Origin of the sequence: Halomonas sp. 141, assembly GCF_002810305.1 — a bacterium.
GTDB classification, from domain to species: Bacteria; Pseudomonadota; Gammaproteobacteria; order Pseudomonadales; family Halomonadaceae; genus Vreelandella; species Vreelandella stevensii.
The window spans coordinates 1-46,137 of the sequence record NZ_PINZ01000025.1; the positions used below are offsets into that span (position 1 = coordinate 1).

The 46,137-nt window shown below is 55.5% G+C and carries 29 protein-coding genes and 1 tRNA gene; 20 read left to right on the plus strand and 10 right to left on the minus strand.

The genetic code is table 11. From position 1 onward, the window contains the following. The first annotated feature begins 156 nt into the window (after nucleotides 1-156). The 16 genes from CWI66_RS11570 to cysQ all read left to right on the plus strand — a co-directional run bounded on the left by CWI66_RS11570 (nucleotide 157) and on the right by cysQ (nucleotide 21,551). Complete coding sequence (locus tag CWI66_RS11570; RefSeq protein WP_100731742.1) at nucleotides 157-1,578, plus strand: MBL fold metallo-hydrolase; 1,422 nt, start codon at nucleotides 157-159, stop codon at nucleotides 1,576-1,578. 680 nt (nucleotides 1,579-2,258) lie between these two features. Next, nucleotides 2,259-3,071, plus strand: coding sequence for an ABC transporter ATP-binding protein (locus tag CWI66_RS11575; RefSeq protein WP_100731743.1), 813 nt, complete (start codon nucleotides 2,259-2,261; stop codon nucleotides 3,069-3,071). An 11-nt stretch (nucleotides 3,072-3,082) separates the two neighbouring features. Then, the gene (locus CWI66_RS11580; RefSeq protein ID WP_100731744.1) at nucleotides 3,083-6,574 is read left to right on the plus strand and encodes a glycosyltransferase family 29 protein; all 3,492 of its coding nucleotides are present in this window, start codon (nucleotides 3,083-3,085) and stop codon (nucleotides 6,572-6,574) included. Between the two features lies 1 nt (nucleotide 6,575). Further along, entirely contained in the window at nucleotides 6,576-8,183 is a 1,608-nt protein-coding gene (locus tag CWI66_RS11585; RefSeq protein WP_100731745.1) for an aldolase catalytic domain-containing protein, read from the plus strand. 11 nt (nucleotides 8,184-8,194) lie between these two features. Next, nucleotides 8,195-8,935, plus strand: coding sequence for a 3-deoxy-manno-octulosonate cytidylyltransferase (locus CWI66_RS11590; protein WP_100731746.1), 741 nt, complete (start codon nucleotides 8,195-8,197; stop codon nucleotides 8,933-8,935). Then, complete coding sequence (locus tag CWI66_RS11595; protein WP_100731747.1) at nucleotides 8,932-9,588, plus strand: HAD family hydrolase; 657 nt, start codon at nucleotides 8,932-8,934, stop codon at nucleotides 9,586-9,588. Before CWI66_RS11590 ends, CWI66_RS11595 begins: the two co-directional genes overlap by 4 nt. A 144-nt stretch (nucleotides 9,589-9,732) precedes the next feature. Continuing rightward, the gene (locus CWI66_RS18035; RefSeq protein ID WP_232710876.1) at nucleotides 9,733-11,889 is read left to right on the plus strand and encodes a tetratricopeptide repeat protein; all 2,157 of its coding nucleotides are present in this window, start codon (nucleotides 9,733-9,735) and stop codon (nucleotides 11,887-11,889) included. Nucleotide 11,890: 1 nt separating this feature from the next. After that, a complete protein-coding gene (locus tag CWI66_RS18040) occupies nucleotides 11,891-12,643 on the plus strand; it encodes an acyltransferase (protein ID WP_157808970.1) in 753 nt (250 codons plus the stop codon). A gap of 5 nt (nucleotides 12,644-12,648) precedes the next feature. Then, nucleotides 12,649-13,491: a 3-deoxy-8-phosphooctulonate synthase gene (gene kdsA, locus CWI66_RS11605; RefSeq protein ID WP_100731765.1), complete on the plus strand. Its 843-nt coding sequence runs from the start codon at nucleotides 12,649-12,651 to the stop codon at nucleotides 13,489-13,491. 10 nt (nucleotides 13,492-13,501) lie between these two features. Further along, nucleotides 13,502-14,788, plus strand: coding sequence for a 3-deoxy-manno-octulosonate cytidylyltransferase (gene kdsB, locus CWI66_RS11610; RefSeq protein WP_100731749.1), 1,287 nt, complete (start codon nucleotides 13,502-13,504; stop codon nucleotides 14,786-14,788). Nucleotides 14,789-14,825: 37 nt separating this feature from the next. Further along, complete coding sequence (locus CWI66_RS11615) at nucleotides 14,826-15,773, plus strand: KpsF/GutQ family sugar-phosphate isomerase (RefSeq protein ID WP_100731750.1); 948 nt, start codon at nucleotides 14,826-14,828, stop codon at nucleotides 15,771-15,773. A gap of 71 nt (nucleotides 15,774-15,844) precedes the next feature. Continuing rightward, entirely contained in the window at nucleotides 15,845-16,642 is a 798-nt protein-coding gene (locus tag CWI66_RS11620) for a hypothetical protein (RefSeq protein WP_157808971.1), read from the plus strand. 19 nt (nucleotides 16,643-16,661) lie between these two features. Continuing rightward, nucleotides 16,662-17,153 carry an NUDIX hydrolase gene (locus tag CWI66_RS11625; RefSeq protein WP_100731752.1) on the plus strand — a complete coding sequence of 164 codons (492 nt, stop codon included), beginning with the start codon at nucleotides 16,662-16,664 and terminating at the stop codon, nucleotides 17,151-17,153. Nucleotides 17,154-17,262: 109 nt separating this feature from the next. After that, the gene (gene pgm / locus CWI66_RS11630; protein ID WP_100731753.1) at nucleotides 17,263-18,855 is read left to right on the plus strand and encodes a phosphoglucomutase (alpha-D-glucose-1,6-bisphosphate-dependent); all 1,593 of its coding nucleotides are present in this window, start codon (nucleotides 17,263-17,265) and stop codon (nucleotides 18,853-18,855) included. Between the two features lie 1,010 nt (nucleotides 18,856-19,865). After that, on the plus strand, nucleotides 19,866-20,720 hold the full coding sequence (locus CWI66_RS11635; protein ID WP_100731754.1) for a UTP--glucose-1-phosphate uridylyltransferase: 855 nt from the start codon (nucleotides 19,866-19,868) through the stop codon (nucleotides 20,718-20,720). A 69-nt stretch (nucleotides 20,721-20,789) separates the two neighbouring features. Then, nucleotides 20,790-21,551 carry a 3'(2'),5'-bisphosphate nucleotidase CysQ gene (cysQ, locus tag CWI66_RS11640; protein WP_100731755.1) on the plus strand — a complete coding sequence of 254 codons (762 nt, stop codon included), beginning with the start codon at nucleotides 20,790-20,792 and terminating at the stop codon, nucleotides 21,549-21,551. Between the two features lie 577 nt (nucleotides 21,552-22,128). On the opposite strand, the gene CWI66_RS11645 is transcribed toward cysQ, so the two are convergent. The 8 genes from CWI66_RS11645 to CWI66_RS11680 all read right to left on the minus strand — a co-directional run bounded on the left by CWI66_RS11645 (nucleotide 22,129) and on the right by CWI66_RS11680 (nucleotide 39,417). Beyond that, a complete protein-coding gene (locus tag CWI66_RS11645; protein WP_039177759.1) occupies nucleotides 22,129-22,638 on the minus strand; it encodes an REP-associated tyrosine transposase in 510 nt (169 codons plus the stop codon). 1,710 nt (nucleotides 22,639-24,348) lie between these two features. Continuing rightward, complete coding sequence (gene rfaH / locus CWI66_RS11650) at nucleotides 24,349-24,870, minus strand: transcription/translation regulatory transformer protein RfaH (protein WP_100731756.1); 522 nt, start codon at nucleotides 24,868-24,870, stop codon at nucleotides 24,349-24,351. Nucleotides 24,871-25,074: 204 nt separating this feature from the next. Continuing rightward, nucleotides 25,075-26,403 (minus strand): aminotransferase class I/II-fold pyridoxal phosphate-dependent enzyme, encoded by a 1,329-nt coding sequence (locus CWI66_RS11655; RefSeq protein ID WP_100731757.1) that lies wholly within the window; start codon nucleotides 26,401-26,403, stop codon nucleotides 25,075-25,077. Continuing rightward, the gene (locus CWI66_RS11660; protein WP_100731758.1) at nucleotides 26,400-33,722 is read right to left on the minus strand and encodes a type I polyketide synthase; all 7,323 of its coding nucleotides are present in this window, start codon (nucleotides 33,720-33,722) and stop codon (nucleotides 26,400-26,402) included. The genes CWI66_RS11655 and CWI66_RS11660 overlap by 4 nt, the downstream gene beginning before the upstream one ends. Beyond that, nucleotides 33,719-35,362, minus strand: a complete 1,644-nt coding sequence (locus CWI66_RS11665) for an LTA synthase family protein (RefSeq protein ID WP_100731759.1) — start codon at nucleotides 35,360-35,362, stop codon at nucleotides 33,719-33,721. The genes CWI66_RS11660 and CWI66_RS11665 overlap by 4 nt, the downstream gene beginning before the upstream one ends. Next, the gene (locus CWI66_RS11670) at nucleotides 35,359-36,156 is read right to left on the minus strand and encodes an SDR family NAD(P)-dependent oxidoreductase (protein WP_100731760.1); all 798 of its coding nucleotides are present in this window, start codon (nucleotides 36,154-36,156) and stop codon (nucleotides 35,359-35,361) included. Before CWI66_RS11670 ends, CWI66_RS11665 begins: the two co-directional genes overlap by 4 nt. Continuing rightward, the gene (locus CWI66_RS11675; protein WP_232710878.1) at nucleotides 36,153-37,151 is read right to left on the minus strand and encodes a capsule biosynthesis protein; all 999 of its coding nucleotides are present in this window, start codon (nucleotides 37,149-37,151) and stop codon (nucleotides 36,153-36,155) included. The genes CWI66_RS11670 and CWI66_RS11675 overlap by 4 nt, the downstream gene beginning before the upstream one ends. 238 nt (nucleotides 37,152-37,389) lie before the next feature. Then, nucleotides 37,390-39,417: a capsular polysaccharide biosynthesis protein gene (locus CWI66_RS11680; RefSeq protein WP_100731762.1), complete on the minus strand. Its 2,028-nt coding sequence runs from the start codon at nucleotides 39,415-39,417 to the stop codon at nucleotides 37,390-37,392. A 542-nt stretch (nucleotides 39,418-39,959) separates the two neighbouring features. Here CWI66_RS11680 and CWI66_RS11685 point away from each other — a divergent pair. Continuing rightward, nucleotides 39,960-41,864, plus strand: coding sequence for a sensor domain-containing diguanylate cyclase (locus CWI66_RS11685; protein ID WP_198517556.1), 1,905 nt, complete (start codon nucleotides 39,960-39,962; stop codon nucleotides 41,862-41,864). Here the strand turns inward: CWI66_RS11685 and CWI66_RS11690 are convergent. Further along, nucleotides 41,861-43,162: a sensor domain-containing phosphodiesterase gene (locus CWI66_RS11690; RefSeq protein ID WP_232710880.1), complete on the minus strand. Its 1,302-nt coding sequence runs from the start codon at nucleotides 43,160-43,162 to the stop codon at nucleotides 41,861-41,863. The two genes, CWI66_RS11685 and CWI66_RS11690, sit on opposite strands and share 4 nt — an antisense overlap. A 58-nt stretch (nucleotides 43,163-43,220) precedes the next feature. Continuing rightward, nucleotides 43,221-44,333: an RNA-guided endonuclease InsQ/TnpB family protein gene (locus CWI66_RS11695; RefSeq protein ID WP_081136848.1), complete on the minus strand. Its 1,113-nt coding sequence runs from the start codon at nucleotides 44,331-44,333 to the stop codon at nucleotides 43,221-43,223. Between the two features lie 21 nt (nucleotides 44,334-44,354). Between CWI66_RS11695 and tnpA the strand changes: the two genes are divergently transcribed. The 3 genes from tnpA to CWI66_RS11710 all read left to right on the plus strand — a co-directional run bounded on the left by tnpA (nucleotide 44,355) and on the right by CWI66_RS11710 (nucleotide 45,947). Beyond that, the gene (gene tnpA / locus CWI66_RS11700; protein ID WP_081136850.1) at nucleotides 44,355-44,771 is read left to right on the plus strand and encodes an IS200/IS605 family transposase; all 417 of its coding nucleotides are present in this window, start codon (nucleotides 44,355-44,357) and stop codon (nucleotides 44,769-44,771) included. A gap of 99 nt (nucleotides 44,772-44,870) precedes the next feature. Further along, nucleotides 44,871-45,818 (plus strand): AEC family transporter, encoded by a 948-nt coding sequence (locus CWI66_RS11705; RefSeq protein ID WP_100731764.1) that lies wholly within the window; start codon nucleotides 44,871-44,873, stop codon nucleotides 45,816-45,818. A gap of 52 nt (nucleotides 45,819-45,870) precedes the next feature. Next, nucleotides 45,871-45,947 (plus strand) — tRNA-Arg (locus tag CWI66_RS11710). Nucleotides 45,948-46,137: the final 190 nt, after the last annotated feature.

Consider the following 46,137-nt stretch of genomic DNA (forward strand, 5'->3'; position numbering starts at 1 on the left):
CACCTCGAATGGCGGCACCAACCCCGTAGCGCGGCGTAACGAAAGAGCGAGAGCAACGAGCGAAAGAGGCACCCGCGAAGGCGGCGCCAGCCGCCCCGATCAAGCCACTACGCTCCATACGCCTTACCGCCCAAAGCAAGCACGAAAAGGAATTCAATGCTCAACATCACCCACCACGGCGGTGCCACAGGCGTCACCGGAAGTTGCCACCAGCTCACCCTCGATAGCGAACACTCACTGCTGATCGACTGCGGGCTATTCCAAGGCGAAGACGCAAAAGAAGATGCTTTCCAGCAGCTGCAGATCGAATTCGATATCAGCACCGTCAAGGCACTGGTCATCACCCATGTGCATATCGACCATGTAGGCCGCTTGCCCTACCTACTGGCGGCAGGGTTCAAAGGGCCCATCATCTGCTCTATCCCCTCGGCCAAACTGCTGCCGCTGGTGATCGAAGACGCCCTGAAAATCGGTTTCACCCGTAACACCCAGTTGATCGAGCGCTTCCAGCAGCAGTTGGCTTCCCAGCTCATCAGTGTGCCCTATGGAAAATGGCACAGCGTGTTTGAAAAAACCGAAGAAGGCGACATCACCACCCGCGTGAAGCTCAAGCGGGCAGGGCACATACTGGGCTCCAGCTACGTGGAAGTGGCTCACCAGCACCCCAGCGGCGAAAAGGAACGGGTCGTCTTCAGTGGCGACCTGGGCGCTCCCTACGCACCGCTACTGCCCGCCCCGCAATCGCCCTATGGCTGTGAACAATTAGTACTCGAAAGTACCTACGGCGACCGCCAACATCCCGACCGCCGCCAGCGCCGCGCCACGCTGAAACAGGCCATCGAGCAAGCGCTCACCAACGGCGGTACCGTGATGGTGCCCGCCTTCAGCATTGGCCGTACTCAGGAGCTGCTCTACGAACTGGAAGGCATCATTCACGAAGCCGAACGCAACGCCAAACGCGGGCTGCCCAGAAGTCTATGGCAAACGCTGGAAATCATCGTTGATTCACCGCTGGCCGCCCGCTTCACCAGCGTTTATCGAGAGCTGAAACCCTATTGGGATAATGAAGCCCAGCGCCGCCTGCGCAGTGGCCGCCACCCGCTCAACTTCGCCAACCTCTACACCGTAGACAGCCACGAAGCCCATGAGCAAACGGTCAGCTACCTGGCCAACACCGGCCGCCCAGCGGTGGTCATCGCCGCCAGCGGCATGTGCGCAGGCGGGCGCATCATGAACTACCTCAAAGCCATGCTAGGCGATGAACGCCACCAGGTACTATTCGTCGGCTACCAGGGCGCAGGCACCCCAGGCCGCGCCATAAAGCAATACGCCCCCCGTGGCGGCTGGGTCGAGATCGACGGCCAGCGATACGATATCAAAGCAGGCGTGACCTCCATCAGCGGCTACTCCGCCCACGCCGACCAGAAAGACCTGCTCAACTTCGTCAAACGCATGCGCCGCTGGCCACACACCATCCACCTGGTGCACGGCGAACAAACCGCCCGCAGCGTGCTCAAAGGTGAGCTGGAAGCGATGTACGCTCGGAAAGGGAAAGAAGTGAAGGTTCATAATGGCTAATCAACAGGCCAAGTATGTTACGGAGATCGATCAGCTGCACATTTTGAGACAATGCAATGGATAGAGTGTATGCATTTCCAAAAGAAACCAAACTCAGCTATTGGAGGAGCGTTTCTCTGATGAAATCAAAAATATCTTCGGAATACACATCTCAGCCCTCACCGCCAACGAATCAAGTTATCTCGTCGGCTTCAGAACCGCTGACGAGATCCGAAATCGATGCATTAAGGCAGAAAAAGAGACAGTTAAGCGCTTATTATCAAAAAATTATCCATATGCGGCTGGCAGCTAAGTAATGACTAACGGCTCATAATTTCCCGATGCCTGTTACCTATATGGAACCACTGCCCCGTAGCGCGGCATAACGATCATCGCGGCAACACCTCGAATGGCGGCAATCACCCCGTAGCGCGGCGTAACGAAAGAGCGAGGTCACGAGCGAAAGAGGCACCCGCGTTGGCGGCGCCAGCCGCCCCGATTGAGCCACGGTGATCGAGCAAAGCTCATTGGCCTCATCGGCACCCCTAACGGGCTGCTTCGCGGGTGCCCCCCGGTTACACCGCGCTACGAACACCGCCAACCTCGAAAGCGTGCAATTACCCGCGGCGGTGGCCCTTCACGCAACAGAATGCTGAAACGCCACCACACCGCATCGAAACACCATCGGCAACCACTACCAAATGATCGAAATCAAAAACCTCTACAAGCGTTACCACAACCACCACGGTAGCGATTGGGTGCTGAAAGATATCAACCTCATCATACCCAAAGGCGTGAGCGTGGGGTTGATTGGCCCCAACGGCGCAGGTAAATCGACCCTGTTGCGCCTGATCGCTGGTATGGATACACCTGAAAGGGGTGAAGTTATTCGTCACAGCCGCGTTTCATGGCCAGTGGGGCTATCGGGCGGCATGCAGAACAACATGACGGGGCGGCAGAACGTCAAATTCGTGGCCAGGGCGCAAGGGAGTGATGTTGCAGAGGTTCAGCGAGTCATTCGGTTCGTACAGGACTTTGCGGAGATAGGCAGTTCGTTTGATGAACCGGTACGCACATACTCATCAGGCATGCGTTCAAGGCTTTCCTTTGGTCTGTCGCTTGCCTTTGATTTCGATGTGTATATATCAGACGAAGCAACATCCGTAGGCGACTTGCGTTTCCGCAAGAAAGCCACATCAGCATTTAAAGAGAAGGTCGGTAAGGCCAGCATTATTATCGTTTCACACAGTGAAGGCATTTTGCGTGAATTATGCGATGCAGGAATATGGATAAACAATGGTGATGCTATCTGGTACGACAGCGTGGACGATGCCATCAAGGCATATCATGACAACATGGCAGAGCAAGATGGCGATAATCAAACTCAAGGAGAGAGTGGAAGTGCGAACGAGCAAGAAGTCCTAGCGGCCAAAAAACAAATGGAAGTGGCAAGAACTGAATATCAAAAGCTGCGCGACCAGTACGCAGCCCTTCGTGATTCATATTTCGATTAATAGGTGAAACAGTGAGTAAGTTGACCAAGTTTTTTAAACACCCCGTCATGTTTTTTGAAGATGCGCAGAAAAACAAAAAATTAAAAAAGGGGAAACCTAAGATTTTTGTCGTTGGATTCAGTACCTGGAAGACATATCTTCGGATGTACTTCTCGGAATATGACCTTATTTTCTTGCCAAAAGATATTAAAAAAAGTCAGTTCAATTCACAGTATCGCAAGCAAATTATTTCTCTAAAAGATTCCTGTCAGGTGTTTATCTGGGGTTTCAAAGCGCCTGAATATATTCTGGAGTTTTTAAGAGAAGAAGAAATTCCGACCAAGTTTGTTGAAGACGGCTTTGTGCGCTCTGTACAACTGGGCGCTACCAAAGCACCACCCATGTCATTGTGCCTGGACAGCAAAACACCCTATTTTGATGCTACAAGGCCTTCTGAACTAGAAGATTTACTGAATAGCTTTGACTTTACGAGCAAGCCGGAGTTGATCGCTCAGGCAAAAGAAGGGATCAAGCTGCTCTTGGAAACAGGGGTGAGCAAATACAATAATAGTGAAACAGTAAATATTGAGAAGATATACGGCCCTAAAACCCAAAACCGTATTTTGGTACTTGGTCAGGTAGAAGATGATGCGTCCATCCAATATGGTTGTGAGAAAAAGCTGACCAACAACGATGTAGTACGCTTGGCCGTTGAAGAAAACCCGGGCGCACAGATCATCTACAAGCCTCACCCTGATGTGATGAATGGGCATAGGCCGTATCAATCAAATCCGGCTGATGTTGAAAATATTGCACTAGTATTGAAAAAAGACGTGCCATTAGCGAATGCCTTCGAGACGGTCGATCATGTTTATACGATCACATCGCTGGGCGGTTTTGAAGCACTGCTGCGTGGTATTAAAGTCACTACATTAGGTTGCCCTTTTTATTCTGGTTGGGGGTTAACGGATGATAGGCAGCCTAATACGCGAAGGAGGCGTGATTTAAAATTAGAAGAAGTTTTCGCTGTTTCCTATTTTGTATATCCACAGTATTTTAATCCTGTCAATGGGAATAACTTAAGCTTTCAGAAAGTTGTAGGGTTGATATCTGACAGTAGGGAAGTAAAAAACAACCAAGAAACTTTACCGAAGGAAAAAAATATACAAGAAACTTTACCAAAGAAAAAAATTATACAAGAAACTTTACCAAAGGAAAAAAATATAGCAGCGGAGTGGAGTAAAAAGGGTTTAGATTTAAGCTTACTTGATCCAATGCAAGAAAAGCTTTATAGGGAAAAGTTAGCTCTGAGAAAAAGGGCTTTCTTTTGTCATGAAAGAGGCATGTATAAGGAAGCATTAGAGTGTTATTCAGATTTAATAGAAGAAAAGCCTTCTTCTGATCTATACTTAAAGCGAGCACAGTGTAGGCTTAAGATAGGTGATTTTGGAGACCAAACCGCTTATGACTTTAAAATGGCAATGTCGCTAGCGAATGGTCTAACACATGCTGCATATTCTTATTTCTCTTACGAATGGGAGAGACGCCCATTATCTGAATCCACTCTGTTAGAGTTCAAACGCTATTTGAAAACTTGTTCGGCTGTAGATAAAAAAAAACCACAGTATGGTAGTTTGTTATTGTTGTTTGCAGCTATGAATAATGAAGTGGGTAAAAAGGGTGAGGCTTTGTTTTGTTATAAGCAAGCGATGGCGCTTAAGGCGAATGCTAGTAAATATTTGCCATTACGTTTCGCAATGGCTAACAAAATAGATCAAGTGAATATAAGCGATAATGAATATAATTTATTTAAAGAATTGCTTTCGAATAAAAATAAATTCGAAAGTTTGGTTAAGGAAGCAAATGGTTCTGTCTGTGTTGTAGGAAATTCCCCAAACGAAATTGGAACGAAAAAAGGTGAGCTGATTGATAGCCACAAGTTGGTAATTAGATTTAACTCATACAATACGTCATATCCGTATCATTTGGATTATGGAAGTAAAACTGATATATGGGTAAGAATGCCTTTTCATCCATACGTTAAGAATGATTTAGATGAAGAACTGAAGCTGGTTGTTTTTACTGGCTCTAATCGAATGCATAGGCCATATGGTGATTGGTTTGGTATATTGGATTATGTTGCAACAGGCACGCCTGTTTCATTTTTTAATCCAAATGATTTTTATGAGCTGCAAAATATACTTGGTGGGCCACCTACTTCTGGTCTTATGATTTGCTATTCACTGTATAAATTAATAGGTCCTTTAAAACGTGATCAATGTCATGGATTCTCATTTTCTTCTGACGAGCCTGTTGCTAGTTATCATTATGCAGACAGTAATGCTACCGCTGGCGCGCGCCATCACTGGGATAAAGAAGCAAAAGTGTTTGCCAGCTTAGTTGATGATGATTATTTAAATTCTAATCCATATCTGAAAAAGTTGTCTGAGTCTAGCAAAAGCATAAAAAGCTACGATAGAGTAATAAGTTTTTCACCAGGCTTGCAAGGTTATAGAATATTTGAAAAAGAAGTTGAATATTTACCTGGAAAAGAGGTAGTACAGCACATTGCGTACCTAAATGGTATGCCCAATGGTTGTAAAAGCAATATGTTAAGCTCTATTCGTCGATCTGATAATATTTGTTTTATTGGATTTGGACGATCAGGTACGGGGATACGAGCTGAAGAAATGGCTAATATTTATGGCAAAGACTTCAGGTTAGCAGAATATGGCTTTATTTCTTCAATGCATCTTCCTAGTGAAAAGATGTTCAATTTTTCACTAGTGCTCGACAGTAAAGGTATATTTTATGATACAACTACAAGCTCTGAGATTCAGGAGTTGCTTCTAACTAACACTGATATTGCTAGTGAAGATGTTATAAATAGGTCTAGGAGGAATATTGACTTAATTGTTTCTTGCAATATAACAAAATATAATAATTCTCCTGATATCGTATTGCCTGAAAGGAATGGCTCAAACAGAATTTTGGTTATTGACCAGACCAAAAATGATAATTCAATTATTTATGGGCAATGTGAGCAATTTGAGTTTGAAGACATGGTAAGGGATGCTGTAGCTTCTGGTAGCGATGTTTACATAAAACTTCATCCTGAAACCATAGCAGGTGCAAAAGAGGGCAATATTAAAATCGTTAACAAATACTCTTCTTTGAAACAAGTTCACATTATTTCTGAACAGTGTAATATTCTATCTCTGATAAAACAGGTTGATGAAGTTTACGTAATGACTAGTGGTGTTGGCTTAGAAGCTTTGATGGCTGGAGTAGCTGTCAGATGTTATGGTGTCCCTTTCTATGCAGGTTGGGGGCTTACTCAAGATATGACCCAAGTTACAGCACCTCGAAAAAAATTGACAGTTGAGTCTTTGTTTGCTGGAGTGTTCATATATTACACTACCTATTTCCATCCTCAAACTAAGCTCGAATGTTCAATTGAAGATTGTTTGAAATGGATAGTAGAGAATAAACCCCAATTTGCTAAAGTCGTGTATGGAGCCTAGAATGTCTGACATTAAGTTTCTTGATTGTACTCTTCGTGATGGTGGCTACTATAACGCATGGGATTTTTCTGAGGATCTCATACGCGAATATTTAGATGCGATGCAATCAGCAGGTGTTGATATTGTTGAACTCGGCTTGCGTTCACTCAAGAACCATGGTTTTCAAGGTCCTTGTGCTTTTACAACTGATGAGTTTTTGAATGGTCTTATCATTCCGTCTGGACTTACTGTCGGCGTAATGGTTAACGGTAGTGAGTTGGTAGGTAAGATCCCTCAAGTTGATGTACTTGAACGTTTATTTCCTAACGATGCATCTAACTCACCAGTAGAGCTAGTTCGAATAGCTTGCCATGTACATGAATTTACTGGATCGCTGCCGGCCGTTACTTGGCTAAAGGAGCGAGGTTTTAAGGTTGGCTTCAATTTAATGCAGGTGGCAGATCGAACAGAAGATGAAGTAAAAGCACTCGCTCGTGAAGCTAAAAAATACCCATTAGATTCGCTATATTTTGCCGATAGTATGGGTAGTATGAGCCCAAATCAGGCTGCGCAAATTATACAGTGGATGCGGACCGAATGGTCTGGCCCTATGGGTATTCATACGCATGATAATTTGGGCTTGGCCCTTGCGAATACATTGCGTGCGATTGATGAGGGTGTAACGTGGGTTGATGCCACTGTAACAGGAATGGGCCGTGGACCTGGTAATGCACGGACCGAAGAACTCGCTATTGAGTTAGCCGAGCGTCGTGATAAAAAAACAAGTATGGTGCCACTTATGGCCTTGCTTCGTAAGCACTTTAAGCCTATGCAAGCACACTATGGGTGGGGCACTAATCCTTATTATTACTTAGCAGGTAAGTACGGTATTCATCCCACCTATATCCAAGAGATGCTCAGTGATGCTCGCTATAATGAAGAGGACGTTTTAGCTGTAATCGAACATTTGAAGGTAGAGGGAGGCAAGAAATTTAGTCTTAATACGCTTGATGCTGCTCGACATTTTTACCGTGGCGAAGCTAGAGGTAATTGGTCTCCTAAGAGTTTATTTAGCGGTCGAGAGGTACTTTTGTTAGGTACAGGCCCGGGTGTTGCTAATCACCGTAAAGCCCTAGAGCGCTACATTGAGCAGACTAATCCATTAGTAGTTGCATTGAACACGCAAACTGCTGTTGACGCAAAATATATTGATTTTCGCGTAGCGTGCCATCCGGTACGGTTGTTGGCTGATTGCGAGACTCACACTCGGCTGCCACAACCTTTGATTACTCCTTTTTCGATGCTGCCTGACGACGTGCAAATCGCTTTAAACAAAAAAGAAGTGCTTGATTATGGGTTAAAAGTAGAATCAGAAACTTTCACATTTGAGCCACACTCCTGTACTGTGCCAACCTCTTTGGTGGTGGCTTACGCACTAGCTGTGCTTACTAGTGGAGAAGTAAAAAAAATAATTATGGCTGGATTTGATGGTTATGGTGCCGATGACCCACGTAGTCAAGAAATGCATCAGCTTTTTGAATTGTACTTAAATAATGAAAAAGCAGTTGACCTGATATCGATAACCCCAACTCGTTATGGCCTCCATGCTGAATCTGTTTACGCACTTTAAAGGTATAGTTTATGAGAAGTGTAGTGTTAATTCCTGCTCGCTATGGTTCTAGCCGTTACCCAGGAAAGCCATTGGTTGAGTTATTAGGTAAGCCAATGGTTATTTGGGTAGCAGAGTTGTCTGCACGGGCCATTGGCCGTGAGAATGTATATGTTGCAACTGAAGATGAACGCATTGCAAATGTTGTAAAACAGGCAGGTTTTCAGTCTGTTTTAACGACAGATGATGCTTTGACAGGTACAGATAGGCTTGCTCAAGCAGCATTAAAAATTGATGCCGATATTTATATAAATGTTCAAGGCGACGAACCATTAGTAGATCCTGCGGATATACTTAAAATCCGAGATGCCAAGATTGAAAATATGCAGGATGTGGTCAATGGGTTTAGCTGGGTTTCCAGTAATGAAGATCCCCAAAGCGTTAACATACCTAAAGTTATTTCTACAGAGGACAATAGGCTTGTTTATATGTCACGTGTAGCTTTGCCAGGCTATAAAGATGAAAAGTGCGCTCCAGTGCGTTATAAAAAACAAGTCTGCATTTATGCATTTACTAAAGATGAGTTGATTTCGTTTCGTGGTTTTGGACGTAAAAGTGAGCTTGAGTATAGTGAAGATATTGAAATTTTACGCTTCCTTGAAATGAATAAAACAATACGTCTTGTGGAGACAAAACCCGGTAGCCTTGCGGTTGATATCCCTTCAGATGTGCCCAAGATAGAAGCAGCAATGCGTTCATTAGGTGTTAAATGAAAAAATCAATTGCTGACTATGAAGTAATTATCTTTGACTGTGATGGCGTTATCTTAAATTCCAACAAAGTTAAAACAGATGCCTTTTATAAAACAGCCTTGCCTTATGGCGAGGCTGCCGCAAGGAAGTTAGTTGAGCACCATGTTCAAAATGGCGGGGTCTCAAGATATAAAAAGTTTTCATTCTTTTTAGATAGTATCGTTGGCAATGCCAAAAGCGTAGCTGCTCATGAAGCCTTACTCAACTGTTACGCCACGGAAGTTTATAATGGTTTAATGGCTTGTGAAATAGCCAACGATCTTAAGCTCTTGCGTGAAAAAACATCAGCAGCAAGTTGGTTCGTCGCATCTGGTGGCGACCAAAGTGAATTACGTAAAGTATTTCAGGCTAGGAATATTTCCTACTTTTTTGATGGTGGTATTTTTGGTAGTCCAGATACTAAAGAGGCCATTTTAGATAAACAGTTAGGCGGTATCAAAAGTTCTAAGTCCGTTCTTTTTATAGGCGACAGTAAATACGACTTTATCGTAGCTAAAAAATTTGATTTAGATTTTGCGTATGTTTCTGGTTGGTCTGAGTGGAGTCAAGCTGAAGATTTTAGCACCCGCTTTGATTTTAACGTGAAGCAGCTTTCTGACTTGGTTAAAGTATAAGTTTTTATATAGCATGCTTTACTAGTTGGGATGTTGTTAAGGATCGGTAGAGATTTACCTTGTTTATTATTGCGGGCATGTTAGTGTGTCAAGCCTTGCTTATACGTATGGAACAAGAAATTTATAGTTTATAAGGGGATTGTTTTGAAAAAAATAAATAATCCTATAGAGACTTGTTTGGCTAATAATGATGAGGATGGTTTGAGGTTGTTGTATCATCGCTATTCCAGCTGTGATGATACTAAACTTCATGAGTCATTCGCAGATGCTTTTTACAGTATGCATTTGTTCAATGAGGCTTCGATTGCTTATGGTAAGCTTTTAAAACTAAATGCCTTAAAGAAAAGAACACTTTACCGAGTAGGTAATTGTTTTTTTGCTATTAATGATATTGACAGTGCGTTGAGTATCTTTGCTCGTTTGGTTGCATCTTTTCCTGCATACTTACCTGGCCATGTTAAACTTTCTAAGTGCTTTTTGAGACAAGGCGATGCTCGACAAGCCCTTAAGGCAGTAGACTGTGAGGTGACAGATGCTGTACCTGGCGCAGCTGACATTTATGCACAAAAAGCTTTTTGTTTAAAAGCTTTAAAAAAACATCATGATGCAATATTGAATTTTCGGAAGGCTTTAGCTTATAAGGGCGAAAAAAAAACCCAAAAAGCATTTTGGAGTTTTTCTATTGCTAAATGCTACAAAGAGATTGCATGTTATGATCATGCAATACTGTATTTTTATGATGCTATTAATTTAGGCGAACAAAAAGATTCACTTTATAAAGATTTGGCTTTTTTGCTTTACAAAAGATGTGATTACGAGAGGTGTATTGAAATAGCAAATATTTCATATGCGCAAGATTCCACGAATTACGAGATTTTAATTATAATGGGTGATTGCAAACGTAGGCTTGGAAAGTCAGAAGCTGTTCACTTTTATCAAGCAGCTATTCAAAAGGGATGTGCCAAAGTTCCCAGCTCCGTGTTTACGTATCTCGTTGATAATGATTTAGCTGGTGAAGCATTAGTTTCAGACCTGATAGGCCCAAATCGATTTGATATATATTTTAAAATTCTTTATATTGAGTCTTTTTTTAAAAAGCATGTTAACTCAAGTATAGATCTTGAGGCTTTGTATTTGAGACATATTTATTTAAGGACCAAAGGTGTTGAACCATTTAGCAACGTTAAGACAAATTTGCAAAAATATATTCTTGAATTTAAGTCATTAATTCGCTCTTTTCAAGCTAATGGTTTTGATTTTTGCTTCCCTATCCCATTGGCAAAAAATGATGAATTGTTAAACGGTGCTCATCGCTTAGCGGTGTCGCTATATTTTGATATTAAAAATATTAGCTTTGTATATCTGTCTAGAGACGTTGGTATAAACTGGGACTTTAATTGGTTTGTTGATAAAGGGTTTAATCGTGATGAGCTAAATGAGCTCCTTTTATGTTGGGTTCGATACAATAGGAAAGCTAGAATTGTTGTTTTATGGCCAGCGGTTGAAAAAGTGTGGTCTGAAATAATTAACGATATAAGTGAAGACGTGAATATTGTTACCTCTATAGAGCATAGCTTTTCTGATGTTGGTTTTTCTGAAATAGTTAAAGATATCTATAGTTTAGATTCTGTGGCTGAGTTTATGCCGAGTATAATTAAAAAAATTTCCTTTTTGTCCTCTTTTAATAATAAAATAAAGGTTTTGTTTGTTGAAGATACTAGTGACAAACTGTTGGCGGTCAAGGATAAGCTCAGAGATAAGTATGAGCACTTGGTTCCAAAAGATGTTTTCTCAACTATTCATGCTTCCGATAGTTTTGAAGAAACAAGTCATTTAGCCTCTATTTTTTTACACAAACAGACATTGGAGCTAATTAATTCGAGAAGCGAAGGATTAAGTTATCATTTGTGCGAGTGGATTAAAGAGGCTAAGGTTTTTTTCTCATCAATGAATGTTCCTCATGCTGAGATTTGTGCTGTCGGTGGTGCTGTTCTTAATGCTTATGGTATTCGTAATGCTGATGATTTAGATGTTTGTGTTTCAAAGAAAGTGCGAGATACTTTCTTTGAAGACGGGCCTAAGGCTATTACAAAAAATATTGATGTTGTACGAAAAGGCTATTCAAAAGATGTTGTTAATTTTATGTCAGACGATCAATTGATTTTTGACCGTTCATGTCATGTCTATATTCGTGGTTTTAAGTTTGCTAACCTTGAAGTGGTTAGAAAACGTAAAGCTTATTCTCAGCGTGAAAAGGACTTGAAGGATTTGGCTAAAATTGGTCATTCCTCATGGAGCTAAAATGGGTCTCTATGATTTTTTTATTTCTCGTTTCTTTAGTTCGAATAAGAGTTCAGTGATTGTCAGTTCTGTTGCTAGTGATAGATCGGTTAATAGGCGATCTGAAAGTGGCTTTAAAACTTTCATCGATGTAGATAATAATTATGTTAATCTCTCAGATGATCAGTGCAGAGGAAAAGTTACTGTTAAAGGTATGGGAAACTCAATTTTTATTTCTGATCACGTTAAGTTTCATGCAGATATTACTGTTCAAGGGGATAATAACGCAATTCAGGTTGATGATAATGCTGTTGTGCGTGGTCGATTGTTGGTTAAAGGGGATGGTCAAAGTGTTAAGATAGGAAAGAATACTACGTTTCAATCTGTTTACATACTTTGCCAAGAAAGTTGTAATGTTGAAATAGGTGAATGGTGCATGTTCTCACGCGATATAGAGATACGTACCACTGATGCCCACTCAGTAGTAGATGTTAAAACACGCCAACGTATTAACAAGCCCACCTCTGTAAAAATTGGTAATCATGTGTGGGTTGGCGTTGGCAGCTTAATTAGCAAAGGCTCACAAATCCCCAATGATTCCATCGTAGGTGCATATTCTTTCGTAAATAAGAAATTTACCGAGGAAAATGTGCTAATCGCAGGGACTCCTGCAAAAATTGTCAGGCATGGGGTGACCTGGAACAGGGGCCGTAAGCCCAAGTTCACCCAGGCACAGCTTGAACATTGGAAAGAACCACCATCAAAGACGGAATGATGACCATGAATTTGAACGGCTACAATATCTCTATCGCGAACGACAAGGCATTTACCCTGCTGGCGGGTATCAACGTGCTAGAGTCCCGTGACCTTGCCATGACGGCCTGTGAAAAATACGTGGAAGTCTGTGGCAAGTTGGGTATCCCTTACGTGTTCAAGGCCAGCTTTGACAAGGCCAACCGTTCTTCCATCCACTCTTACCGTGGCCCCGGCCTGGAAGAGGGCATGCGCATTTTCGAAGACGTGAAAAAAGCGTTCGGTGTGCCCGTGATTACCGATGTACACGAGCCTTGGCAAGCCGCTCCCGTGGCGGAGGTGGTCGATATCCTCCAGCTGCCCGCCTTCTTGGCTCGCCAAACGGATCTGGTCATGGCACTGGCCAAAACGGGCAAGCCTATCAACATCAAGAAACCCCAGTTCTTGAGCCCAGGGCAAATGGTCAACATCGTCGAGAAGTTCAAGGAAGCAGGCAACGACCAGTTGATGCTCTGCGACCGGGGCACCAGCTTTGGTTACGATAACCTGGTGGTGGATATGCTCGGCTTTGGGGTGATGAAAAACACCTGTGGCAACCTGCCCATCATCTTCGATGTGACCCACGCGCTGCAGCAGCGTGACCCGCTGGGTGCCGCTTCCGGTGGCCGCCGCAAGCAGGCCCTGGAACTGGCCCGTGCGGGCATGGCCGTGGGTATTGGCGGTTTGTTCCTGGAAGCCCACCCCGACCCGGCCAACGCCAAGTGCGATGGCCCCAGCGCTTTACCGCTGCATTTGCTGGAGCCGGTCCTCACCCAGATCAAGGCCATCGACGATGCCGTGAAGGCCATGCCTGCGCTGGAAATTGATTAAGGAGTCGGCTGTGTCTACCGCTAATCGTGTGGCGCTGGTCATTCCTGCGCGCTTTGGTTCTAGCCGTTTGCCGGGTAAGCCGTTGGCTGATTTGCTGGGCAAGCCCATGGTGCAATGGGTGTTCGAGAAGGCACAGCAGGTGCCTTCTGCGCATACCGTGGTCGTGGCGACGGATGACCAGCGCATTGTCGATGCCGTGAATGCTTTTGGCGGCAAGGCGGTGCTGACTTCGAAGCATCATCCTTCCGGCACCGACCGCCTGGTGGAAGTGATGGGCCAGGTAGAGGCTGATATCTACATCAACCTGCAAGGTGACGAACCGCTGGTTCGCCCGAGTGATGTAGAGCAGCTTGCCCAAGGCATGCTGGCCGACCCCACCGTGGATGTGGGTACGCTTTACCACGCCATCGAAGATGAAGAAGCCCAAAACCCCAACACCGTGAAAGTGGTGCTGGGGCAGGCGGGTAATGCGCTTTACTTCAGCCGTTCGCCCATTCCTTACCCCCGTGAGGGCGATAAGCACCCTGGCTTTAAAAAGCATGTGGGCGTGTATGCCTACCGTAAGCGCATTCTGGAGCAGTATGCCCAATTGCCTGCCTCGGCATTGGAGCAAACCGAACAGCTCGAGCAGCTTCGGTTGTTGGCAGCGGGCCTGTGCATTCGTGCCTTTGAGGTCGAACCGACGGGGCCAGGGGTGGATACCCCCGAATGCTTGGAGAAAGTGCGGGCGATCCTGGAAGGCAAGCCCTATGCACCGGTGTCGCCGCTGGCTCAGGTCAAGCTGCTGATTACCGATGTAGACGGTGTGCTGACCGATGGCGGCATTTACTACGATGCTACGGGCGAATGCTTGAAGCGCTTCCATGTGCGTGATGGTCTGGGCATGCGGTTGCTGGAAGAGTGCGGCATTCGTGTGGCCGTGCTTTCTGGCCGAGATTCGCCCACGCTGCGCAAGCGGGTAGCCGACCTGGGAATTGGCCTGCACGCCTTTGGTGTAAAGGACAAGTACGCGGCATGTTTGGCGTTGATGGAACAAGCAGGTGTGACGGCGGATCAAACGGCCTGTATCGGGGATGACTCGATCGATCTTCCTGCCTTTGCGGCGTGCGGGCTCTCTTATGCCGTAGCGGATGCACCCAGCTATGTGAAGCAGCACGCAAGCGGTGTGTTGGCCTTAGCGGGTGGCCAGGGGGCCGTGCGAGAACTGGCGGATGCCATTCTTACCGCCCATGGAAGGGCAGATGTGTTCAATTCAGCGAAGGGCTTCCATTCGGTATCCGGTGGAGCCGCCCAATGAGTGGTAGAGCAACGTGATAGAAAAGGATAGTAATCAAATGTCGAGTATCAGTGTCGGTAAAGAAGTCTTTGAAGTACAGGCTCGTGCATTGGAAGCGGCGGCTGCCCGACTCAATGGTGCTTTCGACCAAGCTGTCAATATGATCCTCGAAACGCCGGGGCGCGTCATCATCTCCGGGATGGGCAAATCGGGCATCATTGGCAACAAGATTGCGGCCACGCTGGCATCAACGGGCACGCCCAGTTTTTCCGTGCATCCTGCGGAAGCCTATCATGGCGATCTGGGCATGTTCACTGCCGACGATGTGGTGGTGTTGATCTCTTACAGTGGTGAAACGGAGGAGGTCATTCGCTTGATTCCTTCTATGCGCCATTTCGGGGTGAAAACCATCGCGATGGTCGGTAACCCGGATTCGACCCTTGGCCGCAATTGTGATCTGGTATTGGATGTGTCGGTAGAGCGCGAAGCGTGCCCCAACAATCTGGCGCCTACCACGTCTACTACCGTGACACTCGCCATGGGCGATGCCCTGGCGGTGGCGTTGATCGAACGTCGTGACTTCCAACCCCATGACTTCGCGGTCTTCCATCCGGGCGGGAGCCTGGGCAAGCGTTTGCTGACTCGCGTCAAGGACGTGATGCACACCGAGCTGCCCATTTGTGCCTCGCAGGACAACATGAAAGAAGTCATCATGACCATTACCCAGGTGGGGCTGGGCATTGCCGTGGTGGTCGATAACGGCACCATCAAAGGCGTGATTACCGATGGTGACTTGCGCCGTGCATTGTTCAACCACGATAGCTTCGATGGCATGACGGCGGCCAACGTGATGACGCAAACACCGCTGACCGTCAATGAGACGGAAATGTTCGCGGATGCCGAGAACATCATGTTGAAATCCAACATTACCTCTTTGCTTGTGGTGAACGAAGATGGTGTGTTGAGCGGCGTACTGAAATTGCAGGATGCCAACCGTCTGGGCTAGTTCTGCGATAAGTGTTACGTTTCACAAAGCCAGCCGCAGGGCTGGCTTTTTTATGGCCTGAGCAAACGTCAATGATATTAAAAGAAAAACTTTTCTTGGCAAATTGCGATTCCGTGCGCCGCTTGAGTGAACAGGAAGTGCGGGCACGTTTCATGGCGGGGGTATTGTTTGCCGATGGAGTGGTGTTGTCGCCCAATTTATTGATGGATAACCCCTCGATTATTTCGTTACTTTCTTCTGATGCTGTACAGCGTTGGTTCAAGAGTGATCGGCACAATGAAAGCAAGTTGGTGATTAGAGGGTTTAATCTGGGCAGTGAGCTTTCATTGGCGGAGTACTTTACGGCACTGGATGACAACTATGTGGTTTCTCAGTTAGGCGGCGTAGCCAAAAAAGACTTAACTTCTGAACAGTGGAATCATATGATGAAGGCCCTGAAAAAGGCCGATGAAACACTGAGCAGTTATCAGCCCGCCGTGGTGGCATTACCGAAGCAGCCCGGCGCGTTAACGGAACATATCCATTCACGTTTGAAGTCGCCTTCCGCGTTAGCGGCAGCGGAACGCCAGCGCCATGTGCATCTACATACCCTGGCATTGGCCGAGCAAGGCGGTTTGCCGCTGGGTTCGCGCTCCGATTGGTACATGGCACTGGGCACCTTGGCGGTGCCGGCTACCCAGCGCGACCAGTTTCGGCTGGAGGTGGTGGATGCCTGTTACAATGGCCTGTTCGTGGCCCCAGGCGAAGCCTTCGTGATGGACCGCATTGCCGGGCTTTCACGCTTTCCACCCTGGTTGCTGGAAAGCGGTATTGCCATCGGCAGCCGTCGTGAGACGCTGGCAGCCCTGAAAACAGGCTATGACTTGTGATGGGGGTGGAACTGAAGCGATGATCGAGTATCAGAACCCTTGGTTTCGGGTGGTGCGCAACGGCGACTTTTTCTACGTGGACGAGCCCCGCTCGGGGAATGGCGCGGCGGTATTGCCCATCGTGGGCGATGAGGTCTGGTTGCTTGAAATGTGCCGTACCGCGCAGGGCGGTCAAACGACCTGGGAAATCCCCCGTGGTTATGGTGAAGTTAATGAAACTTCGGCGGCGTGTGCGCTGCGAGAACTACGTGAAGAAACCGGGCTGGTGGCCGATGCGGCACACTTGAGCTGGTTGGGCAGAATGCGCCCTAATACGGCCATTCTTTCTTCGTGTATCGACCTTTATGTGGTGGCGTTGCCGCCCGAGGCGGTGGCGGGTAACCGCGACGATGAAGCCGAACACATCGTGAAAGTGCCGCTGGCATTATTGCCGCTACAAATGGCGCAGGGCAAACTGGAAGACGGTTTTACCCTGGCGGCCTTGAGTTATTATTGGGCTACGCTGCGTTAAGTGTGGGTTAGTCCTGAATTGTTTTTATTCATGAGTCATGTCGTCATGTTGAAAGGTGCGCGTTGGATAACGCACAACAGGAGTGGCGATTCACGCAAGGGAGAAGCAGATGGACGCCATTATCCAGGCATTTCATGAGCAAACGCCGAATGCCAGTGTCGTGAAGGAACGCATCGCCTTTGGCACGTCAGGCCACCGTGGCCGCGCTACCGAGCGCACGTTCAACGAAGCGCACATTATTGCCATCACCCAGGCGGTAGTGGATTACCGCCAAGAAGAAGACTACCAAGGCCCGCTGTTTCTAGGCTTGGATACCCATGCGCTTTCACGCCCCGCCTGGGAGTGTGCGCTGCGTGTGCTGGTGGCCAACCAGGTGCCGGTGTTGGTTGAGAAGGGGCATGGTTATACGGCAACCCCGCTGGTCAGCCAGGCCATCATCCATTACAACACTCAGCACCCGCTGGGTGACCCGGCTGCCAAGGCCGATGGTTTGATCATCACGCCTTCGCACAATCCGCCGGAAGATGGCGGCATCAAGTACAACCTGTACCACGGTGGTCCCGCCGATACCGAAGCGACCCGCTGGATCGAACTGCGCGCCAATGCCTACCTGCTGCGCCAGTTGAGCGATATTACGCTGGTGTCGTTGGAAGAGGCGCTGGCCCAGGTGCAGGAGTACGATTTCACTGCTCATTACGTGGCCCAGCTGGGCCGCGTGGTGGACATGGATGCCATCCAGAAGGCCAACCTGACCCTGGGGGCCGACCCCATGGGCGGTACGGCGCTGCCGGTGTGGCAGGCGGTGGCCGAACATTACGGGCTGAATCTGGAGGTGGTGAATACCACCATTGATAGCCGGTTTGCGTTCATGCCGCCGGACCACGACGGCAAGATTCGCATGGACTGCTCCAGCGCGGCGGCCATGGCCAACCTGCTCGACATCAAGGATCGCTTCGATCTCGCCTTCGGCAACGACCCGGATGCCGACCGCCACGGTATCGTGGATGCCAATGGGTTGATGAATCCCAACCACTTCCTGGCGGTGTGTGTGGATTATTTGATGAGCCACCGCCCCGAGTGGAGCCAGGAGCTGCGCATTGGCAAGACGCTGGTGTCGTCTTCCATGATCGACCGGGTGGTGGCTTCCCATGAGCGGGAGCTGCACGAGGTGCCGGTGGGCTTCAAATGGTTCGTGGATGGCCTCTCCGATGGTTGGTTGGCCTTTGGTGGCGAAGAGAGCGCCGGGGCCAGCCTGCTGACTCGCGACGGCAAGGCGTGGTCTACCGACAAGGACGGCATTGCCCTGTGCCTGCTGGCCGCCGAGATTCTGGCCGTGACCGGCAAAACGCCCAGCGAGTATTACCAGACGCTGACCCAGCGCTTTGGCGAGCCTTGCTACAAGCGTGTGGACACGCCGTGCAGCGTGGAAGAGAAGGACGCCTTCAAGCAGCTCACCGCCGCCAGCGTTACCGACACCACCCTGGTGGGCGACCCCATCACCGCTGTACTGGTCAAGGCCCCTGGTAACCAGGCTGCCATTGGCGGCTTGAAAGTCACCACCGACAACGGCTGGTTCGCCGCCCGCCCCAGCGGCACGGAATCGCTCTACAAAATCTACGCCGAAAGCTTCAAAGGCCCCCAACACCTGGACGAACTGATCGACAGCGCCAAGCAGTTACTTTCGGGCGTGCTGAAAGGTTAAGCCTTTGTTATAAGCATGATGGTCGCAAACCAAAACCACCCTTGATGGGTGGTTTTTTTTGGCTGGTTGCCAGGTTTGTGGGGGCGCGGTTGATTGTGGTGGCGTGATCGGGGCGGCTGCCCATGCGTATCGTTGGCGATGTACCCGTAGCGCGGTGTAAGCGGAGCGCACCCGCGAAGCAACGCGGTGAGCGTTGCTGATGGGGCCATATGGGTGGGCGTTGGCGCGATGGCGCGGTGGGTGAGGGTGGCGTGATCGGGGCGGCTGGGCGCCGCCTTCGCGGGTGCCTCTTTCGCTCGTTTCACTCGCTCTTTCGTTACGCCGCGCTACGGGTATGTGCAATTGCCCAGTGTTGGTAGGTTTTACGACACCTGAGGCAGGCCCCCGTAGCGCGGCGTAAGCGCAGCGCACCCGCGAAGCACTCCGCGAGGAGTGCCGATGGTGGTACCCAGTTATGATCACTCACGGCGGCATCATCCAGGCGGCTACCCGCCGCCTTCGCGGGTGCCTCATTTGCTCGTGCCTCGCAAGATTCGTTACGCCGCGCTACATGGTGCCAAAATTGAGCATCATGTGTCCCGCGTCTCCACAATATGCAAGGCAAGGCACCCGTAGCGCGGCGTAAGCGGAGCGCACCCGCGAAGCACTCCGCCAGGAGTGCCGATCTTGGCACCGAGATGTGACCATTCACGGAGGCTTGATCCATGCGGCTACTCGCCGCCTTCGCGGGTGCCTCATTTGCTCGTGCCTCGCAAGATTCGTTACGCCGCGCTACGGGGCAAGCACTTCGCTCTAATGGTTCGCGGCACTCTAGGCAGGCACCCGTAGCGCGGCGTAAGCGGAGCGCACCCGCGAAGCACTCCGTTAGGAGTGCTGATGGAGGCACCCAGGCTCGCGCCGGTAGCTGCGTTCCTGCTATATTGATCGGCATGTCTATTGCATATCGTTTAGCGTGGTTTGTTAGTTGAAAGTTCACATTGGAAAGCACGCTTAGTAAAAGGACGTTAATGATGACTCAAGTACGCAAAGCGATTATTCCGGTGGCCGGTTTCGGTACGCGCCTGCTGCCGATCAGCAAGGCGATTCCTAAAGAGATGGTGCCGGTGGTGGATCGCCCCCTTATCCAGCACGTAGTGGAAGAAGCGCTGGCAGCGGGTATCAACGAAATCATTTTGGTCACGCGTGCCGGAAAGTCGGCCATTGAAGACCACTTCGATGCCCACTTTGAACTCGAACACTCGCTGGCCAGCAAGGGTAAAAATGCGCTGCTGGAAACGCTCTCGGCCATTTCCCCTAAAAAGCTGAAAGTGACCAGCGTTCGTCAGCCCAATGCGAAAGGGCTAGGGCATGCCATTTACTGCGCTTCTCACATGTTAGACAAAGACGAGCCCTTTGCGGTGATTCTGCCGGACGTACTGGTCAAACCCCAGGTAGGCAGCAGCGCGTGTGACTTGGGCAGCATGGTGGCGCTCTGGGAAGCCAACGACGCATCGCAAATCATGGTGGAGGCCGTGCCCCAGGAAGAGGTGTACCGCTATGGCATCGTGGATTGCGACGAACCTGCTGCGGGCGAAAGCGCCAACATGCGCGGCGTGGTGGAAAAGCCCAAGCCGGAAGACGCGCCGTCGCGCCTGTCTGTCATTGGCCGCTACGTGCTGCCGTACCGCACCATGGAGCTGCTGCGCGACCAGCCGCCGGGTGCGGGTAATGAAATCCAGCTCACCGATGCCATCGACCGCTTGATGCAGGAAGGCAAGTCGGTGCAGGCGTATCGTATGCATGGCCGTACGTTCGACTGCGGGCACATCGAAGGCTGGCTGCAGGCCAATACCACGCTGGCCCGCGAAGCGGGTTACGACGTTTAACGGCCTGTTGCAGGCTACGTGTTCGAAAACCGTCCCCCGTGGGCGGTTTTTTCATGTTTGGGAGGTGCCATGCGCGAATTACTGGAACAGGTGTTGGCCATTGCCAAGGCGGCGGACAGTGCCATCATGGCGGTGTATGGCCGCGCCTTCGATGTGACGATCAAGCAGGACCACAGCCCGCTGACCGAGGCAGATCGAGCGGCGCATGACGTCATTCGGCATGGTTTGCAGGCGCTGACGCCGACGTATCCCATTTTATCCGAAGAGGATGTGGAAGGTTTTTCAGGGGTTGGCGACGATGGCCGCTACTGGCTGGTGGACCCGCTGGATGGCACCAAGGAGTTCATCAAGCGCAACGGGGAGTTCACCGTCAACATCGCGCTGATCGAAAACGGCGTACCCGTGCTGGGTGTGGTCACTGCCCCTGCCTTGGGGACGGCTTATGTGGCGGCTGAAGGCGTAGGTGCGTTTAAGGTGGAGAAAGACGGCCAACGTCATGCCATTCAAGTGGCTGGACAGCCTGCTGAAGGCTCAACTTGGCGCGTTGTAGGCAGTCGCTCTCACCCCAGCCCAGATTTAGCGGCTTGGCTGGATAAATTAGGTGAACACGAAATGCTCCCCATGGGTAGCTCACTCAAGCTTTGCCTGATTGCCGAAGGCAAAGCCGATGCGTACCCACGCTTAGGCCCCACCTGCCTTTGGGACACTGGCGCCGCTCATGCGGTCGTGCGCTATGCAGGCGGACGCGTCGAGACCTTGGAAGGCGAACCGCTCAGCTATGCCAACCCCGCTGAAAAGCTAAACCCTTACTTTGTGGTGTGGGGCCACTAAATTACCCGTGTTGATAGGTGCCACCGCACTTGAGGTGGGCACCCGTAGCGCGGCGTAAGCGGAGCGCACCCGCGAAGCACTCCACGACGAGTGCCGATGGTGGCACTGTGGTGTGATGATTTGCAGTGGCATCATCCAGGCGGCTACCCGCCGCCCTCGCGGGTGCCTCATTTGCTCGTCCCTCGCAAGATTCGTTACGCCGCGCTACGGGGTGCCCATGCCCGTGACTATTCCCCATGCCCGACGTTGGCGATGACCCCGTAGCGCGGTGTAAGCGGAGCGCACCCGCGAAGCAACGCGGTGAGCGTTGCCGATGAGGGCATATGGGTGAGCGGTGGCGCGGTTGGTTTTTGTGGCGTAATCGGGGCGGCTGGCGCCGCCTTCGCGGGTGCCTCATTCGCTCGTTGCTCTCGCTCAATCGTTACGCCGCGCTACGGGGTATCCGTGCCCATTCCCCATGCCCGTGGGCATGTCCATGTCCCCATCCCCAATGTTGGCGATGTTCCCGTAGCGCGGTGTAAGCGGAGCGCACCCGCGAAGCAACGCGGGAGCGTTGCCGATGAGGGCGCGAGGGTGTTCATTCCCAGTTCATTTGGGCGATGTCGGGTGGGGTTTGGGCGCCCCATTGGGGGTCGTACCAGCCTTTGGTGACGCATTGGTGGAAGCTGGACCATTTCCATTCGCTGGGGGCGGTGGCCCAGCCGTGTTTGACGGGGTTGTAATGGATGTAGTCCATGTGGTTTTGCCAGTCTTGCTCATCGCGGATGGCGTGTTCCCAGAAGCCGCGTTGCCATGCGTTTTGGGAGCCGGGTGGGAGGATGAAATCTTGGGAGGCGTATTTTTTGACGTCTCGCCACCGTGAGGAGTAGTCGGCGTCGCCTTCGGGCAAGGTCCAGAGGCAGTGCAGGTGATCGGGCATCAGGACGAAGGCGTCCATGGTGAAAGGGCGTTCCTCTTTCACACGACGAAAAGCCCGGCCCAGGGCGTTGATGTTGAGGTGGTCCGCCAGGAGCGGTTGGCGGCCGTAGGTTACCACGGTGAAGAAGTAGGTGCCGCCGGGGATGTGCGCGCGTCGGTAGGTGGCCAAGGGCTGCTTCCCTGCAGTGAATTTAGGGTAAGCGTACCTTGATTGAGAAGGGAGTGCATCTTTCGTGCGGGGGGTGGATACCTGTGCCCGACGTTGGCGATGACCCTGTAGCGCGGTGTAAGCGGAGCGCACCCGCGAAGCAACGCGGGAGCGTTGCCGATGAGGGCGCGATGGTTGGCGGTGGCGTGGTTGTTTATGGTGGCGTAATCAGGGCGGCTGGCGCCGCCTTCGCGGGTGCCTCTTTCGCTCGTTGCTCTCGCTCCATCGTTACGCCGCGCTACGGGTGCCACCTTCGGAATGGTTATCCTTGCCCGACGTTGGCGAGGACCCCGTAGCGCGGCGTAAGCGGAGCGCACCCGCGAAGCAACGCGTGAGCGTTGCCGGTGAGGGCGCGATGGTTGGCGGTGGCGTGGTTGTTTATGGTGGCGTAATCAGGGCGGCTGGCGCCGCCTCCGCGGGTGCCTCTTTCGCTCGTTGCTCTCGCTCCATCGTTACGCCGCGCTACGGGTGCCACCTTCGGAATGGTTATCCATGCCCGATGTTGGCGATGACCCGTAGCGCGGTGTAAGCGGAGCGCACCCGCGAAGCATCCCGTTAGGGATGCCGATGAAGCCGCCGAGATTTGATCAAGCACTGTGGCGTGATCAGGGCGGCTGGCGCCGCCTTCGCGGGTGCCTCTTTCGCTCGTTGCTCTCGCTCAATCGTTACGCCGCGCTACGGGTGCCACCTTCGGCATGATTATCCGTGCCCGACGTTGGCGATGACCTCGTAGCGCGGCGTAAGCGGAGCGCACCCGCGAAGCAACGCGTGAGCGTTGCCGGTGAGGGAGCGATGGTTGGCGGTGGCGTTTTGTCGTTCGGTGGCACAATCAGGGCGGCTGGCGCCGCCTCCGCGGATGCCTCTTTCGCTCGTTGCTCTCGCTCAATCGTTACGCCGCGCTACGGGGGGGCCCGTGTCCATGTCCATGCCCATATCCATGCCCATGCCCATGCCCATGCCCATTCCCCATGCCCGATGTTGGCGATGACCCGTAGCGCGGTGTAAGCGGAGCGCACCCGCGAAGCATCCCGTTAGGGATGCCGATGAGGCCACCGAGATTTGATCGGGCGCTGTGGCGTGATCAGGGCGGCTGGCGCCGCCTTCGCGGGTGCCTCTTTCGCTCGTTGCTCTCGCTCAATCGTTACGCCGCGCTACGGGGGTGCCCGTGTCCATGCCCATGCCCATTCCCCATGCCCGATGTTGGCGATGACCCGTAGCGCGGTGTAAGCGGAGCGCACCCGCGAAGCATCCCGTTAGGGATGCCGATGAGACCGCCGAGATTTGATCGAGCGCTGTGGCGTGATCGGGGCGGCTGGCGCCGCCCTTCGCGGGTGCCTCATTCGCTCGTTGCTCTCGCTCAGTCGTTACGCCGCGCTACGGGGGTGCCCGTGCACGTGCATATGCCCATGACCATTCCCCATGCCCATGCCCATGCCCATGCCCATTCCCCATGCCCGGTGTTGGCGATGACCCTGTAGCGCGGTGTAAGCGGAGCGCACCCGCGAAGCAACGCGGGTGCGTTGCCGATGAGGGCGCGGTGGCGTGCGGTGGCGTGGTTGTTTATGGTGGCGTAATCAGGGCGGCTGGCGCCGCCTTCGCGGGTGCCTCATTTGCTCGTACCTCGCAAGATTCGTTACGCCGCGCTACGGTTCACCCTTCACCCTTCACCCCTCACCCCTCACCCTTTGCCAAGCTCTCTACGGGGAGTTCGACGGGGTGGGGGCGTTGGAGGACGTTGAGGAGGACGATGGCGCGTTCTTCGCCTTTGCTGCGGGTGAAGATGGCTTCCAGGTCTTTGAAGGGGCCGTCGGTGATGGTGACTTTTTCTCCGGCAGTGAAGTAGCTGTGGCCACCTTCTTGGCGGTGGGGTTGGGCGCGTAAGGTTTCTACGAGTGCGTCGGGGACGGCGATGGGGGTGTTGCCGAAGGTGAGCAGGCGCAGGACGCCCCGGGTGGAGCGGATGGGGCGCCAGTTGCTGTTGACCTGGTCTAACTGAATGAACAGGTAGTAAGGGAACAGCGGCTCGGAAACGGTGGTGAGCTTGCCTTGTCGCTTGCGTTGCACGTCCAGCACGGGGTGGAACACCTCGTAACCCTGGTTGGCGAGGTGTTCGGCGGCGCGGAAGGATTCACTGCCTTTGCATTGGATGACGTACCAGTGGGCGGTGCTGGTTTGGGGTGTTGCAATTACCATGCGGTTACCTTTTTTGCCCTGGGTGGCGTGATAGGCGGTGGCGCTTTATTGAACGGTGGCGTGATCGGGGCGGCTGGCGCCGCCTTCGCGGGTGCCTCCTTCGCTCGTTGCTCTCGCTCAGTCGTTACGCCGCGCTACGGTTTGCCTTTCGCCATGCATTGTGGGCCATTCACCATTCACCATTCACCATTCACCATTCACTCCTCACTTTCCCTCGGCCAATAGCTTCTCCAGTACATCCAGCGTTTCGTCGATATGGGCTTGGGTGTGCTCGCAGGAGAGGAAGAAGCGCAGGCGGGCGCTTTTTTCGGGGACGGCGGGGTAGAGGATCGGCTGGACGTTGATGTCTTTTTCGAGCAGGGCGTTGGAGAGCCTGGCGGCCAGCGGTGAGCTGCCGACGATCACGGGGACGACGGCGGAGCCGATGCTGTGGCCGGTGTCCATGCCGCGTGCTTGCGCCTGTTCGAGGAAGTAACGGGAGATGGCCTGTAGCTTGGCGACCCGCTCGGGTTCCTGGGCCATGAGTTCCAGTACCTTGAGCGAGGGGGCGGCGACCTGGGCGGGCATGCCGACGCTGTAGAGGAAGCCGGGCGCGAAGTAGCGCAGGGTTTCGACCAGGGCCTTGTTACCGGCAATGTAGCCGCCGCAGCCGGAGAGCGTTTTGCTCATGGTGCCCATCCAGATGTCTACCTGGGTGGGGTCGATGGCAAAGTGTTCCCGCAGGCCCAGGCCTGTTTCGCCCATGACGCCGAAGGAGTGGGCTTCGTCGACCATCAGCCAGGCTTGATGGCGCTGTTTGATGGCGATGAAGCGAGGCAGGTCGGGGATGTCGCCGTCCATGCTGTAGAGCCCTTCGATCACCACCAGCACGCGTTCGAACTGGTGGCGGTGCTGGGCGAGCAGCGCGTCCAGGGCATCGGGGTCGTTGTGGCTGAACGACATGCGCTTGGCCCCGGAGAGCTGGGCACCGACCAACGAGCTGTTGTGGATGTACTCGTCGTGGAGGATCAGATCCTTGGGGCCCAGCAGGTAACCTAGCGTGGAGACGTTGGTGGCGTGACCGCTGACGAAGGCCACGGCATCTTCCACGGCATACGTCTTGGCGATGGCCTGTTCCAGCTCGCCGTGAATGGGGCGCTCGCCCGAGACCACGCGGCTGGCAGATACCGAGGTGCCGTAGTGCTGGGCGGCCTCGCAGGCGGCCTGGATGACCCGCGGGTCGCCGGAGTAGCCCAGGTAGTTGTAGCTGGCGAAGTTGATGCAGGTGCGACCTTGCATGACGCTGGTGGCCCCGGCCAGGCCGTCGTGCACCTTGAAGAACGGCACCTGCAAGCCCAGCTGTTGCGCGCCCTGACGCATCATCGAGAGCTGTTGATAGCCTGGGTGGGCATCGAAGCGGGTGAAGCGTTCGGGCACGGAACGGGTTGCCCCTGCGCTGGTGGCAGGGGCAGTGGGCTGGCTGGCTCTTGCGGTAGGGCGCTTGCGCGCCTGTTCCAGTAGCTGGCGTTTTAGTTCTGAACGCTTGGCGGTCATGGTGTCTCTGTCGCTGGGGAGGGTGCAGGCTCACTGGTAATGCCGTCCGCACCGTGGCGGGCGGCCAGAGAGGCTAACGCATCTTGCGGCGACTCTTCAACGTCTTCATCGTGCTGGTGGAGCTTCTGGATCAGCACGCCGGCCAGCTTGTCGAGAGTGGAGGCTTCGCTGAGGACCATGACCGGGACTTGAACGCCCAGCCGGTTCTCGATGGCGGTCATCAGTTCCACGCCCATCAGCGAGTCGAAGCCCATGTCGTACACCGAGCGGTTGGCGTCGATCTTCTCTTCGTCGATGAGCAGGATGCTGGCCAGCTCTGCGCGCAGCAGTTCGGTGATGGTGCTGTGCAGCTCTTCCGGCGAGAGGTCGGCCAGCAGGGCGCTGATGTCGTCGTCGTGGTCGAGGCTGCCGTCGTCATCGCTGGCGCGGGCAATTTCGTCGAAACGCGGGGTGTCGGAGGTGGGCAAAAAGCGCGCCAGTGCGCCCCATTCCAGCTCCAGCACGCCCAGGCTTGGCCCGGGGGTCAGCAGCATCTGTTCCAGCACCTTCAGGGCGTCGTCGGAACGCAGCGCCGAGCCCCCCAAGCGCTCCTGGAGGGCGTCGCGGGTGCGGGTGTTGCGGGCCAGGAAGCCGACGTCTTCGATGGCACCCCAGCGTACGCAGGTGGCCGGAAGGCCCTGAGCGCGGCGGCGGGCCGCGAAGGCTTCGAGCCAGTGGTTGGCAGCCACGTAGTTGCCCTGGCCAGGGTTGCCGAACAGCGTGGTGGCCGACGAGTAGACCACGAAGAAGTCCAGCGGAGCTTCCTGAGTGAGTGCTTCCAGGTGGCGTGCGCCGTCGATTTTCGGGGCCAGCACCTTGTGGATGCGTTCGGCGTCCAGGTTGCGGATCAGGCCGTCGTCGATCACCGTGGCGGCGTGGACGATGCCGTGCAGCGGGCTGAGCTCGGCCCTGGCGCGTTCCAGCACGTTGGCCAGGGCGTTGCGGTCGGTGATGTCGCAGGCGGCGGCCATGACCTTGATGCCCTGGGCGTCGAATTCACGGATGGCGGCCTGGGCTTCTTCACTGGCAGGACCGCTGCGGCTGAGCAGGATCAGTTCCCGTGCGCCTTTGCTGACCAGCCACTGAGCCGTCTTGAGGCCAAAGCCGCCCAGACCACCCGTGACCAGATAGCTGGCATTGGCGGGCAGTGTAAGGCTGCCGCTGCCCAGCTGCTCCTGACGCGGTGCGGCGATGGGCTGTTCATAGGTGACCACGACCTTGCCGATCTGGCGAGCCTGCTGCATGTAGCGGAAGGCATCGATGACCTGGCTGTGGCTGAAGGCAGTGAACGGCAGCGGGCTGAGGGTGCCGTCGTTGAACAGCGCCATCATTTCACTGAACAGGGTTTGGGTGAGCGCGGGCTGCACTTTCATCAGCTGGTCGGAGTCGATGCCGAAGTAGCTGAGGTTGTTGCGGAACGGGCGCAGGCCAATGTGGGTGTTCTCGTAGAAGTCGCGCTTGCCCAGCTCCAGGAAACGGCCGAACGGGCGCAGTGCGCGCAGGTTCTGGTTGATCGCTTCACCTGCCAGGGAGTTGAGCACGATATCGACGCCCTCGCCCTGGGTGTCTTCGAGGATTTCTTCGGCGAAGGTGAGCGAGCGGGAGTCATAGAGACGCGCTTCGCCCATCAGGCGCAGGAAATCGCGTTTCTCTTCCGAACCCACGGTGGCGTAGATGTCGGCGCCCATCCACTGGGCAATTTGCAGCGCGGCGATGCCTACGCCCCCGGCGGCACCATGGATCAGCACCTTTTCACCGGGCTGCAGGCGTGCCAGGTGCTTCAGCGCGTAGTAGACCGTGAAGAAGGTGGTCGGAATGGTGGCGGCTGCGGCGTAGCTGACGCCTTCGGGCAGCGGGGCCACGGCGTGCTGGCTGGCGACCAGGCGGTCGCTGAAGCTGGCAGGGCCGAAGCCCACCACGCCCTGGCCGGGACTAAGATGGTTGACGTTGCTGCCGACCGCGACGACTTCCCCGGAGAACTCCAGGCCCAGGGTGGGGCCGGCAAAGCCGTTTTCGATGGCTTCATCGGAGAGCAGCCCCAGGGTGTACATGACGTCGCGGAAGTTCAGGCCGGTGGCCTTGACGCGCACTTCCACCTCGTCGGCACCCAGCTCGGGGAGCTGGCGTGGCCGCCACTGTAGCTGGCGCAACTGGCCGGGCAGTGTAAAGCCCAGCGTCATGGCTTGGCGCGGCGCTGCCTGGCTGGCCTTGTGCGGGTGCGGGGCGGGCAGGGTACGCAGGCGGGTGGCGTAGCGGGTGCCTGCCTGGGTAATGACCAGCTCGTTTTCCGTATCCGGGTGGGTCACGGAATCGGCGATACAGGCCAGGGCCTTGGTGCTGGGCTGCTCGGGCAGTTCCAGCTGGGTGACGCTGTGGCCAACGGCTTCGTTGGCCAGCGAGCGGCCAAAGCCCCAGAGTGCGGCGTCGTCGCCGTGCTGGTAACCCTGGGTGAGCAGCCACAGCGTGACACGGCTGCCCTGGGCTTCCAGGCCGCTGTGTTCGAGGGCCAGCGACCACTGCTGAGCAAGGTGGCAGCGCTGGGTCTGTGCGGCGGTGGTATCTTGGCCCAGGCCACGCAGGTCCAGTACGTTCAGCGCGGCGGGGGGCGTTTCGAGCTGGCGCAACTGCTCGGCCAGCAGGGCCGCAGGCTCGCCATCGCTGAGTAGGGTGACGTTGTCCAGCGCTGCCGCCAGCCCGTTGGCCAAGGCTTGCTGGGTGTCGTCGGCAATGACCAGAGTGTGTGCCTGGGGCGCTTGCGCGGCGCTGCCCGGCTGTTCGCTGGGCGCTTGCGCATACAGCAGGTAGGCGCCGTTCTCTTCCAGCTCGATGGGCGCGGTCACGCTGAGCCCTTGGGCGGAGAGCCACTCGATGAGGGTGGCTTGTTCCAGCGCGGCCTGGCCAATGCCGGGGGTGGCCAGCAGGTCGTCCAGCCAGCGGCTGGGATGAATGCCGACCACAATGAGCTGTGCGCCCGGTGCCAACTGCGAAGGCAGTGCCTCGATGAGCTGGCGAGTGCGTTCAGGCTGGGTGACGTCGGCGCTGATGAAGGCCAACTGGGCTTTTTGTGCTTCTGCCAGCGTGGGCAGGGTCTCTTCCAACGGCTGAACGTCGATCAGCGGGTAGCGTTCCTGGAGCTGTTCCGCTTGATGGCGCGCGGTGTCGCTGGTGGTCAGCGCACGGTAGCGGTAGCTGTCGGTGACCCTGGGCGAGTGATGGGCAAGGCGTTCCAGCAGGCGTTGGCCCAGCGCTGGGGCGCAGGGGCCTGCTTCCAGCAGGGCCAGCCGCTGGCCTTCGGGCAGGGCGGTCAGGGCTGCTTCCATCAGGCTGCCCAGCTCGCTGGCCAGCACTTGCCAGCCGCTTTCGCCAATCAGGACACGGTTGATGCCTGCCAGGTGTTCGTGGGTGACGCCCAGGCTTTCCAGGGTGTCGGTGCCACGCGCCAGGGCTTCCTTGTGCAGACCAAGCCTGCCCACCAGATGAATGGGGGCGAAGTAGTCCGGGTAGTCCTGGACCAGCAGCTGCCAGATGGTTTCCGGGGGCAGGGGCGCTGCGTCGTCGCTGTCGGCAGCGGCGGGAGTGCCCTGTTGGGCGAAGGCTTCGCTGAGGCTGTCCAGCAGCGGCGCGACTTCCTGGCCGTAACGCTGGCCGGTGCTGGCGCTGAAGGCATCGCTTAGCCCCATCAGGCGTGGCAGGGCCTCGCTGGGCATGGGCAGCGTGATGGCGCTGAGCGGCGCGGGCGTGAGTTCGATATCCAGGTAGCTGAAGTGCTGGTGGTGCGCGCGGTTCAGGCGAATGGCCTTGAAGCGGGTCTGGCTGAGCACGGCCACGGCGCGGCCTTCGGCATCGTAGAGCTCGAAGTCGGCGGTGAAGGAGTGCGGTGCCCGTTTGCCCATGACGGCGCGGGCCAGCACGGGGGTTCCGGCTTCGGCATTGACCTGAATACGGCCTACGCGCACGGGCACGAAGGCGAGCTGCGAGGCAAACTCGGCCTGGCGTGCCAGCAGCGGAATGAACAGCTGGAAAGCGCTATCGAGAATGCCGGGATGCACGTGCAGCGTGTCGAGCTGGGCGGTGACGGCTTCCGAGAGGTGAATCTCGCCAATGACGCTGTCGCCCTCGATCCAGCCACGGGTAATGGCCTGGAAGGCGGGGCCATAGTGCAAGCCGATACGTTCGGCCATGGCCAGGTGCTGCTCCAGGGTGTAGTCGGCAGCGCGGCTGGGCAGTGCCGGGGCCTGGCGATTGAGCAGGAAGCCACGGCTTTCACGCATGCGGCGAGCCACGGTGTTGAGCTGCCATTCGATGCCGGTGGCGGGCTCCCGGGAGCGAATTTCCAGGCGACCGTCATCGGGGTCCAGCGTCAGGCGCATGGTGCGCCCGTTGGGGCCGTCCAGCAGCAGCGGCGCGCGAATTTCCAGCTCTTCGATATCCAGCAGCGAAGAGTCTTTTTGCTGCATGGCGGCGGCCAGGGCCAGCTCGATGAAGCCCGCGCCGGGGAAGACGGCGCCTTCGCCCACCACGTGGTCGGCCAGCCAGGGCTGGCGCTTGGTGTCCAGCTGGCTTTCCCAGGTGTGCTCCTGCTGGGCTAGCGGGTAGCCCAGAAGTGGGTGCTGGTAGTAGCGCGACAGTAGGCCCTGGCCATCCCGGGTGCCTTGCACCCAGAGTTGGGTACGTTGCCACGGGTAACGAGGCAGCAGCACGCGCTGACCTTCCACGGGGAAGTAGTGTCCGCTGGGTAGGGTAAGCCCGCTGAGCAGCAGTTGGCTCAGCGTACGCTGTAGGCCATCGAGACCGGGTTTGTGGCGTTCGAGAGTGCCCAGCACCAAACCGCTTTGCGCTTGCTGGCGCAGCGACTCGTTGAGGTAGCGGCGCAAAATGGGGTGCGCGCCGACCTCGACAAAGACGTTATAACCCTGCTGTATCAGGTGCGTGGCGGCGTCGTCGAACCGTACCGGCTCGCGAATGTTCAGCCACCAGTAGTGGGCGTCCAGCGTGTCACCTGCCGCCACGGCCCCTGTCACGGTGGATACATACGGAATGCGGGTGGGCTGTGGCTGAATATCGGCCAGCGCTTCCACCACGCCTTCCTGAATGCTGTCCATGGCGGGGCTGTGGAAGGCGTAATCCAGCGGCAGGCGCTTGGCAAACACTTCCTCGGCGCTGAGGGCGCCTTCCAGTTTGCTGAGCTGGTCCTTGTCGCCTGCCAGGGTAATGCCTTTGGGGCTATTGATGCCGGCCAGGCTGACCCGGTCGAACTCGGGCTTGGCCAGCCAGGGGGCGATGTCGTCGGCACTCATGGCCACGGCGGTCATTTCGCCCTGGCCACGGGTCTTGCCTTGGAAGTCGCTGCGGTAGTAGATCACTTTCACCGCGTCTTCCAGGCTCAGGGCACCCGATGCCCAGGCGGCAGCGACTTCACCCACGCTGTGGCCGAACACGGCGGCAGGGGTAATGCCTTGCTCCTTGAGCCACTCGGTGAGTGCCACTTGTAGGGCAAATAGCGCTGGCTGGGCAATTTCGGTGCTGACGAAGCGTTCTTCTTCGCCGGCTTGCTGGTTCAGGCCTGCCAGCTCGGCGCGCAGTGAGAAGTTGCCGTGGCGCTGGAACAGTGCATCGACGCGGTCGATGGCGTCGCTGAAGGCCGGGGCAGTGTCGAGCAGGTCGTGGCCCATGGTGGCCCACTGGCAGCCGTTGCCGTCGTAGACGAACACCGGGCCCTTGGCGTCAGTGAGGCGCTCCAGGGTGGTGAGCTGACTGGTATCGCCCTCAGCAAACTGGCCAAGTGCGGCAGCGGCTTCTGCTGCGCTGCTGGCAAAGCAGAGCGCCCCGTGGCTGTGCTGCTCACGGTGGTGAAACAGGGTATGAGCAGTGTCGTAAAACGGCTGCTCGGTAGTCTGCAGGTGGGTGGCCAACGCCTGAGCACTGGCGGCCAGGGCGGCTTCACTGCGTGCACTGATCCGAATGGGCAGCGGGACATCCGGCACCTGACGCTCAGGCGTGGGTGTTTCCGGGGCACTTTCCAGAATGACGTGGGCGTTGGCGCCGCCAAACCCGAAGGAGTTGACGCCAATGACCAGCTTGCCTTCGGGTTTGAGCGGCTGGGCCTTGGTGACGACCCGCAGGTTCCATTCATCGAACTTGATGCGCGGGTTCAGCTTGCGAATGCCGATGGTGGCAGGCACTTCGCGGTGCTGCAAGCTGTACAGCGCTTTGGCCAGGCCCGCCACGCCGGAGGCGGTTTCCAGGTGGCCGACGTTACTCTTCACCGAGCCGATGAGTAGCGGCGTCTTGCGATGCTGGCCGATGGCTTCGCCGATGGCACGGGTTTCGATGGGGTCGCCGACGGCGGTACCGGTGCCATGGGCTTCCAGGTAGTCGATCTCATCGGGGGAGATGCCCGCTTGCTCGTAGGCGCTGCGCATCAGGGCAACCTGAGCGCTGGGGTTGGGCACGGTCAGGCCGGATTTGTGGCCGTCGGTGTTGACCGCCGAGCCCGCGACCACCGCCAGGATGTTGTCGCCATCGGCGACGGCCAGGTCGTAATCCTTGAGCAGAAACAGGCCTGCGCCTTCAGAGCGCACGTAGCCGTTGCCGGCTTCGTCGAAGACCTGGCAGCGCCCGGTGGGCGACAGCATGCTGGCCTTGGAGAAAATAATGAAGCCGTAGGGGTGCAGGTGCAGGCTGATGCCCCCTGCCAGCGCCATGGAGGTTTCACCGCTGCGAATGGATTGGCAGGCCTGGTGGAACGCCACCATGGAAGACGAGCAGGCGGTATCCAGCGACATGCTGGGGCCGTGCAAATCAAAAATATAGGAGAGCCGGTTGGAGGCAATGCTGGACGTGTTGCCCGTGGCCGTGGAGGCGTCGATGGCGGCCATGTCGTCGGCCAGCCGATAGGAGTAGTCCAGGCTGGCAACGCCCACGAACACACCGCACTGGCTGCCACGCAGCGTGCTGGGCACGATGCCGGCGCTTTCCATGGTTTCCCAGGCCAGCTCCAGCAGCATGCGCTGCTGGGGGTCCATGTTGGCGGCTTCCCTGGGGGAGATGCCGAAAAACGCTGCGTCGAACCCGCTGATATCGCCCAGGCTACCAGCGGCGAACGTCACGCTGGTGCCGGGGTGGCGCTTGTCGGGGTGCCAGAACGCCTCGTGGCTCCAGCGGTCGGGCGCTACTTGGGTGACGAGGTCTTTTTCGGCTTGCAGGTCTTGCCAGAACGTTTCAGGGGTGGTGCCTGGGAAACGATGGGCGGCACCAATAATGGCCACGCGTTTAGTCATTCTTGCTCCTGAGGTTCTGGTTCTGCCTTGATCACATCACTACTTATATCGCGTCCAAACACTTGTTTAAATAGTCGGACGCCAAGTTCGTTTGCTGCTATTCCCTGCGGCATGTGCTCGGCAGGCGGTGGGTCAGACGGTTGCCGTTGCGTTGACCATATCATGTATGGCGTGCGGCCCGTAGGGGCGCCAAAATATCCATACGCGGCGGGCAGGATGGGCACATGATCGCCGTACCATCCCAGTAGCCCCGGCCTTTGCGCCTCCGTCAAGGCCGTTTTGAGCCCCCCCAGCATGCGGTCTGCTTCGCCCAGATGGTGAAGATAGACTGCCAAATCCCGCAAGTGATTTGGCAGCGGCCATGGGGCGTTGGGCAGCGTCCTGGCGAGGTACTGCTGCTGGGGTGCTTCCAGGTGCAGCGGGCCGTGATTTTCCATGGTGATCACGAACACGAATAGCGGCCTATTATCGTCATCTTTCAGCAGGCGTCCAACCTTTCGTGCTACCGCCTGGTCGCCGATGTATTGGCCGTGCTTTTCCTGGGTTTCGAAGGCGCTGAGATCCAGAAAGGTGTCGAAGCCCAACAGCGGGATGACCTTGTCGCGCAGATAGAACGTGGCCGGGTACGGGTGAATACATACGGTGCGGTACCCCTGGGCCTTGAATGCGCTGGCCACGCTGGCGAGAGGGTGGCGTGACAGCGTGCGGTAGGGGTTGAATTGACGCGGCCCCCAGTCGCTGGGGGCTAGTCCGGTCAGCACGGCGCATTCGGTGCGCACGGTGTTGGCTCCCCAGGCGGGTACGTGCAATTCGCCCTGTTCGAGGGCTTCGGCGGCGGTGGCATCGAATTGGTCAAGTAGCCCCGGTGCTACGTCCTTGCACCAGGGGCGGGGGTCGAAAAAAGACTCACTTTGCACCAGCACCACGTTGGGCAATGTTTGGCCTGGAAGCGTGGCTGCGGAGGGTTCTGTTCGGTGTAGGGGCTGGCTAAAGGGCTGGAACGGTGAGCTTTCCGGGGCGGGCGCGGGTGAGCGCATCAGCGCGACGCCGTAGCTCCACAGGCTGGTGTATAGCCCCGCTTCATGCAGGTCGTGTTTGGGCGCTAGCGTGGGCGGGGGCAAGCGTTTCAGGCTGGCCGCCAGCAGCAGTGCACCCGCCAGTATCAGCAGTAGGCAACTGAAGAGCCAAGGCATAAAGCCCCACTGGCCCACCAGGGATGGCTCAAAATAGAAGAAACTGCCGATGGCCACGGCCCCAGCGCTGCTGGCGGCGATGGCAAGCCCGATGCCGAAGAAGGGCACGTAGAGCCTGGGGTGCAGGATGGCATCCCAGAAGTATTCGAAATCGTGGCAGATGAAGGGCTCGTTGAGCGTGGCTGATTTAGTGTTGCTCGACTGTACCACCACCAGCTGCAGCGAGAGGATGAACACCACGGCAAACCAGGGGCGCTGTAGCAGCAGTGTGAACACGCCAAACAGCAGCAGCCAGCTGCCCAGGTGCACGGCATTGGCTGCCAGGCGGCGTTGCCAGAAGGGGCGTGGCCGGGGGCGTAGCAGCGCTTCAATCAGCAGGCTACCGAGCAGCCCGGTGAACAGTGCGGGCGCCATGGCGGTGAGCGCGGTAGCGGAGAAGAGCATCATGAGCCGCCCTCCAGGTGGTCGAACCCCAGCCGCTTGATCAGCCATTGGGACACCGCAGCGGGCAGAACGGCCAGCCACCAGGTGCCGAAATTGAGCGGAAACGGAAAGCTGACCCGTGGCCGGTTGGCTGCAATGCCCCGGGCAATGACGCGGGCGGCACGCTCAGGTGGCCACTCCCAGGGTTTGGGGCCGGGCATGGCGTTGCACATGGGCGAGGTGACATAGCCGGGCATGACCACGGTGACGCCGATACCGGCCGGGGCGAGCAGCCCGCGCAGGCCTTCCCCGTAGGCTTTGATGGCCGCTTTGCTGGCGCTGTAGGTGGGCGTGCTGGGCAGCCCGTGCCAGGCGGCCAGGGAGCTGATGAACACCAGTTGGCCGCTGCCCCGTGCGCGCATGGCGGGCACCAGATGGTGGGCCATGGCGATGGGGGTGGTCAGGTTGATGTCCAGCAGCGCCTGAACGTCTGGCCAGGCTTCCAGTTCGCCCGCCTGGGGCGGGTGGGTGTTCTTGCCCGCATTGGCGATCACGATATTGGGCAGGTGGTGGGTGCATAGCTCGGCCAGCCAGTTGGCCAGCGCGGTCTCATCACCGAGGTCGATGCTCGACAGCGTGACCTGGGCCCCTTGGGCGCGGCAGTTTTCGCCTACCTGTTCCAGGGCGGCGAGATTGCGGCCGTGGAGGATCAGGTGGGTGTCGTGGTTGGCATATTCGTTGGCCAGCGCGCTGCCGATAGCCCCGGTGGCGCCGGTGATCAGCACGCAGCGGAAAGTGGTTTGGTGCGTGGTGCTCACAGCAGCCTCTCCAGTGGCGAGGGGCAGGCTTCGAGCACCTGGGCGGCATTATTGACCGCGAGATCGATCCCGGGCTGGCAGTAAAACCCTCCGTTGAGCTGGGTGGCATACATAACGGTGTTACGGAAATAGTCGAACAGCTGGGCGCTGGGCGGCGGTGGCTGGTGCCAGAACTCCTCCAGGCTGCCCTGGTAGGTCAGGCCCGCCATATGGTAGATGGGCTTGCTCAGTGCAAAAGTGGGGCACTGATGCTCCAGGGAGACGATGCCCACGGTGCTATTGACCGTCACCGTGCCTGCTGCATATTTGAGCAGTTGGTTGAGATCGCCCGACTCCAGGTAGACGATACGCCCCTTCAGGTCGTAGAAATTTTCCAGCCGCTGGATGATGGCCGGGTAGTCGACCAGGCCCATGTCCAGCGGGTGGTTCTTGATACATAGCAGAGCCTCTTGTGGGGCATGTGCGGCAAAGGAGCCCATCACATGATCCATGACCTCTTCCATGTTCTCGTAAGGAGAATGATGGATGATCTGCGCGTCGGTGTTGAGCTGTAGCGGCAGCATGAAATAGGGTTGGCCGCTGTCGATGAGCGTTTTGATGCGCTGGGCGTCGCGCTTTTTCCATTTTTTCAACTGTGCGAAACGCTTTATGTAGCCTGCATACTCGATGGGCGCTTTGATGGGGGAGTGGTTTTCATACCGGTGCGCTACCAGGGGGTTGGCTAACCCGGCGGCATGGTAAGCCACATCGTGCAGAGCGCGAATTTTGAAGGATGAGCGAAAGCGCACCGGTTTTGGCAACGCAGGTAATGCCTTGCCCGCTTCGTAAAACCAGGCGGGGTCTCGCGGAAGAAGAGAGTGTCCGTTAACGCCATCTCGCTCAAGTGTTACCCAGAAGGGGCGAAAGTAGCCCTCCTCGAACACGTGAGTGCGTACCCCCGCCAGGGCGGCCTGTTCGATGGCTGGGCGGTGTATGGGGCGCCGGTCACCGAACATGACCTGATCGGTGATCTCGTAGCGTTGCCACAGCGATGTGAGGTATTCCGGGAGTGCCGATAACGGTCCGCGAAATAAATGGCTTTTGCTATGGGTGCGCTGCCAATAGAGAATGTCCCCCGCGTTGAAGTTGACCTTTACTACACGGTGCCCATCGTTGCTTAGCCGACGGGCCAGACGCTGATAAAAGGGCGAACAAACGCCTTGAAGAAATAAAAATGCGCGTTTTTGCTTCAACTCAATGACTTCCAATCAATGCATTACGATAGCAGCGATACAGGCGCTGCTTCCATGTAAGCTGGTGTTGAGGTGAGTGGGCTTGGCGCGCTCTGGCCTGCTCCAGCAGGCTAACGACCGTTTCAGCGTTACATAGCTGGCCTGTAGCAGGATCTACATAGCCGGGATACAACAGCAGGGTGCCTGCTACCAACTCATCCAATGTCAACGTGCGAGTTCGGCCAGGAGAGTGCATGGCATCGTGTGTCAGCCCCCAGCCCGCATAAAAGGGGAGGCCGTAGGTATGTACCTGACGATCACGTAGCAGCGCCTCAAAACCAGTCAAAGAACTCATGGTATGCACGGCGTCGACACGTTCCAGTAGAGCGGTGATCTCCATGTCACTGCCATCAAGATCATACAGCTGTTTGGCTTCACTATCGAGTTTGCCAACGCGTGCGCCGCTGACGACATCGGGATGAGCCTTGTAAATGATGAAGGCATCAGGCTGGTTTTGGCGTACGGTGCGCAGCAGGGCGCTGTTGGTGTTGATGTTGGGTGACCCTGCTGCGATAGAGGCATCGCTTTCCACTTGGCCGGGTACCAGGATGATGACTCTGTCATCGGGTAACTGGATATCCGTATTGCCTTGCACGTTATATTTTGACAGCTTCAGCGCGACCAGTCGTTTTCGTAGCTGTGCTGCTCTTTCCAGCAGAGATGCCTCCATGGGATGTGTGTTGAGCAAACGCTCCAGATCGCTTGGCTGGTTCGGATCGTAGTAAATGCCCGATGCATCGATCACCAATGAGAGGGGTTGGGATAAATCAACGCCTAGCCCTACTGAGCGAATAAACCCGTCTTCCATGCGCCAAATATGAGGCAAATATTCCGCATGACGCGTTTTGAATGCTGCGTCGATGCGGCTTGACCATACCAATATGCGTGGTTGGGCACGGTTATCTGGTAAGTGTTTGGGTAATTCCTTGATGTGCTTGATATTTGATGCAGGCCCAAGGAAATGGCCAACAAAGCGTCGTTTCCAAAATGAAAAACCGCAGGCTAACCACTCGCCGCGCAGGTGCTCTTGCTGACGCTTCTGGTCGGCAATCAAATGGATCGTTTCTTCTAGTGTGCAAGCTTCTTGCGTATATGGGTTAACGTAGCGGGTATAGCGCAGGTAGGCAGCGGCAAACACTTCGGTGAGCGTCCTGGTCGTGCGCCTGCGAGCGCATGAAAGCCGATCATGGGTGAGTCCCCATCCTGCATAAAATGGCAGACCAAAGCAGTGCACTTGCTTTCCTGCCAACAATGCCTCGAACCCCAACTGGCTGGTAACCACATAGACGGTGTCTACCTGGTCGAACAGGGCCCAGGGGTTGATGTCTTCACTCACGACCTGACAGCGGGGATGATCAAGCGCTTGTGTGAGGTGGCCTTTTTTCTTGCCTGCGATGACGTCCGGGTGAATCTTGACCAGAACATGCTCAGTGGGGTGATTGGCCAGGGCTTCCTCTAACATGGATGAAAAGCTTTCTGCGCTGGCTCCACCATGCGTAATGGAGGCATCCCCTGCGGTCTGATCGACTACTAATACCTTACCTTTAGAGCCTACCAACCGCTTGTCAGGAGCATGGTTGTATTTTGATAGGCGGCATTGAGTTAGAAGGTGCATGCAGGTAGTGGCGTGACTTAGCTCTTCGGCCGTGAACGTGGCATCGTTCAGGCAGTTTTCCAGGTCACTGGGGCGTGAGGCATCATAGTAAATGCCGGTATGATCGACGACCATGCTGTGGGGCTGGTAGCCATGGACTCCCAGGCCGAGTGATCTGATGAAGCCATCTTCAAGCGCGACATAGGTCAACCCATGACGTTTGGCATAATCTCTGGCGCGCTTTGCGGTCGGCTTGAATCCCCATCCTATGACCGCAGAGGGCTTGGCGGTGAATGTGCCGATGCGCATAAAACGGTCAAACTCGGGGAGCAGCGTTGCCAAAGAGGCAAGTTTGCCGATACCTTTTGAAATATAACCCGCCGTACGTTTTGCCATGGTTGAGGCTGCAGTCCATGTCGTTCAAAGTGTTAGGCGCTGTCTGAAAATGGGCTAGGCTTGACCGTACGGCGTTAAACATCGGTGGGGGAACGAGTCCGTTCAATGCACTCATTGACAGCTTGTGAAGGCTGCCTTTTCGCCGATGTTTGCCTTGTCTGGTCTGCGCTCGCTGGCTTTTCACACCAAGCCTTGGTAGGCGGCGAACATACGTGAATTGGGCAGGGTTATCAATTCAGCAGCACGCGCTTTACGAACAGGTTACATTGCCATGCAGAGCATGTCGCATAACCGGGGTTCCGGCAACGTTACTAATGCGAATTAAATCAACGCGCAACTTGCTGCTCTTTTTGATAAGTTGGTTTTAGTAAGTAGGCATGAGGCCTGTCCCTCATTTTTTTCAGGGAATGCTCACGAAATAGGAACTTCTGGTGCGACGACCCCCCCTCATCAACAGGCTGTTGACGTTACGCTCCTTGAAGGGGCGTCTATTGCTGGGGCTGACGTGTGCCTTGGCGATACTGGCTGGCATTGTGTTGAGTATGGCTTGGCAGGTGGGCAAGACCATGGTGCACGAGACCAACATGGCTCATTTGCGCTACGAGGCCGATTTGCTGGCCGATGAAATCACGCAGCAGGTAAATCAACGCATCACTGCGCTTCAGCGTTTGAACAGCGCCATGGGGCCTTCCAATGACATGGGTTGGCTTTCATACGAGCTGCAGAAAAACGATGCCTTGCTTTCCTGGTTCGATGGACTGATTGTGAGTGACGAGCATGGTGAGATCGTGGCGGACTGGCCCAGTGTAGTGGGGCGAGTGGAGCTCGATACCTCGGAGCTCGAGTATTTCAAGATGGTGCGCGGTACACGCCGCCCTTATGTGAGCGAGCCTTTTATTGGCCGTGCAAGCGGCGCGCCCATGGTGCTGATGATCGTGCCTCGGCTGGACGAGGAGCGTCGTTTTGCTGGGTTCGTAGCGGGTATGGTCAGCCTTGATCGTAACGGCTTGTTCAACCAACTAGCAACCATCCGCTTGGGTGAGCAGGGGTTTGCGGCGGTAGCGACGGCGTCAGGCAAGATTCTTTACCACCCTGATTACGAGCTGGTGAATGCAGACATCAGCCACGCCCAGCGCAATGACCTGCTGGACATGGCGCTGGATGGCTGGCAGGGAGAAGGGGTTAGCAGCTTGGCTGACGGGCGCTCCAGCCTTCAGGCGTATGCACAAGTGTGGCCTGCCGACTGGGTCGTTGGGCTCCATTTGCCCACCGAGCAGGCGCAGCTTCCGCTTTCGGGCTTCATCTCCAAGCTGTTTGGTATCTGGCTGGTGATTTCCCTGCTGATGATGCCGTTATTGTGGTGGTTATTGGCGCGTATCCTCAAGCCTCTCGATCATCTTGAACGCCAGATTGGCGAAGTGGGGGCTGGGCGGCGTTCGCAGTTGGCCCTGGCCACGGGGATGCAGGAGCTGCAGCAAGTCGCCAATACCTTCAATCGTGTGGAAGACGAGCGCCAGCAGCTGGTGGGGCATTTGCAGGAGCGTGAGGCGTTTCTCGATTCGGTGCTGAGTGCCACGCCTCAGGGAATGTTCGTGGCCAACTTCGGCGGCAAGATTACTTATATGAATCCTGCGCTTTTGCAAATTCTGGATATTCCTGCAGATACCCAAATGGAGCAGTGGCTGACACAGATTCACGCGGATGACCGTGAGGGTGCACGGGACATGTGGGTACACAGCTTGAATAGCGGCAGTGATTTCGTGCGCCAGCTGCGTTTTCTGCGCAGCGACGGCGAAACGCTGTGGCTGGATATTCACGCCCGAGTGGTGATGTTGACCCAAGGCGGCCACTCCTTGGGGTTGGTCGGTGTGGTGAAGGACATTACCGAGCGGCGCCAGCAAGAGGCGTTGCAGCGTTGGGAAGCCGAACATGACCCCTTGACCGGGCTGCTGAATCGACGTGGTTTCGAACGCCGCCTGGAAGAAGCGTTTGCTGACTTCCAGAAAACCAGTACGCCTTCGGCGCTGCTGTTGTTCGATCTTGATCACTTCAAGCCGATCAATGACGAAGGTGGTCATGCCCTGGGTGACGAGATGCTACGTCGCATTGCTCAGGTGGTGGCCTGGGAGGTACGCCGCAGCGACCATGTGGCCCGCCAGGGGGGGGATGAGTTTGGAGTGCTGTTGCCCAGCTGCACCCTTAGCCAGGCCAGGGTGATTGCAGATTCACTGCGCAAGGCGGTGAGCGAGGTGTCGGTGACCCACGAGGATAAGGAATATACCGTTACCTTGAGTATTGGCGTGACCGTCTTCGATGAAAGCGATGACGCCGTGGAAGTCGCCCTGGCCCGTGCCGATGCCGCCAGCTACGACGTCAAGGGCCAAGGGCGCGATGGCGTGATGGTCAAGCTGACGGGGGAAAGCGACCCGATGGCGTTGTTCGATTAAGGTAGTGCAAATCCTTCTGCCTGCCAGGTTTCCAGCCAGCCTGGTAGTGCGTCGGCGGGCATCGGGCGAGCAATACCGTAGCCTTGCGCCAGATGGCAGCCCATGGCCAGCAGGGCTTGGGCATGGTCCATGGTCTCGACCCCTTCTGCCAGCACCGGCCGTGAGAACTTTCTGGCCATGAAGATGATGCTTTCCACGATAGCTCTGTCGTCCTCGCTTTCCAGCATGTCGCGCACGAAATCGCGGTCTACCTTGATCAACTGCACGGGCAGGCGACGGAAGTAGGCCAATGAAGAGTAGCCGGTGCCGAAGTCGTCGAGGGCAATTTTAATACCTAGCCGCTGACACTGTTCCAGCACGTGCAGGGCAGCCTGCATGTCATCCAGCGTGGCCGATTCCAGAATCTCGATGGCGAGCAGTCGCGAGGGGACTTGCGGGTAGTACAGCAGCAGCTGTTCCAACTGCGGCAGAAAGCCGGGGTGCAGCAGGTGTTGCGGGCTGATGTTGACACTCACCTGCAGTTCGATGCCCATGGCCAGCCAGCTTTGCAGCTGCTTCAAGGCGGCTTCGATGACCCACTCCCCCAGATGAAACTCCAGCTCGCTGCCTTCCAGCAGCGGCAGAAACTCTGCCGGATTGCGCAGCCCGTGTTGCGGGTGGATCCAGCGAATCAGCGCCTCAGCCCCGACCACGGTGTGCGATTTGAGATCGACCTGGGGCTGATAGTAGAGACGAAATTCGTCATTGGCCAGGCCGTGCTGAATGGCGCTGCGCTCCTGCCAATGGCCAATGGCCTGGTAGGCGCGTTGGCTAAGATAGTGCTCGAACTGCAGGACGGTACTGTTGGCCAGTTGTTGAAGCAGCTCCCGCTGGGTTGGCGTCAATTGGCGGGGTCGGTGATCCATGACGCACAGCGTGCCGAGGATGTCGCCATTGTCGGCGACCAGCGGCATGCCAGCATAAAACACCACATGGGGCGCCTCGCTGACCATGGGAAATTTATGGAGCCGCGCATCCAGGCGTGCATCCGATACTTCGAACAGATTGGGTTCGAGGATGGCTTCCCCGCATAATGAGAGCTGACGTAATACCGTGGGGCTGTATTCGCCCACGCCACTTTTGACCCAGACGTGACTGTCATCCACCAGCGTGATCAAGGCCATGGGGGTTTCGCAGTAGGCAGCCGCTAAACGGGTGATGCGGTCAAACTCCTGGTCAGCCGAAAGATCCCCCAGTGTGTACCGCTTCAGGGTGAGAAGCCGCTGTGCTTCGTGTTCAGGGACGGCGGGCTGTACCATACGTAACGTATCCGTGATGCGCGTTTAGGGCTACTTTCCCTTATGCCGAGGTGCCTGTCTAGCCAGTCGACAAATCCTGGTCAACGGTAGAGTTTGACATCCTCCCCGCCCTCAGGACGGGGATTCCCACTTCTGGACGGCCATGCCCGACCGCAAGAATGTTCTTGGCCGCGTTCACATCGCGGTCGTGAGTGACACCACACTCACTGCAAGTCCACTCTCTTATTCTCAAGCCTGATCTACCCTTCGGACTACTGACGGAAATACAACCGCAGCTCGAACAGGCTTGGGTGGTGTACGACTCGTTGACCTCTTTAAAAACAATGCCTGCGCTATCGCATTTATATTCCAGCATTGTTTTCAGCATAGCCCAGCCAGCGTCCAGCACTGACTTGGCCATCTTGGTTTTGGCCAACGAGGATGATTTCACATTACCGACGTAGATTTCCCCCGCACGGTTCACCAATTGACGGCTGAACTTGTGCAAGGCGTCCTTGCGCCGATTGGCAATCTTGGCGTGAATGTTTTTGGTACGCTTTTTCTTTCCGGCGCGTTGTGCAACAGCCAGCTTATCTTCCATATCGCGGTAGAAACGACCGGCTTCCAGCCTTGTACCATCCGAGCAGGTGGCGGTATCTTTCAGACCAAGGTCGATACCGATCTTGTCTTGACCGGCTGGCGGGTCTACCTCAATTTCAACCACGACATTGAAGTACCAGCGCCCACGCGCATCCTCGTTGAAGGATGCAGAGCGGAGCTTGTACTGGCTCAGCCCGTAGCTGTCCCAGACTTTGAAGTAACTGCCGTTGTGGAATACTTGCCCGCTCTTCCATTTGGCCGCGCCGGTATTGACCGGAATCCAGCCGAGAGAACGACGAACGCCACGCGATTTGCGCCAGTTGAGACGAGCCTTCCTAAACTGCTTGCGGCGGGTGACATATTCGGCGGCGATGCACTGCAAGGTCTGGCTATGCAGACCAAGTTCCTTGCCCGCCCCTTTGGTATAGGGATGCAGGTCATACGCCGACAGAAACAGACCGCGCTCACGAATGGCACGAGATGAGAGTTCGTTCAGATAGTTCCAGCAAAAGTTCACACTGCGTGCCATGCGGTTAAGCTGGGCAATGTGCTTGTCTCTTACGCGAACTTTTAATGTCTTGGTCTGTTTCATGGCTTTGAGTATACTTGGCCTATGGACAAGATCAAGACTATCAGAACAGGAAGACACTGCGTTTTTGAAATGCACGCCCACTTGGTCTTCGTAACCAAATATCGTGGAAGAGTATTCAATGACGCGCACCTTCAATCCCTTGAAACCCTGTTCAGGCAGGTGTGTCAGGATTTCGAGGCTGAGCTAAAGGAGTTCCATGGTGAAACGGATCATGTTCACTTACTGGTGAACTTTCCGCCCAAGGTGGCGGTTTCAAGGCTGGTGAACAGCCTGAAAGGGGTTTCGAGCAGGCGGATGAAGCTGCTGCACCCCGAATTAGTACAGACTTCATACAGAAAAAATGCGCTATGGAGTCCGAGCTACTTTGCGGGAAGCGTCGGCGGCGCGCCGCTGAGTGTCGTAAAGCAATATATTGAGCAGCAAACAAGACCGGAATAGGGGACGCTTCGCGTCCCACGCTATTCATCCTCGCACTAGAAGTACGAGGTTTTTCGCGTTAATTGATAAGACGTCGCTTATCCAACTGAGAGAGCTGCTGTGGATCTACTGGAACTGTTTACCCGCACGCTAGACGTGACGCTACCCGTGTTTGCCATGGTGTTCATCGGCATTGGCCTGAAGCGCCTGGGCTGGATCGACAGCGCCTTTGTCAGCACGGCCTCGACGCTGGTGTTCAAGGCGACGCTGCCGACGCTTATTTTTCTGAGTCTAGTCAAGGCCGACCTCAGTGTCGCGTTGGACATTCCGCTGCTGCTGTTCTTCGCCGTGGCCACCCTGGCGCAGTTCGCCCTGAGCTGGGGCTGGGCGCATCTACGTGTGCCCCAGGCTGACAGAGGGATATACGTGCAGGGGGCCTTTCGCGGCAACTGCGGCGTGGTGGGGCTGGCCTTGGCGGCGGGCATGTACGGCAACTACGGGCTTTCGGCGGGAAGCCTGCTGCTGGGCGTGGTGATCGTGATGTACAACGCGCTTTCCGTGGTGGCCCTGGCGGCGTACCAGCCCGGCCAATCCACCGATTGGCGCAGCCTGCTGGGGCATATTGTCAAGAACCCGCTGATTCTTTCCGTGTTCGCGGCGTTGCCGTTCACGGCGTTCTCGGTAGGGCTGCCGAGCTGGGTGATGACCTCGGGCAACTACTTTGCCTCGCTGACGCTGCCCCTGGCGCTGATCTGCATTGGCGCCACGCTTTCGGTCTCCAGCATGCGTGAAGGCAGTCAGGTGGCCATGAGTGCCAGCCTGATGAAGATGGTCGTACTGCCCGCGCTGGCCACACTGGCGGCATGGCTGATGGGGTTCTCCGGCGCGCAGCTGGGGCTGTTGTTCCTGTTCTTCGCCAGCCCCACCGCCGCTGCCAGCTTCGTGATGGTCAAGGCGATCAATGGTAATGTGGCCCTGGCAGCCAATATCATCGCCCTTACCACGCTGATGGCCAGCATTACGGTGACGCTGGGCATCTTTGCCCTGCGCTTGGCGGGGTGGATTTAAAGCGCGGCGGTTGGCCGGGGCGCAGCAACGCGCTATACTACGCGCCCCGTAAGTCCCTGTAGCTCAGTAGGATAGAGCAGCCGCCTCCTAAGCGGCAGGTCGCAGGTTCGACTCCTGCCAGGGACGCCATCTAAATTAGATAACCATATCTTTTCCTGCTTTGAAGTATTCCCGTTTTTGTCTTTTCTGGGTTTGCAACCACTCGATTCTGGGGGTGGGTCTAAAACGCCTCCCGCCAATACTGAATTGATGAATCAGAAACCACACCCCGGTGGGTGCCAATCTCGATGACGGCTTGCTGAAAAGTGCGTGCGAGGCC

Bases quoted from the DNA above. Each gene is read 5' to 3' on its own strand.
- CWI66_RS11675 (WP_232710878.1), bottom strand. From the start codon at position 37,151: ATGTTCGGTGACCGGCGCCCCATACACCGCCCAGCCATCGAACAGGCC.
- CWI66_RS11620 (WP_157808971.1), top strand. From the start codon at position 15,845: ATGATATTAAAAGAAAAACTTTTCTTGGCAAATTGCGATTCCGTGCGC.
- CWI66_RS11680 (WP_100731762.1), bottom strand. From the start codon at position 39,417: ATGGCAAAACGTACGGCGGGTTATATTTCAAAAGGTATCGGCAAACTT.
- cysQ (WP_100731755.1), top strand. From the start codon at position 20,790: ATGCGCGAATTACTGGAACAGGTGTTGGCCATTGCCAAGGCGGCGGAC.
- CWI66_RS11695 (WP_081136848.1), bottom strand. From the start codon at position 44,333: ATGAAACAGACCAAGACATTAAAAGTTCGCGTAAGAGACAAGCACATT.
- rfaH (WP_100731756.1), bottom strand. From the start codon at position 24,870: ATGGTAATTGCAACACCCCAAACCAGCACCGCCCACTGGTACGTCATC.
- CWI66_RS11655 (WP_100731757.1), bottom strand. From the start codon at position 26,403: ATGACCGCCAAGCGTTCAGAACTAAAACGCCAGCTACTGGAACAGGCG.
- CWI66_RS11635 (WP_100731754.1), top strand. From the start codon at position 19,866: ATGACTCAAGTACGCAAAGCGATTATTCCGGTGGCCGGTTTCGGTACG.
- CWI66_RS11585 (WP_100731745.1), top strand. From the start codon at position 6,576: ATGTCTGACATTAAGTTTCTTGATTGTACTCTTCGTGATGGTGGCTAC.
- CWI66_RS11570 (WP_100731742.1), top strand. From the start codon at position 157: ATGCTCAACATCACCCACCACGGCGGTGCCACAGGCGTCACCGGAAGT.
- tnpA (WP_081136850.1), top strand. From the start codon at position 44,355: ATGGACAAGATCAAGACTATCAGAACAGGAAGACACTGCGTTTTTGAA.
- CWI66_RS11590 (WP_100731746.1), top strand. From the start codon at position 8,195: ATGAGAAGTGTAGTGTTAATTCCTGCTCGCTATGGTTCTAGCCGTTAC.
- CWI66_RS11615 (WP_100731750.1), top strand. From the start codon at position 14,826: ATGTCGAGTATCAGTGTCGGTAAAGAAGTCTTTGAAGTACAGGCTCGT.
- CWI66_RS11575 (WP_100731743.1), top strand. From the start codon at position 2,259: ATGATCGAAATCAAAAACCTCTACAAGCGTTACCACAACCACCACGGT.
- CWI66_RS11690 (WP_232710880.1), bottom strand. From the start codon at position 43,162: ATGGTACAGCCCGCCGTCCCTGAACACGAAGCACAGCGGCTTCTCACC.
- CWI66_RS11625 (WP_100731752.1), top strand. From the start codon at position 16,662: ATGATCGAGTATCAGAACCCTTGGTTTCGGGTGGTGCGCAACGGCGAC.
- pgm (WP_100731753.1), top strand. From the start codon at position 17,263: ATGGACGCCATTATCCAGGCATTTCATGAGCAAACGCCGAATGCCAGT.
- CWI66_RS18040 (WP_157808970.1), top strand. From the start codon at position 11,891: ATGGGTCTCTATGATTTTTTTATTTCTCGTTTCTTTAGTTCGAATAAG.
- CWI66_RS11665 (WP_100731759.1), bottom strand. From the start codon at position 35,362: ATGATGCTCTTCTCCGCTACCGCGCTCACCGCCATGGCGCCCGCACTG.
- CWI66_RS11660 (WP_100731758.1), bottom strand. From the start codon at position 33,722: ATGACTAAACGCGTGGCCATTATTGGTGCCGCCCATCGTTTCCCAGGC.
- CWI66_RS11685 (WP_198517556.1), top strand. From the start codon at position 39,960: ATGGCTTGGCAGGTGGGCAAGACCATGGTGCACGAGACCAACATGGCT.
- CWI66_RS11595 (WP_100731747.1), top strand. From the start codon at position 8,932: ATGAAAAAATCAATTGCTGACTATGAAGTAATTATCTTTGACTGTGAT.
- kdsA (WP_100731765.1), top strand. From the start codon at position 12,649: ATGAATTTGAACGGCTACAATATCTCTATCGCGAACGACAAGGCATTT.